The sequence below is a fragment of the Vibrio sp. 10N.286.49.E11 genome, from assembly GCF_041469505.1.
GTDB classification, from domain to species: Bacteria; Pseudomonadota; Gammaproteobacteria; order Enterobacterales; family Vibrionaceae; genus Vibrio; species Vibrio crassostreae_C.
This window is the reverse complement of sequence record NZ_JBFRKQ010000056.1, coordinates 109,998-163,419: the sequence shown is the minus strand read 5'-3', so window position 1 is coordinate 163,419 and position 53,422 is coordinate 109,998. Positions and strand designations below refer to the sequence as shown.

Here is a 53,422-nt window from a genome sequence, read left to right as displayed (position 1 = left end):
TGGAGCGATACATCGGGTTCGAACCGATGACCTCAACCTTGGCAAGGTTGCGCTCTACCAACTGAGCTAGTATCGCATTATAAAAGGTCTTTCACCTTTCGATTACCGCTTTCGCCGTAACCTACAAATTGGAGCGATACATCGGGTTCGAACCGATGACCTCAACCTTGGCAAGGTTGCGCTCTACCAACTGAGCTAGTATCGCAATCTGAAAACGTCTTTCTCCGTTCAGGGCTGCGAATTATAAGAGCATTTTTTTGTGATGCAAGTCCTTAATGCAAAATTACGAAACTTTTTACTCAACTGCTGTAAAAGCACACAGATTTGCAAAAAAAACGGCTCTTATGTCCCTGAAAAGTTAGATAAACGTGATCATTTTATTCGACTAGATGTTAATAATCGTTTTTCGGTAGTACTGCAGCTCGGCGATCGACTCTCGAATATCGTCTAACGCAAGGTGACTTCCCGACTTAGAAAAACCATCTAACACTTCAGGTTTCCAACGACGAGTCAGCTCTTTCAGAGTGCTTACGTCAACATAGCGGTAGTGGAAGTACTCTTCTAACTCTGGCATGTGCTTGTATAGGAAACGACGGTCTTGACCAATGCTGTTGCCACAAATTGGTGACTTACCTTTTGGTACCCATTTTTCAAGAAACTCAATGGTTTGTTGGATGGCATCTTGCTCTGAAACCGTGCTTTCTTGAATTCGCTTCACGAGGCCGCTGCCAGTGTGAGTCGTTGTACACCACTCGTCCATCTTGTCCAATTCACTCTGAGGTTGGTGAATAGCCAAAACAGGTCCTTCAGCCAGGATGTTAAGCTCACTATCAGTAACGATAGTAGCAATTTCAATGATTTTATGAGTTTCAGGATCAAGTCCTGTCATCTCTAGATCAACCCAAATAAGGTTCTGATCGCTAAAGGACATAAGGCGTCGCCTATTTGTTTATGTGTAAAAGAGGTACTATACCCAAATAACTATACTCAAACTAGCTTTAGGACCATCGAAATCACGTGGTACCAGCAACATCCTGTTTGAGTCCCCAATCATCAAGTTAGATGTGTTAAGTGAAAAATTGTGGCTAAAAAAAAGAAGTTAACCAAAGGTCAAGTACGTCGTGTACGTAGCAACCAGAACAAGCGACTCAAGAAAGAAGATTCTATCCAATGGGATGAGAACATGCTTGGCGGAACCAAAAGCGGACTCGTGATTACGCGCTTTGGCCAACATGCTGATATCGAAGATCTTGAAACTAACGAAGTTCATCGTTGTAACTTACGCCGTAGTATCGAGACTTTAGTTTCTGGTGACCGAGTGACTTGGCGCGCAGGCTTAGAATCAATGGCCGGTATTTCTGGCGTTGTGGAAGCGGTTGAGCCGAGAACTTCAATGCTGACTCGCCCTGATTACTACGATGGCCTAAAGCCAGTAGCTGCGAACGTCGACCAAATGGTTATCGTATCGGCTGTGCTACCAGAGCTATCACTTAATATTATCGACCGTTACCTAATTGCTTCAGAAACGGTAAACATCGCGCCGCTTGTTGTACTGAACAAGGTCGATCTACTGACTGATGAGCAGATTGCTGAATACCGTGAAACACTTAAAGAGTACGAGAAGATCGGCTATAAAGTGATGTTCGTGAGTAAAGAGTCTGGCTACGGCATCAAAGAGCTGGAAGCTGAACTCAAAGACCGTATCAACATCTTTGTTGGTCAATCGGGTGTGGGTAAATCAAGCCTAGTGAATGCATTAATGCCTACGCTAGACATTGAAGAAGGCGAAGTCTCTGAGAACTCAGGTCTTGGTCAGCACACAACCACGGCAGCTCGTTTATACCACTTCCCTTCTGGTGGTGATCTGATTGATTCACCAGGAGTGCGTGAATTCGGCCTATGGCACCTAGAGGCCGACGAAATCACTGAAGCCTTTATCGAGTTCAAGCCTTACCTTGGCGGTTGTAAGTTCCGTGACTGTAAACACATTGATGACCCAGGCTGCATCCTGCGCGAAGCGGTAGAAAACGGAAAGATCAGTCGATTACGTTTCGACAACTACCACCGCATCATTGAAAGCATGGCGAGTAACAAAGATAACCGTCAGTATTCACGCAACAAAAAAGCCGATCTCTAATCGCGTTTTTGTGAACAAATGTGTGCATTTACTGACAATTGGCGCGAATTTAAGTAACATCTCGCGCCCTAAACCGTCATCGACAGATTTAATTGAAAAACAATTAGCATTGGAAAATTAATACAATGGATAAGATTAAAGTTGGATTGCAGTACTGGATTCCACAACATGGATTAACTCGCCTAGTCGGCAAACTTGCGTCTGCTAAAGCGGGCGGCTTAACGACAGCGATCATCAACTGGTTCATCAAGCAATACAAAGTGAACATGGATGAAGCTCTGCATAGCGATCCAAAACACTTTAAAACATTCAATGAATTCTTCGTGCGTGAATTGAAAGAAGGCATGCGTCCTATCGCTGAAGGTGAGTCTGTTATTGTTCACCCTGCAGATGCACGTGTGAGCCAATTTGGCCCAATTACTGACGGTCAACTGATTCAAGCGAAAGGCCATAACTACTCAGCTCGCGAGCTATTGGGTGGTGATGCTGCGCTAGCGGATGAATTTAAAGACGGTGAATTCGCAACGCTTTACCTGTCTCCAAGTGATTACCACCGCGTGCACATGCCATGCGACGGCACACTGCGCCAGATGATCTACGTTCCAGGTGACCTTTTCTCAGTTAACCCGTTAACGGCAGAAAACGTTCCAAACCTATTCGCACGTAATGAGCGTGTCGTTTGTATCTTCGATACGGAATTTGGCCCAATGGCACAAGTGCTGGTTGGCGCAACGATCGTAGGTAGCATCGAGCAAGTATGGGCAGGTACCATCACCCCACCTCGTGGTAACTCGGTTTACAAATGGGATTACCCTGCACAAGGTGACAAAGCAATCATCTTGAAGAAAGGCGAAGAGATGGGCCGCTTTAAGCTTGGTTCAACCGTTATCAACCTGTTCGCTAAAGATGCGATCAAGTTTGACGACACTATGCAAAATGGCGAGAAAACGGTTCTTGGTACACCTTTCGCGCACATTGCTGGCAAAGAAGCGCAAGCAAATGACGATGTTGTTACCGATTCTGCTGAGAACACTGACCAAGCTTAACAATTTGAGTTAACTCATTTAAGCTTTCAAGGCGCGTTACTTTTTCTATTTCAGAGAAGAACGCGCCTTTTTCTTAACTCTACCGATTCATTTGCTACTCAAGCTCTAACAACTCAATCTTTCAAACCCTGCCCAGCCACCTGATGCTTCTCACTCTTGTCTCTAATTGCCCAGATAAAAGATTGACCAAAAACAAAACAACTGTCGAAACCTTAAACAACTTTTTGATTTTCCAACCCGTCTCCAAGTACCAGAAATCCAGATAACTTACTCTATTTGAAGATATTTTATTTATAGGGTCTTTGTACATGCCTAAACTCAATGTTGGCGTTCTGGTCAAGCTGTTGATTTGTTTTGCGATTCCCTTAGGCGTGTTATTCATGCCGATAGATTCAATACCAATCGATGATCTCACGCTGATTCAACACCGCCTGTTGGCGATATTCTTATTAGCAGCCCTGCTGTGGGTGCTTGAACCTGTTCCGGTATTCGCCACTTCCATTTTGATCATTGCGCTTGAACTGGTGATGATATCTGACAAAGGTTTACACCTATTTAGAAATCCACCAGCGGGGCACGATCTCGGTGAGTTAATCAAATATACCGACATCTTCGGTGCATTTTCGTCACCGATCATCATCCTTTTCATGGGTGGTTTTGCTCTTGCGATATCCGCATCCAAGTATGAACTCGATAACAACCTAGCTCGAGTGCTACTTAAACCATTTGGTACAGAACCGCGCTTCATTATGCTCGGCTTAATGCTGATCACCGCCGTGTTCTCAATGTTCATGTCAAATACCGCAACGACGGTAATGATGCTTGCGCTGCTCGGCCCTATCGTGGCATCTGCACCAAAAGGCGATATGGGTATCAAAGCGCTCGTGTTGTGTATTCCAATTGCTGCCAATACTGGCGGTATCGCAACCCCAATCGGTACACCGCCCAATGCCATCGCGCTGCAATACCTAACGGGTGAAAATACCATCGACTTCCTCAGCTGGATGATGATGGGCTTACCCTTTGTGATCATCCAACTCACCATCGCTTGGTTTCTTCTACAAAAACTCTTCCCTTCTAAAGAAAGAAACATGGTGCTCAAGCTTGATGGACAATTTAGAAAGAGCTGGCGAGCGATTGTGGTTTACATCACCTTCGCTGCGACAATCTTATTGTGGATGACCACCAAACTGCATGGCATGAACACCTATGTCGTGTCTATCATTCCATTGGCTGTGTTTACGCTCACTGGCATCATGGGTAAAGAAGAACTCAAGCTGATTAACTGGGATGTGTTGTGGCTGGTCGCAGGTGGTATTGCGATTGGTATTGGCTTAGATAAAACAGGCTTAGCCGCTGCACTCGCACACGCAATTGACTATGAATCGCTGTCACCTGCAGCTGTGGTACTGACATTGTCTATCGTGTGTTGGTTAATGGCGAACTTCATGTCAAACACTGCGACGGCCAACTTGCTGATGCCGATAGCCGCTGCAATTGGTGCTTCCATGGAAAGCCTAGTTGCGATTGGTGGTCTGCAAGGCTTGCTGGTTGTGGTCGCCTTCTCTGCGTCACTTGGCATGATTCTGCCAGTATCGACACCACCAAACTCACTGGCCTACTCGACCGGGCTTATCGAAAGCAAAGACATGGCGAAGATGGGCATCATCTTAGGTATTGTGGGCTTGCTGATGGTTTACCTCGCCCTGTTTATCATCACCTAGCACGTTAATCCCTACTAATGCCCTTCCAGATAGTAATCACGTCTTTGCTATCTGGAAGGTTTAGTGCATATTGAATCCCCCACTTCTACATTTTGACACGGACGTACACTTCAATGGGATTCGAATGGTTGGCTCTTGCTGCCGCTTTTCTTTGGGCTATCGCGAGCCTGATGTCAGTAAAGCCTGCTCAACACTTAGGTTCTTTCGCCTATAGCCGTTGGCGCATGGGTTGCACTGCTATCATCTTATCGAGCATGGCTTGGTTTACTGGTGGCTGGTCAACGGTCGAAGCAGACCTAGTCACGCCGATGATGCTGTCTGGGCTAATTGGCATCTTCATTGGTGATACCGCCCTATTTGCCTGTTTGAACAGAATGGGACCGCGCCAAGCAGGTTTGCTGTTCTCTTGTCACGCCGTGTTCTCGGCAATTCTTGGTTACTTCCTATTTAGCGAAAGTATGACTTCGGTTGAGCTGATTGGCTCGGCTTTGGTGTTCAGTGGTGTATTAACCGCGATATTCTTTGGTCGTCGAGGACAAGCCAACAACCAACTCGAAACCATCAAGGGCACCGTGTGGATTGGTGTAGCTCTCGGAATCACAGCGGCTATCTGCCAAGCCTTGGGCGGTATTATTGCAAAACCCGTGATGCAAACCAGCATAGACCCTGTTGCCGCTTCAGCGATTCGTATGATCACCGCTTTTGTTGCTCACTCCGCATTTCGTCTAACTGGCGCTAAGCTCTCACGCGCAATTAACCCGATGAATGGTCAAATATTCGCGATTACCGCAGTGAACGGCTTTCTTGCTATGGCGGTGGGAATGACGCTGATCTTGTATGCACTGCAAGAAGGAAATGTCGGCATGGTTGCTCTGTTGTCTTCAACCACACCTATCATGTTGTTACCAATACTTTGGCTGTACACCAAACAGAGACCAAATGCCTACGCTTGGATCGGTGCCATTGTTGCCGTAGTGGGTACTGGTATTCTAGTCAGCTAGCTAGTGAAGTTAATTGGCAGCTGATTGGAAACTGAGAGTGAATAGCTAATGACTATTCACTCTCAGTAAAAACAAAAGCAAAAAGTTAAGAACGTGGGAAAGGAAAAGCCGTCACGTCATCGATGTGGTCATAACCTAACGCCAGCATGATCAGACGATCAATACCTAAAGCAACACCCGCACAGTCTGGTAAGCCCGCTTTTAATGCCTCAATCAAGTGATGGTCAATCGGTTGAGGCGATAAGCCCATCTCAATACGTTTGGCATTGTCATCTTCAAAGCGCTTGAGCTGCTCTTGTGGTTTATCTAGCTCATGGAAGCCGTTTGCTAACTCGATGCCTTTGAAATACACCTCAAAGCGATCCGCCACTCGCGAATCCTCAGGATTAATCTTAGCCAATGCCGCTTGTGAAGCCGGAAAGTCATAAACAAACGCAGGGACTTGTTGCCCTATTTTGGCTTCAACCCCAATACTAAACAGCAACTGCAGCAAGGTATCACGATCTTCTTCAGGGTCAGCTATATCGCTGAGCCCAAGTTTTGCTGCGGCTTGCTTTAGCGTAGCCATCGAATCTTCCAGGGGACACACACCTAACACGTCAATAAAGGCTTGTTGGTAAGTCATTCGCTCTGCTGAGCCCGATTTAAGTACCTGCTGTAACAGCAAATCCATTTCATCCATCAGGTCATGATGATCAAAGCCAACGCGATACCACTCCAACATAGTGAACTCAGGGTTGTGATAACGGCCATTTTCTTCGTTACGGAAAGACTTACAAATTTGGTAAATACAGCCACTGCCCGCCGCTAATAGACGTTTCATATGAAACTCAGGGCTAGTCATAAAGAACAGTGGCTGACCGTGTGCATAACCCGGCCCTACGAATTCAGTTTTGAAAGTATGCAAATGCACGTCCGTCACCGTGGCGTGGCTCATCGCAGGCGTATCCACTTCCATCACGTTTCGCTCAGCAAAGAACTGACGAATTTGATTAAGGATATCAGCACGTTGCTTTAAATGTTTAATGGTTGCGGCCGGTTGCCATGTAGAGTGCATTATTGAGTTCCATATTACTGAATTCTAGGCGACGAAAATTACCACCTTTCATCGCTTTTGTAAGCTTCTATCTTTCTATTCGTGAAAGCAAAATGTTGTTTTAATGAAGCCAGAAAATTACGTTCTACAATACAATTATCAATACAGATTTCACATCAACATTGATAACAAAAATCATACTCAACAAGCCGTTAACACCCGTCCTGTGGGTTAATCGTTATCAACGATTCATTGCCGTGATTGCAGTCACATAACCTATAATTTCTATGCCTCCATATGCACTACCGACCTAAAAACCCAAATGCATCAACTTTTCGAATACCTTCCTCTCTTACACTGAACCTACCACTTAAGGCTTAGGGGTGATAAACGGTTGATGCCGTTTAAGTACTCTCTAAATGCTTTTTATAATAACAAGCGGAATACTCCGCATCACACTGGAGAATAACTGTGAAGACAATTACCACAGATATCGCAGTCATCGGCGCAGGCGGCGCTGGTCTTCGTACAGCTATTGCTGCGGCTGAAGCTAATCCTGAACTGGAAGTAGCACTGATTTCTAAAGTTTACCCAATGCGTTCGCACACGGTAGCGGCAGAAGGCGGTTCAGCAGCGGTAATTAAAGACGAAGATAGCCTAGATAACCACTTCAACGATACTGTTGGCGGTGGCGACTGGCTATGTGAACAGGATGTTGTTGAATACTTTGTTGAAAACTCGACTCGCGAAATGATCCAAATGGAACAATGGGGCTGCCCATGGAGTCGTAAAGAAAACGGTGAAGTAAACGTACGCCGATTCGGCGGTATGAAGGTAGAGAGAACGTGGTTCGCAGCGGATAAAACCGGCTTCCACATGCTTCATACTCTGTTCCAGACTTCGATGAAGTACGACACAATCAAACGATTTGATGAGTACTTTGTGGTGGACCTTCTCGTAGAAAACCAGAGCGGCGTTGAAGATGGCGAAGTACAAGGCCTAATCGCGATTCACATGTCTGAAGGTGAGCTTGTTACCATCAAAGCAAAATCTGTTGTTCTAGCAACCGGCGGCGCAGGTCGTGTTTACCACTGTAATACCAACGGCGGCATCGTAACTGGCGACGGTATGGCAATGGCTTATCGCCACGGTGTACCACTGCGTGATATGGAGTTCGTTCAATACCACCCAACAGGCCTACCGGGCACTGGCATCTTGATGACCGAAGGTTGTCGTGGTGAAGGCGGTATCATCGTCAACAAGAACGGCTACCGTTACCTACAAGATTACGGCATGGGCCCTGAAACTCCAGTGGGCGAGCCAAAAAACAAATACATGGAACTGGGTCCACGTGACAAAGTTTCTCAAGCATTCTGGCACGAGCAGCAGAAAGGCAACACCATCAAGCACCCACTTGGTGATGTCGTGCACCTTGACCTTCGCCACCTTGGTGAAGAGTACCTGCAAGAGCGTCTACCGTTCATCTGTGAGCTTGCAAAAGCGTACGTAAACGTAGACCCAGCAAAAGAGCCGATCCCAATTCGTCCAACCGTTCACTACACCATGGGTGGTATTGAAACTAACGGTACCTGTGAAACTCGCATTAAAGGCCTATTCGCCGTTGGTGAATGTGCTTCAGTTGGCCTACACGGTGCAAACCGCCTAGGTTCTAACTCACTGGCTGAGTTCGTAGTATTTGGCCGCGTTGCTGGTGAAGAAGCGGTGAAACGCGCTGCTGAATTCAAAGGCTGGAACGAAGAGTCTATCGCTAAGCAAGTGAAAGCGGTTGAAGAGCGCATCGCAGGTCTACTAAACCAAGAAGGCGACGAGAACTGGGCTGACATCCGTACTGAAATGGGTCACACCATGGAAGCGGGTTGTGGTATCTACCGTCAAGAAGACTTGATGCAAAAGACCATCGACAAACTCACTGAACTGAAAGCTCGCTACAAGAAGATCAGCATTAAAGACAAAGGCAAAGTGTTCAACACTGACCTACTTTACGCTATCGAAGTGGGTTACGGCCTTGAAGTTGCAGAAGCGATGGTTCACTCAGCGATTCTTCGTAAAGAGTCTCGCGGTGCACACCAACGTCTAGACGACAACTGCACAGAACGTGATGACGTGAACTTCCTGAAACACTCTCTATCTTTCTACAACGAAGATGCAGCACCAACCATCGACTACAGCGGCGTTAAGATCACCAAATCTCAACCTAAAGCTCGTCTGTACGGTGAAGCTGCAGAGAAAGCCGCTGCCGCTGAAAAAGCAGCAGAAGAGAATGCGAAGAAGAGCGAAGAGGAGCAAGCATAATGTCAGCGAATCGAATCCAAAAAATTGAAATCCTGCGTTATGACCCTGAGCACGATGCAGAACCTCACTTTCAAACCTTTGAAGTTCCGTTTGATGAAACCATGTCAGTACTTGATGCGATCGGTTACATCAAAGACAACCTAGATAAAGACCTGTCTTACCGTTGGTCTTGTCGTATGGCGATTTGTGGTTCTTGTGGCATCATGGTTGATGGCGTGCCAAAACTGGCGTGTAAGAGCTTCTTACGTGACTACCCGAATGGCTTCAAGATTGAGCCTTTGGCTAACTTCCCAATCGAAAAAGATTTGATTGTCGACATGACACCGTTCATCGAACGCCTTGAAGCAATCAAGCCTTACATCATTGGTAACGACCGTAAGCCAGAAGACGGCACGAACATCCAAACTCCAGAGCAAATGGCGAAATACAAGCAGTTCGCTGGCTGCATCAACTGTGGTTTGTGTTACGCAGCATGTCCTCAGTTTGGTCTAAACCCTGAGTTCATCGGCCCTGCGGCACTTGCTCTTGCTCACCGCTACAACCTAGATAGCCGTGACAATGGTAAAGCCGAACGTATGAAGCTTATCAATGGCGACAATGGCGCTTGGGGCTGTACGTTTGTAGGTTACTGTTCTGACGTATGTCCGAAGAAAGTAGACCCAGCGGCTGCAGTAAACCAGGGTAAAGTTGAGTCTTCAATGGACTTCGTTATCTCGATGTTCAAGCCAGACGGATCGCAAGTAAAAACAGCAGAGGAGGCATAATATGAGCAATCGTAAGCCTTATGTTCGTCAGATGAAGAGAACGTGGTGGAGCAACCATCCGTTCTACCGCTTCTACATGCTACGTGAAGCGACTGTACTGCCTTTGATTTTATTCACTCTGTTCCTAACCTTCGGTTTGGGTGCACTAGTGAAAGGCCCTGAAGCTTGGGCTGGTTGGTTGAGCTTTATGGCGAACCCTATCGTCGTTGGTATCAACATCGTGGCACTGCTAGGCAGCTTGCTGCACGCTCAAACCTTCTTCAGCATGATGCCTCAAGTAATGCCAATCCGTCTTAAAGGCAAATTGGTTGATAAAAAAATCATCGTACTGACCCAGTGGGCAGCGGTGGCTTTTATTTCTTTAATCGTTCTTGTTGTGGTGTAAGGAGCTTTCGTTATGAACACAAATTACAAAGTAAAACCTGTTAACCACAACCCACAACGCTCTGATGAGCCAATCTGGTGGGGCCTATTTGGCGCTGGCGGTACTTGGTTTGCGATGATCACACCAATCACGGTTCTAGTGTTAGGTATCTTAGTGCCAATGGGCATCATCGATGCGGACGCAATGAGCTACGAGCGTGTGTCTGAATTCGCCACCAGCATTATCGGTGCGCTATTCATCATCGGTACGCTAGCACTGCCAATGTGGCACGCAATGCACCGTCTTCACCACGGCATGCACGACCTTAAGTTCCATGTCGGTGTTGCGGGTAAAGTTGGCTGCTACTTCGTTGCAGGCCTAATCAGCGCATTGTCTGTTATCTTCATTTTTATGATTTAACAGTTAAATAGAAAACGCCTAGGTTTGACCCTAGGCGTTTATTCTATGCTAGATGATAAGTCGATATGCGTTACGGCTATTCAAACCCCACAAATCGCATCACACCTGAGGTTATCTCCGCTTCTCCCTCTGCCGGCGCAGGGTTGCTCCAGGTTGGATCGCTCCAGAAGGATTTAGTCGTAATATACTCTCCATCTTGATCAACCTTATTCCAGGTGTCTTTGGCTCCTATAAATTCCTCTTCGGTTATGGTTAAGGTCACCTCACCATTCAAAATCACCCAATCGAACCCGAACAATCCCTCATCATCGTCAAAGTAGCCAGTACCGTTACTATGGAACACAACCTCTTCTTCAACTACAGCCATGACGGTGCCATTTATCTCCCAAAGATCGATGAGCTCCCAACGAGAACTTTCACTGCCATTACCTGTGAAATCAGACTCTATAAACTGAGCACCACCAACGGTACAGTTGGCGACTGCGCTGTCATAGTCCGAACGAGTGCCAAAGTCAGAGGGTTGGTCCGTAAAATCATCCCACGGTGAATCACCATCCTCACAGACCGTTACTGTTCCCTCGTAGGTAACATTTGTAAGCACCTCCTCTGAACCATCCCTAGAGATAGTTAATTCATCATCAGTTTGTGATAAAAGTACCCATTGCTCGGTTGAGGTATCTTCATAAGTTATCATCATGGTATTAGCTGAAGTTTTCATCCAACTGTTCCCATAGGTCTCAGTGCCATCATTGCCGATATAGCTCATACTGCCGTTATCATGGAAAAAGAGGGTGTTACCATCGTACTCCATCAATACCAAGTTAGTCGGGTCAAACTGCAGAGCGTTTCTATCTTGTTGCACCACGGTATCTGCCCATATCCAACTTTCAGTCACACCGCCTAACGTTTCTTCCTCGAAGAACTTAATTGACCAAGTTTGCTCCATTGACTCTAATAACGCCCAGTAAGTCGTGAAGCTCTCCGATTCATCAGAATAGCTAACCTTAATAAAGCCATCTTCTATGGCCCAGTCATCGATATAGTCACCACCCTCACTCTTCAATACATGTACAGTACCATCAGCATTGAACAAGTAATCACGAGTATCTCCATTGCCTTTAACGCGTTGGAAGTTTAGACCCTCGACCATCTCACTGGTAATGTGAGTTCGACCGCCACAATCCGTGATCGCCGTTTCGTAGTCACTCATACTCGGGATAGGTTGCCCCTCAACAGGTTCTGCATCACCGATGTAGCACTCTTCAAGCACAATCGGACGATCTTGTTGAATAATAGTATCCATCCAGATATAGCTACTTGATTGACCGTCCACAACTTCGTTCTCATAGAACTTGATTGACCACGTATCATCCAACGAATCTAACAGTGCCCAGTAAGTCGTGAAGCTCTCCGATTCATCAGAATAGCTGATCTTAACCAAGCCATCTTCTATGACCCAATCGTCAGTATAGTTACCGCCCTCTCCCTTCAATACATGCACTGTGCCATCAGCATTGAACAAGTAGTCACGAGTATTTCCATTGCCTTTAACGCGTTGGAAGTTTAGACCCTCGACCATTTCGCTGGTAATGTGAGTTCGACCGCCACAATCCGTAATCGCAAGCTCATAGTCAGCCATGATTGGGCTTGACTGATCATCGCTATCACCCAAGTAGCAGGTAAATAGGTAATCGCTCAACACTACACCATCTTCTATAGACTGTGCGGCAATACCATTGAAAGCGTACATAGTATCGTCCGACGGTTCAGCACTTGGCGCCTCAATCTCACCTACCGTAAGTTCACCATTGTACATGCTAAAGATCATGGTAGGCGTATCCCCCTCTCCCATGTAGGGCATAGCCTCAACTGGTACGGTAAATTCGACGATATCTTCACCGTGTAATGTGTAACGTAAGTAATCCGCAGTAGCGACGCGACTTGCCGTTCCTGCGTCCCAATCAAAGAAGTAATAATGCGCCGTGCCATCACTCACTAACTCGATATCAAAGTCTAGATAGAGGCCAACAGAGGTAGTAAGATCTGTGGAAACCGACTCACCGACCGACTGCGACACAATAATGTCGTCCAGACTTGTAATAGAGCTACCATCCGTATCATAACCGACGTCAGAGAACCTCACGTACGGACTACCACCCTCCCATAGGAAGTACTGGTTTACGGCTGGAGAGAAGGTAAACATTACCGCTTGTGAGCCTTCAGCGAACCTCGCCTCTTCCATGAAGTCGAACCACTCAAAGTAGACTTCATACAATGCCATACCCGATAGGTTTACCACTTCTGATTCTACTGAATAATAGAAACTGGTATTGTCTTCTGGATAGGCAATAAGTTGCTCTCCAGAGAAGTCTATCGTATAACCTACCGGAGTTTGCCAGCCGTTTTCAGTGAGCTGTACGTCCCCCTCAGCTTCAAGTGGTAGCTGGATAAAGGATTGATCACCACGGTACTGTATGAGTTCCGTAAGGGTTAACGTATCACCGCCATAACTCAAGGTTTCTTTAAACAGAATATCTACGAACGATAGTTCGCTCCAATCGCTGAAGAATCCGTAAAGAGTCCCCTCTTGCTCCGCAAACTCTTGGGCGGTAATAGTCCACTTATTTGGGTCGGTTGGATAAAGGTCTTCACCGTCATAAACGCCGTCTTCATCTGAATCAGCATTATTCGGATCTAAACCTTCGGTTGCGTTCTCATGGTTATCGCCTAAACCATCACTATCAGAATCCGCCCACTCTAATGAGTCATAAGGGAAGGCATCGCTATTGTCGCCAACATAGTCACCATCACTATCATCCCATTCATTTGGATCATTAGGGAAAGCATCCTCGTAGTCTTTAAAGCCATCGTCGTCGCTATCTTGATTTAAAAACTCTGCAAGATAATCTTGCGCAGCTGTCTCGTCTAAGAAGAACACTCCTAGACTGTTATGCCAACTAAACGCTTCCTCCGTTAGGTCCATGCTCCAAGTGTCTATGCCCCTGCGATAGTAAGCATTGTGCCAAGGCCAAGGATTCTCAACATCCGGGACCATAAGCACCATATCAACGTCATTCACTCCGGTGAACGAACCAGGAACCACACCACTATCACCAAGGTTCAATGTAACCAGTGTTGGAATACCAGTATCAGTGAACAGATAGTCTTGTGTTACGACGTGCCATTGAATTGGCCCATTGTCATCGTATTGGAAACTGCTTGTAGGTAACAGCGTAGCGTATCGGCTCAGGCCTGGAATGATTTGGTCATCAATAAGCTCCAACTCTGTGCCAGCAACACGGGCATCCTCTACCTGTTGTGGTAGATCCACAACCGCTTGTGTTCCCCACTCATCAAATGAGGTAGCAACCCAAAGGCCATTAGATTGTTTCTGGTAAACGCGATAGGCCTGTCCGACGTTATCTGTGTCAGTCGTAAATGAATAATCAGTTAATGGGTAGTGCTGCCACTCTATGTGTTTATTTTCTTCCACATCACTAACAGAGCGAGAGACGGCATTCCACTCTTGGAATAAGGTATTGATTGGATCACTATCGACAATGAGTAGTGTGTTCGTTTCCTCGTTTAGAACCGAACGCTCTCCACTTTCAAGAACATCACCATTGATTAGCACCTCTTTGCGGTAATAGTTCCAGTACGAGGTGAGCTCGTCCCATTTGCCATCATTAAAGTTAAAGTCTGCGTACTCATGGAATTCACCATCTTGTGGGTTTGCCCATATTGGCGTCGAATATTCGTAGACATAGCTACCATCAGGGATATTATTAAATCGAAGTTCAACATTGATGTAACCGTCTGCACCCCAGTCCTGCTTAGACTCTACGAAACTCTGCACGTAATCCTGCGTTACAGTGGTTAAAGTCTGAGCCCATTGAGCTTGATGGGTTTGAACATCGTCGATATCAAAGCCATTTACCGTGTATTCGGTTAACGTTTCGACCGCTTGAACGCCCTCTGCGACGTCCTCAAATTCCACTGATACACTATGTATTGTATCTATTTGAGATAAGTCATTTGGGTGAACTCTAGATGTTAAGGCTACGCCTTGTTCATAGACACGACCATTACCGCCGAAACCGCCCTCAAGAGATGCATCACCCTCATCGATATAGCGCCAATACGTCTCGCTTGTTTCGGTTCTAGTACCAATTTCAAGAGACATGCCTTCGTAACGTGCAGTACCATCGAGGTTATAGTCGTACGCAAAGGTCTGGATACGAGTAAAGTCATCATTTAACAGGTGATCGACACTTTGTGTCGTGCCATATACCACGTCATCAGCAGTGATATATTGAGTAGTTATGGTGGTAACAATCTCTCCGCTATTCAGTGTCTCAACCATTTCTTCGACCTCAATATCCAGTGTAATGATATCGCGATCTGTTATGTTTAAAACTGCTACATCAGTTGCACTAACATTGGCCACAACATCAGCAATTGACTTATTTCCATCCTCTGGATGAACATCGGCATTATTACCAACGCCATCACCGTCCACATCGACCCATTCGGTCGCATCGGTTGGGAATTCATCAACATCATTGTTGTAACTGTCGTTATCCGTATCGTTTGGATATGGGTCATCCTCGTTATCGCCTAAGCCATCATCATCCGTATCTGCCCATTCGGTCGCATCGGTTGGGAATTCATCGGCATTATTACCAACGCCATCACCGTCCGTATCTAAGGACTCGTTGGGATCCGATGGGAATTTATCGGCATTATTACCAACACCATCACCGTCCGTATCTGCCCATTCGGTTGGGTCATTATCAAATACATCTTGATTGTCACCATAGCCATCAGAGTCATTATCAGCCCACTCAGTTGGATCTTGTGGGAAGACATCATCAATACTGTCTACCCCATCCGAATCATGGTCACCAGCACGAGAACGATCCGTTGGAAACGCATCATTGGCATCAGGGTAGATGTCATCTTCTCCGTCCACCGTATCATCATTTAGGTCGGCATTATTACCGATCTCATCACCATCGGAGTCCAGACTTTCATCGGGATCATTCGGAAAGTCATCTAAGTCATTGGGGACGCCGTCATCATCTGTGTCATTAGAAAAATCGACACCCTCTGTCGCACCACCAACATTATCAAATGTCTTATCGCTATCACCTGCAACTTCTTCAATTTTCTTTTTGATTTCATTATTCACAGATGCAGTCACAGAGATAAACTTAGTCCCTTTATCTTCACTTTCAGCAACTTCTTGCAACTCTTGAGGAGATGAAGGCAAAACATTTGAATCAACCAAGTTTTCAGCGGCATAAGCGGCAGCCTCAACACCTGACTCAACAAAATCACCTAAGATTTCATCTTCATCTAAGCCTAGCTGATCAGCGACTTGCTGAATGGCAGCTTGCTTTGCTGCTTCAACCGCAGCAGCATCGTCAGAATCTGTAGTGTTTTGCTCGATCAATACGTGAACTAGCGTACTCAAAGGGGTGACATCTTTTTCACCTGGAGGGGCTGACATAATATAGTCGTCAGACACCGTAACATCAGGTTCATCTTCATCAATCGTCTGCCCGGAGATCGCTTGCACAACGACAGGGTACTGTTCAGGGTTGTCGACATCGGTGACGTCTAAATCTGCAACTCCGCCATCACCAGAAATAGCATTAGGCTCACCGTCGTCTAAGACGTAGTTACCGTTAAGGTCTAACCAAATTCGAGCATGACGTAAATAACCATCAATTGCAGTCACACTGTATTTAGTCGTTTCAGCTGGGGAGCTGGGAGTCGAGGGAGTCTCACTCGGAGTCGTGGTTGACACGGTTGTATCATCGTCATCACATCCTGAAAGCCCGACGATACTAACCAAACCAAGAGCCAACGTAATTGCATTAAGTCTCATATTAATATCCACATAGTTGCTTAATAACATCGCGTATAAAGCTAGTAGACTCTACTCATTCTAACAATATTGTAATCAGCTTCCCTTTCCACTACACATATTCACAAAATCAATATTAAACAGTCACATATTGAATTGAGCGATTTTTGTTGCGATATATAAACGCCAACAACACCTTGTAAATCTATAAGTTAGATAAAATTTTTGATTTTCATCCAGAATACAACCAAAATATGACACTAGTCACACAATGTAGCCTTGTAACCAAGGTGAATCGCATCTGGCTTACTCACTCTTGATTTTCCAGCTCTTCGTATCTCGCATCCCGCATCTCGTTTACGCGTGTCTGCTCTTCTGCTTTTCCCCGATCTCCAGATACAAAAAAGGCCGCCTAAGCGACCTTTTTCAGATACTTGAAGTCAATTACTTCACACGACCAACGTATTCGCCAGTACGAGTATCAACTTTAACAACTTCACCGATTGCGATGAATAGAGGTACGCGAACTACCGCGCCAGTTGCTAGAGTTGCAGGCTTACCGCCAGTACCTTGTGTGTCGCCTTTAAGGCCAGGATCGGTTTCTGTTACTGCGATCTCAACAAAGTTTGGTGGAGTTACTGTGATAGGGTTATCATTCCACAACGTTAGAGTACATACGTCGTTTTCAACTAACCATTTAGAAGTCTCGCCTACTGCTTTTGCATCAGCAGCGATTTGCTCGAATGTTTCGTTGTTCATGAAGTGGTAGAATTCGCCATCGCTGTATAGGTAGCCTAGTTCAACGTCTACAACGTCCGCTAGTTCTACTGTATCGCCTGACTTAAATGTTTTCTCTAACACTTTGCCTGACAGCAGTTTACGAAGTTTAACACGGTTAAACGCTTGGCCTTTACCTGGCTTAACGTATTCATTGTCGATAATTGAGCAAGGCTCGTTATCCATCATGAATTTTAAACCGCCTTTGAATTCATTGGTGCTTACTGACGCCATGATTTTCTCTTCCACATCTTTGAGTTAATTTCAATGCCGCATATCATAACCCGAAAAGTCGAATCTGTTGAGCAAAACTGGCTCAAACAACTATCGAATGCGATCTCTGACCCGACAAAACTGCTTGAGGCATTGGAAATAGACCCAACACCGTGGCAAGCAGGCTTCGCTGCTCGTGAGTTATTTGCACTTCGGGTACCTCTTAGCTTTGTCGAACGAATGGAAAAAGGCAACCCACACGATCCATTGCTACGACAAATTTTACCGCTAAGCGAAGAGTTTGAGGTACACCAAGGCTATTCCGCTGATCCACTGGAAGAGCAAGACAACGCCATTCCTGGGCTACTGCACAAATACAAGAACCGTGCACTGATGATTGTAAAAGGCGGTTGTGCGATTAACTGCCGCTACTGCTTCCGTCGTCACTTCCCTTACCAAGATAACAAGGGCTCGAAGTCTGTTTGGCAAACCAGTCTCGACTATGTGGCTGCTCACCCAGAGATCAACGAAGTTATCTTGTCGGGTGGCGATCCACTGATGGCAAAAGACAGCGAACTAGAGTGGCTAATTCATGCTATCGCACAAATTCCACATGTGAAAACCGTTCGAATTCATAGCCGATTACCGGTTGTGATTCCCGCTCGAGTAACGGATGAACTGTGCCAATTGTTAGCTCAAACTCGCCTTAATGTGGTGATGGTGAGCCATATTAACCATGCCAACGAAATTAACTTAGAGCTCAAACAAGCTTTCCACAAGCTTAAGTTAAGTGGTGCTACTCTGCTCAACCAAGGCGTGATGCTTAAAGGCGTAAACAACAGCGCTAACTCATTGAAAGAATTAAGCGAAAAGCTATTCGACGCCGGTATTTTACCTTACTATATGCATGTACTTGATAAGGTTCAGGGCGCAGCGCACTTCTATATTTCAGATGAAGAGGCGAAGCATCACTTTAAAGGATTAATCTCTGAGGTTTCTGGCTACCTAGTACCTAAGTTAACCCGTGAGATTGGCGGACGCAGCAGCAAGACACCGCTCGACCTACACATTGAATAGAGAAGTTGTATCAATGAAACACAATACCTCAGTTGCTCCACCAGCAACCACATCTCAACCAGCGCTTAGGTTCAGCTCAAGAGGTTTCACCATCATCGAGCTGGTCGTGGTGATCGTGATTCTAGGTATTGTGTCGGTCACTGCAGCTTCTAAATTCCTCAACCTGCAAACTGATGCGCGTATCTCGACATTAAATGGCCTGAAAGGCGGAATGGAGGGTGCAAGTGCTATGCTTTATGGTAAGACATCAGCACTAGGCTTGGATAAGGCTGTCAGCGCATCGATTAACGTTGAGGGTGACGATATATTGGTCGCTTACGGTTACCCTGCAGCGATGAACGATCAAACTTGGTCAATGCTTATCGAATCCACGTTCTTGGATGCGGTTTGGGATACGGGTCGAGCTGACTGGTTCTTTACCAACACAGATGCGAATGATGGCATTATTCTTTATGCGCCTTCTAGCCGAAAAAAACAGGCTGATAACTGCTACCTTGAGTACCAAGAAGCGACAGAGACCACGACACCAGCCTTCACCTTAACAACAAGCGGCTGCTAGGTTTTAAGTAATCTTTATCAATCGTTAAGACAAAAAGTTTTTGTTCGATCGTCCGGTCTATTATTAGCATACTCGGCTCTATTCTAAATTTTTAGGAGGGGTGATATGTCACAATTTATAGAACAAACTCTCAACCTTGCCCCCTTTAGCTGGGCAGGCCTCGCTGCATGCATGCTGTGTGGTTCTTTAATCGGAATCGAAAGGCAAACACGCGGTAAACCCGTCGGAATCCGAACGTCGATTCTGATCATCAGTGGTACCTATTTCTTCCTCACCATGGCGATCAGCCTATCCCCCAACACACTCGATCAAGCTCGTGTGCTTGGTCAGATAATTACGGGTGTTGGATTTCTTGGGGCTGGTGTAATGATGACACTGGATGGCAAGATTCATGGCGTGACTTCAGCCGCAATTATCTGGGTACTCGCAGCATTAGGTATGATGATCGCACTAGGGCATCTTTCCCAATCGGTCATTATCACGCTAATGGCGCTAGTGATTCTGCTTGGTGTCGATAAAGTGGAAAACAGCTTCCAGAGCCTGCGTCGTGGTGTGCATCAGAAGTGGATGAGAAAAGGCCGCGTGAAGAAGTAACCTCAACCTGAAACAGACATTAAAAAGGCCTAGTCACACGACTAGGCCTTTGTGTATCCAACTAATTAATACACCTGAATACACACCTGATTCTTACCCGCAGCCTTGGCCTTATAGAGCTGCTCATCAGACGAACGAATACTCTGGTTTTCCCACAAGTGCCCTACGCTGTCGAACTTATACAAAGAGTAAAGCGTCGCGCCACCAGACACTGAGATACTAATCTTGTCACCTGTTGGGCATCGATAACTTTGCAGGCTAATATCATTTTGAATTCGCTCAAAGATCGACGAAAGCAACTCAGAAGATTCACCCGTGATCGCGACAACAAACTCTTCGCCACCAAACCGTGCCACGATATCTTGCTGTCTAACGCTATTCAGCATCACCTGAGCAACATGGCAAATCACCTCGTCCCCCACTTTATGGCCATGCTGATCATTAACGACTTTGAAATCATCAATATCAAACACGCCAACACCAATAATCGGCTCCTCATCTTGCGCCAGTAATCGAGCCTCAAAACCACGTCGATTCAGTAAGCCCGTTAGTGGGTCGCGCATTGCAAGATCATTTAGACGCTGGTGCTCTTGTCTTGTATAGAAGCGCCATAGCCATAAAACCGAGAGCAAGTACAAAACCAACAGTATCGAAAGCTGAATCTTCTCCATCTCTAAGACATGCAGAAAGTGCTCGCTCTTATCTTCTTCAATACTCAGATATAGCTGGGTGTCAATGTCATCAACGTACAGAGGCTTGGAATAGCTAAAATCCATAAACCCATATTTGTTTGCGCCTCTCGTACTGGTGACTTTGTAGCCATGGGTAGGATTCGATACTAGGTTAGAGACATAACCATCGACACCCAACACCCCTTTAAACTCACCATTAACGTAGATTCCTTTGGTTAAGGTCACCACTTTCTGACCTGTCAGGTAGTCATCATATTGGCCGGTATACACCACTTGGTCTTGCCCTTGAGCTAAGCCAAAGCGAATCGTGTTCACCCAATAAGGCCTGCTATTCACAACCGAATCAAAGGTGTCGCCCTTAATGTAACTGGCAAAATCAGAAGGCGAAGAGATAATGAATTTCTCTTTTGAAATGAAATAAATCGCAGAGATGGTATCAATGGTATTGGCAAAATAAGCCATGGTCGGCGCGATAAACAGGCGCTTCCCCGCCTCGGTATAAAGGTCCGATTCCGGGTTGCACATCTCGCGAGGGCCAGAGAACATAAAATCAAAACGAGGGGCATGTTGCTCCTCACTGGTGAAGTAACACGTCTCACCCTCGATCTTTTTGTCATGCGAGAATACGTAGGTATCCCCATGCAGTGGATAAAGCGCAGTGATGTTGTACTCAAGCGCATTTATGATCTGTGTGAGCTCCGCTAAAGAGCGTGTTACGCCTTGGTTTTCCATTCCATACTGTTTATCTGATTCTTCCGCTGAATCAACGAGCAACAAGCTCAAAACTACTAAAAAACTGGCGGTCAGGCCTAAGAAAGCCTTTTTAAAACCGACGGTATGGTGGTTAATCAAAGCATATAAATCATCATTAGGAATTTATCGCACATTGTACTCATAAATAAAAATACTGCAATAGAAAATATAAAACAATATGCTTATCTATTTTGGAGGGGCGTTTGGATATCTATAAGAAAATGTTGAGTTGCAATAACGCCTAAGTCAGATGCACTTAGGCGTTATGAATCACTATAGTAACACTAAGCCTTACTTAGCAAAGTTTACAATCGGGAAGCACGGGAAGAAACCGTTGTCAGCACAGTTGATCAGACCAACTTGTACGCCTTCGATTTTGTTGGTTTTGTTGAAGATACCAACCTGAACCGTAGACACTTCTGAAAGGTTCGCAGCGCCAACATCAACCATAGTGTTACCTTCTGAGTAGTTGACGAAACTCACGTTCGCGCCTTTCACATCATTAGTAATGTTCACAGCACCCAGGTTAACACCCGTTGTTTTACCCGTGTTCCAGTTGAAGAAACCTAGAGATGCACCGGTCATTTCTTGGTTCACTTTTGATGCACCAAAAATACCAAGGTTCACACCTGTGGTCGTTTGCGTCTCAGACATACCAACAACGGCAAGATCGACACCTTTAAGGTCGTTTACTTGTCCGTGAAGCAGAGCCAAACGCACACCGCCAACCGCATCTGAATCAGGTGCGTTGAAACCGTTAATCGTTGAAAACATAACAGGCGAAGAAGCAAATGCTGCCGGTGCCATTACTGCTGCCGACACAGCAAGTACTGAAAGTAGTTTTTTCATTGGGGAGTCTCCACTGACTTATTGTTCACTTGATTAATCCATTTTTAATCAAGCATTTATTGTCCTTTATTCAACAGCTACCCATGTTAAATCAATGTAATAACTGTACTGTTGAATATAAGCCGCTAAATCATAAAGAGCAATGGTTAAGAGCAGATGCGGGATTCGAGTGAACGAGATGCGAAAAGCAAAAAAAACAGAGACCGAAACCTCCGCTCTAACGCTTATTATTCCAAACAAAAATCTAGGCGAGAAAATCAACATGTTTCACAAGCTTATAGCCCACACACTTATTGCCGCATCTAAAGCGATGTCATCCTAAAAAATTTATTGATAAAAGCTCAACAGACCTCAGGTATTCAAAAACTAATGTTCGTAAAATTCTGAAAATAAACTAAATTCTAATATAGGAATAGAAAGATATGAAACAGCAGGAATAGCATGATTAAGGAACCTACGAATAAACAGACCATTAAAGCGATTATTTCGCGTGGTTTTTTGGCTATCGTGTTATTTTTAGGCCTCTATATCTATGTTAGCCATGCTCTGAAGAACAAAGAGCAGGACATGATTAATCTCCAGCTCAGTCTTTCTGAAGCTTATAGCGTTATGCTCTCTGTCAGACGACAAGAGCAGCAGTTTGTTTCCACAAGGCAACCAGAGATTCAAGAACAACTCAATATAAAGCGAAGTCAGCTGATCGAAAAACTGGCTGAGATCGATGGGAAAATCGTACGAAGCGACCTCAATATTTCTTTTAATTATGCCAAAGTTGTCGAGTATCTCGACGAGTACCACACCGCCTTTACATTATTAGCCCTTGAGTTAGTCAGCATACATGGCAAGAGGGACCAAATTGGGCTCATTGAGAAACTAAAAAATGCAGCGTTGACACTTGAGCGCTTCGTACATGAATCCAATAATGTGCAGCTTGAAGAATTGACTTTAGAAACACAAGATCTCATGTATCAGTTCTTTACCGATTTTGATCAGACAACATTAGATAAGATTGTCGATTCATTGTTCAAAATCCAAGATGAAATAGAACAGAATTCCCGAACGATCAGTGCATTAGCTTCGTTTAATAATTTTAAACGCCACTTTTGGCGATTGCAGCGAGGGTTAAAGAGTGTCGGGTACAGCTCTGATAGCGGCCTCAAAGGAGAACTCACCAGCAGTATTTATCATGTTGAAGATGAGCTCAACTTACTTTTCACCGAAACACCCAAGCAGATCGCAGAGAGCCTGACGCAGATAAAGTCGTACAGCTACTTATCGACAGCCGCATTAGGAGGGGTGACGTTACTGGTGCTGCTTTATGTTGTGTGGCGTGCCAGTCAACTTGAAACTCAATTGATTGTTTCACAAGAGAAAGCACGACAAGCAAACCGTGCAAAAAGTGCCTTTCTTGCCAATATGTCTCATGAGATACGGACACCGCTTAATGGCGTGATTGGTATGTCAGAAATACTGGCAGAAACCAAACTATCCGCAGAACAGAAAGACTGCCTTGGGACTATCTATACCTCTTCTCAAACCTTACTTATGTTGATCAACGATGTTCTCGATCTGTCCAAAATTGAATCGGGTAAACTGGAAATTAATCCACATACGACAGACTTAAGAGAGCTGCTGTTTGATAGCGTGACTCTGATTTCTTCTAAAGCTTATCAAAAGCAGATTAAGTTGGAAGTTGAAATTGATGGCGAGCTCCCAGAGTACATTCATGTTGATGGGAATAAAATTCGCCAAGTGTTGATGAATTTAGCCTCAAATGCGATCAAATTTACAGAACAAGGCTCTATCGTATTCACCGCTAAACGGCTTCCATCATTGGAAACAGAGTGTGTGGTCGAGTTTTCTGTTCGAGATACGGGTATTGGTATCGCAGCAGACCAACAAGAGCACATTTTCAAAGCGTTTTGCCAAGAAGATACCAACATCACCTCCAATATTGCGGGGACCGGATTAGGGCTTAGTATTTCGTCACGTATGGTGGAAATGATGGGAGGCTCGATAAACGTTGAGTCAGAGAAGGACGTGGGCAGTTGCTTTCATTTCCAATTAACCGTAGTGCCATCAGATCATTCTGAACATAAAAATCGTAAACAAACCGTTGTCTATTATTCAGATGCGCCATCGAAACTTTTACTCGATGACTTGTTCCGCCTTGGTTACTCACCACAACTAAAATCAATCGAAACAAACTTGGCGGCAACTGACCTCCCAGAGATCGCTTTGATGGAAGATATTAACCAAGCCAAAACACTGCATCGCTTAGCACCAGAGGTGAAAATCATCATAGTGAAAGATAATCTTAGTGATCCTATGAGTGAGTGTCATTTTATCTCAGGCTATGTGACTCTTCCTATGCTCGGTTCCCGCTTAAGTAGCATGTTGAACTCCGTGCTTGAAAGGTCACAGCCACAACCCCCTCAACATCAACCTGAGCCGATAGAAGCGACTGTACGTCAAAAAGTCCTCATAGTTGAAGATAACCGCGTAAATCAGAAGGTGGTATGTATCAATTTAGATAAGTTAGGGATTGACTATTTGATTGCCAATGATGGACAAGAAGCGATTGATTTATATCGAGAGCATCATCAAGACATCGGCCTTGTTTTGATGGACTGCATGATGCCGAATGTAGATGGCTTTGAGGCAACAGAGCGAATCAGGCGCTATGAAGAAAACCTGCAACTTCAGGCAACACATATCCTCGCTTTAACGGCATCCGTGCTCGATGATGATATTAAACGTTGCTTCGAGTGTGGAATGAACGATTATCTTCCAAAACCATTTAAGCGTGACATGATGCTGCAAAAAATTGATGAACAACAGTTTACGCACAAGGCAGGCTGACCAAGGAGCTTTGGAAAAAAAGAGTGATGGTGAAGCTGAAATACAGATACGGGATGCGAATAAATAAGGCTTAAGAGCAAAAAAACGGAGACCGAAGTCTCCGTTTTCTAAAGCTTATGTGTGACTTTCTCTGCTATAGAGAAAGGGGGATGATTACATCATGCCGCCCATGCCCCCCATACCGCCCATGCCACCCATATCAGGCATTGCAGGAGCTGAATCTTGTGGCTTATCAGTGATCATCGCTTCTGTTGTGATCATAAGACCAGCAACTGACGCTGCGAACTGAAGTGCAGAGCGAGTTACCTTAGTTGGATCTAGGATACCCATTGCAATCATGTCGCCGTATTCGCCAGTCGCCGCGTTGTAACCGTAGTTACCTTCGCCAGTACGAACGTTGTTAGCAACAACAGATTCTTCATCACCTGCGTTCTTCGTGATTTGACGGATAGGCGCTTCCATTGCACGTAGTGCAACACGGATACCGACGTTTTGCTCTTCGTTGTCACCTTCAAGGCCAGCAACTTTAGATGCAGCGCGGATAAGTGCAACACCACCACCAGCAACCACACCTTCTTCAACGGCAGCGCGAGTTGCGTGAAGTGCATCTTCTACGCGGTCTTTCTTCTCTTTCATCTCAACTTCAGTCGCAGCGCCAACTTTGATTACTGCAACACCGCCAGCTAGCTTAGCTACGCGCTCTTGAAGTTTCTCTTTGTCGTAGTCAGACGTTGCATCTTCGATTTGTTGACGGATTTGAGAAACACGACCTTGGATCATTGTTTCTTCGCCCGCGCCATCGATGATGGTTGAGTTTTCTTTAGTGATAGTTACACGCTTAGCTTGACCTAGGTCTTCTAGCGTTACTTTCTCTAGGTCTAGGCCGATCTCTTCAGAGATAACCGTACCGCCCGTTAGGATAGCGATGTCTTGCAGCATAGACTTACGACGGTCACCGAAACCAGGCGCTTTAACAGCAGCCACTTTAACGATGCCACGCATGTTGTTCACAACTAGAGTTGCAAGCGCTTCGCCTTCTACATCTTCAGCGATGATAAGAAGTGGACGAGATGCCTTAGCAACTGCTTCTAGAGTCGGAAGAAGTTCACGGATGTTCGAAACTTTCTTGTCGATAAGAAGAATGAATGGGCTTTCTAGATCAACAGAACCCGCTTCTTGGTTGTTGATGAAGTAAGGAGATAGGTAACCACGGTCGAACTGCATACCTTCAACTACGTCTAGCTCGTCTTGTAGAGCCTGACCTTCTTCAACCGTGATTACGCCATCACGACCTACTTTTTCCATCGCTTCAGCAATGATGTTACCTACTGTCGAATCAGAGTTCGCAGAGATAGTACCTACTTGCGCGATAGCTTTTGTATCTGCACATGGAACAGAAAGGCCTTTTAGCTCTTCAACTGCAGCGATAACTGCTTTGTCGATACCGCGCTTAAGATCCATTGGGTTCATGCCAGCAGCAACGGCTTTTAAGCCTTCAGTGATGATTGCTTGAGCAAGAACTGTTGCTGTAGTCGTACCGTCGCCCGCCGCGTCATTCGCTTGCGAAGCCACTTCTTTAACCATTTGCGCGCCCATGTTTTGGAACTTGTCTTCAAGTTCGATTTCACGTGCAACTGAAACACCATCTTTAGTGATAGTCGGTGCGCCAAATGATTTGTCTAAAACAACGTTACGGCCTTTAGGACCTAGTGTTACTTTTACTGCGTCAGCCAGAACGTTTACACCTTCTAGCATTTTAATACGTGCGTCATTACCAAATTTAACGTCTTTAGCAGCCATCTTAATTTCCTTTCAAATTCTTTGTTTCGGGGCGTCTCAGCGTTATCGCGTCATTCTGAACAGTGAGGGACGAACGTGATTCAGAATCTACTCAAATCGCACTCTGTTTAGATTCCAGATAATTCGTTCCTCATTTCTGGAATGACGATATGAATCATCCAATACTGGCTCTGATAACTTTTACTGAGAGTTAAATGAAAAATAGATTACTCGACGATCGCCATGATGTCGTTTTCAGACATAATCAGAACTTCTTTGCCGTCGATTTTTTCAGTTTTCGTGCCGTAACCTTCAGCAAAGATAACGGTATCGCCAACTTTTACGTCCAACGGTTGCACTGAACCGTTTTCTAGAATGCGGCCTTTGCCGACAGCTAGAATGATACCGCGAGTCGATTTTTCTGCGGCAGAACCAGTTAGAACGATGCCACCAGCAGATTTAGATTCAACTTCTTGGCGCTCAACGATAACTCGGTCATGTAGAGGACGGATATTCATCGGTCTTATCTCCTGATAATTTCCATTTAAATTTTGATAGTTGCCACGATTAGCGTGGGTCAAACAATATGTTGGGGGCGATGTGAAAGATCCCAAGGGGGGAACGAAAAAATTGTGAGCTAAAGTGCAGATTCTCACCCCTCATCTTTCCCTGCTTTTCGTTTACTCGTATCCCGCATCTGTTTATCCTACGCTTTTGGTTTCTATCGGCGTTTTGCATGCAAGATAAGCACGGGCTATTAACTGCCCCAATTGAGAGTACATTGCGTACCATGACCATACCGACCATATTCGGTATGGTGGCGATCTTGATGTTTAACTTGGTCGATACCTTCTTTATCTCACTGCTCGGCACACAAGCACTTGCAGCAGTGAGCTTTACCTTTCCAGTCACCTTTGCCATCAACTGCATCACCATGGGGATTGGCATTGGCTTATCGACATGTATCGGTCGATTGCTTGGCCAAGGCAGCGCACAAAATGCAGCACGCTTTACCTGTCATGGCTTATTGCTGGCTCTGCTTCTGGTCGGCTGCGCGTCTACATTAGGTATTATCGCCTTAGAACCTATGTTTACCCTGCTAGGAGCAAAGCAAGAGTTGTTGCCGCTGATATCGGAATACATGTCGGTGTGGTATCTCGCGATCCCATTTTTGGTCATCCCCATGGCAGGCAACAGCGCCATTCGTGCCAGCGGCGATACTAAAACACCCGCCAAGATTATGCTACTGGCTGGCCTTATCAATGGCGTTTTAGATCCGCTACTCATCTTCGGGTATGGGCCTTTTCCTGAACTGGGGATTCAAGGCGCTGCGATTGCCAGTGGTTTCAGTTGGTTTGGTGCGTTGTGTGGCTCACTCTACGTATTGATGGTGCGAGAAAAACTGCTTGCGCCGCCTAAGCTGACAAACATCGTCAGTGACTGGCGACAGATCTTAAAAATAGGCACCCCAGCGGCTTTGTCTAACGCTCTGAACCCACTTGCCGGCGCTATCATCATGATGATGCTGGCCAAACAAGGGACTGAAGCCGTGGCGGCGTATGGCGCAGCGCAACGTATCGAGTCCATTCTTATCATTGTGTTGATGTCTCTTACTTCGGCGCTTACGCCTTTCATGGCGCAGAACTTTGGCGCAAACAACCCTCAGCGCAGTTTTAAGGCACTGTTTCTGAGTATGCGTTTTGCTGTGATGTTCCAAGGTTTGATTTTCTTAATGATGGTGCCGTTGAGCATCCCCTTAGCTGCCCTGTTCTCTCAAGAAGAATCCGTACGAGGCATTTTGTGGCATTACTTGTTGGTCGTCCCCTTTAGCTATGGATTCCAAGGTATTGTGATGATGCTGATCAGTGGAATGAATGCCATGCATCAACCACTCAAAGCCTTTCAATGGAGCTTCATGCGTTTGTTTGTGTTTACCTTGCCCTTTGCGTGGATAGGCAGCCAAATTGATGGTGTCGAAGGGTTGTTTATTGGTTTAGCCTTGGGGAACATCATGGGTGGTATTTCAGGGTATTGCTTTGCACTTCGTGTGAGGGCTAAAGCAGATGCGGGATACGAAGAGGGATAGTACAAACCAAAAACTGAAAGACAAACGCTGACTACGCAGCGCTTAGTCCATCTTCGTTATATTTATGTCGCTAGAGCAAAGTTGATCGTATTTACCTTCGCTAGATTAACGTTCTGTTTTGCTTGCCACAGATCATAGTGATCCTGCATTGTTAACCAACTCTCCGGGGTTCTACCCAGTGACTTAGAAAGACGTAAAGCCATTTCAGGAGAAACTGCACTTTGGCCTTTAAGAACACGATTCAGCGTAGAAGGGGATACATCAAGCTGCTTTGCAACAAAACGACAGCTATAACCAAACGGTTCCATATATAGGTCATAAATAAACTCACCTGGGTGAGGAGGGTTGTGCATACTCATTAGTGATAATCCTCATAATTTAAAATATAGGCATTACCATCAATAAATTCGAAAGTAATACGCCAATTACCATTTACTGTGATTGACCAAATACCATCTCTATCCCCTTTTAATGGGTGAAGCTTAAAGCCAGGTAGATCAACATCATCAATAATGGTTGCAGTATCTATAGCTGCCAACTGCATCCTAAGCTTACGCTCATGCTTAGCTTGAATACCGGCTTCACTGCCAGTCTCAAAAAACTTTTTGAGACCTTTATGCTTGAATGTTTTAATCATACAGAGAGTGTAGCGTGTTGCGCATCATGAATCAAATTTCAAGCAGCTTAAGAGCAGATTCGGGTAAACGGGATGCGAAGAGCCTCAAAAACAGATACGAGATTCGAAGAGCTTGAGAGCAGAAAAAGACTAAAAGAAGGAAGATGACATGGAAGACACCACTTACAAAATGCTTTATGACGCACCAATTGGCAAGATGATCATTGTGAGCAATGGTGTGTCGCTTATTGAAATTGACCATGTAAATCACGAAGAGCTAATGATTAGCAATCCAGATGACCTTTGCCAACTGGCAGCGAAACAGTTAGATGAGTACTTCGCAGGTCAACGAATAGAATTCGATTTGCCATTAAGAGCGATAAAAGGCACTGAGTTTCAAAAAGTAGCTTGGCAGGCTTTAACAACCATTCCTTATGGCGAAACCATCAGTTACGGTGAACAAGCAAAGAGAATGGACAACCCAAAAGCAGTAAGAGCTGTGGGTGGTGCAAATGGCAAGAACCCATTTAGTATTGTTGTGCCTTGCCATAGAGTCATCGGCGCGAATGGCACATTAACCGGCTACACCGGCGGTATGAATCGCAAAGAGTGGTTACTGGATTTTGAGCGTTCGGTTGTAGATAGAACGCAATAAGCCTTACCTCGCTAGATCAATAATATAAAGTTTCACCATCAAGAAGCGCCATTATCACCAGACAACATATAGTCTATATTTAAAATTTCATACAAAGAGGTGATGGTAATGTCCACTGATACGATTGAATCTTATGAAGATCGAAAGCGTAGAGATGGAGCTATAGCGCTAATGAAACTATTATCGTTTTCTATTGATGATAAAAAACATGGCCGAGTCAATTCAGGTACTCAGATTCGAGATAAACTGGCAAAACGTAAACAATCGGTTCAAGAATCAACATCACCGTTACGCTGATAATAATACGTTCGGTTACTTTAGTTTAATCCCATAAGTGTCAATATGGGCAAGTAACTCGCTTGATGTAATTCTATGCTTAACGAGCAAGTCAACCTTGAATGGAAGCGACGACTGTTCTAAACGATCTTGCAAGCCTGCGACGACACTTAACGAAATCCCATGCCCCTCGATAACAATATCGATGTCGGAGTTATCTTTATAAGTTCCAAGGGCTCTAGAACCGAATACCCAGGCATGAATGACTAAAGCATGATTCAAAACAATATCCTCAATCAGCTTATACTGATGAGGCTTAAGGCCGACCGAGTCTGGTTTACCCAAATAACTATCGATCACATTTAACCTCTTGTTCGCATTGACCCTCTTGATCACATTTAAGCTTTAAATAGAGTGTGACTTGCCCTATCACTGGTGAAAATGACTCTAAGATCAGTGACTGAGCTTCAAGGTCATTTTCCTCATCATAGGTGTGGGACAATAAATTTCGTTTTATGAGTGCTTCAAGCATAATCTCACACTGCTCCGAAGACAGGTGCTTAGCTTCTAAGGCCGTACGAAAAACGCTCCTCGGCGAAGCCACATCAAACCCTTCAAACTCAAGTAAGTCTTTAAGGGTCTTCCATGTCAGTTCGAAAGAAAATTCAAAAGTTTGTACTAACCCAGCGAGCTCTAACTCATTGTAGCTATCTTGTGAGCACGCTCTCTCAAGCCTTTGCTGCGCTTTCATTAAGTTTTGCAGTCGTTGCTTCCAACGGTCTGGGTTTGAGTTCATATAAACAGCCTAGAGATAAGGTAAAAGATAAGTATAGTATGAGCCTTAAGCTACCTAATCATTCAAGCAATGTCACTCTTTCGATATTCATCAAGGCCGTTCTTTTCGTCTTTTATTTAAGGTCGTGCCCTTCTGTTCCCCTCTGCATATTTCTCTCACCCAATTCCTGCCCTTAAGCTCTTCGTATCCCGTTTACTCGCATCCCGCATCTATACTCAAATTCCAGATACAAAAAAACGGCCACACTCACGCGTAGCCGTTCTAGTATTCGATGAAAGTTATAAGTGATTACTTAACGATCACATCGCCTGACATCTCAGCAGGGATTGCGATACCAGACAAAGAAAGCATCGTTGGTGCAAGGTCAGACAGTTTACCGCCCTCTTTGAACTCAACGTCTTTGCTACCTACGTAGATAAGTGGCACTGGTAGGTTAGTGTGCGCCGTGTGGATGCCGCCCGTTTCTGGGTTTACCATCATTTCCGCGTTACCGTGGTCAGCTGTGATAAGCAGTTGGCCATCGGCTTCTTTGATTGCTTCAACCACTTTACCCAGACATTCGTCTAGCGACTCTACCGCTTTAACCGCTGCATCATAAACGCCAGTGTGGCCAACCATGTCACAGTTAGGGAAGTTACAAACGATAGCGTCGTATTTGCCGCCTTTGATCGCTGCAACTAACTTTTCAGTTAGCTCTGGTGCGCTCATTTCTGGCTGTAGGTCGTAAGTTGCTACTTTTGGAGAAGCAACAAGTTGACGCTCTTCACCTTCGAACTCGTCTTCGATACCGCCATTGAAGAAGAAAGTAACGTGCGCGTATTTCTCTGTTTCAGAGATACGTAGCTGCGTTTTACCTTCCTTCGATAGCCATTCACCGTAAGTGTTCTCTAGAGAAGCCGGTGGGAATGCACATAGAAGCGGGATGTCTGCTGCGTATTGAGTCAGCATCACGAAATCGATCGCTGGGAATACGTTACGAGCAAAACCATCGAAATCAGGAACGAATGCACGTGTGATTTCACGAGCACGGTCGGCACGGTAGTTCATGAAGATAACTGCATCGCCATCTACGATAGCGGCAGACTCTTCGCCTTCTGCTTTGATTTCAGTCGCTTTTACAAACTCATCGTTTTCATCACGAGCGTAAGCCGCTTCTAGGCCAGCAACCGCTGTATCAAACGTGAATTCTGCTTTTGCTTGAGTCAGCAGGTCGTAAGACTCTTGAACGCGATCCCAGTTGTTATCACGGTCCATTGCGTAGTAACGACCAATAAGCGAAGCCACACGGCCTTTACCTAGCTTAGCGAACAGTTCTTGGAAGCGTGCTAGTGTGTTTTCTGCGCTACGTGGCGGCGTATCACGGCCGTCTAGGAATGCATGCAGGTAGATTTTCTCTGCGCCACGCTCTGCTGCCATTTCAACAGCTGCGTAGATGTGATCTTCATGAGAGTGAACGCCACCTGGAGACATAAGGCCCATGATGTGAACCGCTTTCTCAGCTTTCACCGCTTTATCGATAGCGTTCACTAGCGTTTCAGTTTGGCCGAACTCACCATCTGAAATTGACTTAGTAATACGAGTAAGATCTTGGTATACCACGCGACCCGCACCAATGTTGGTGTGACCCACTTCAGAGTTACCCATTTGGCCATCAGGTAGGCCTACATCTAAGCCAGAAGCCGAGATTAGCGTGTTAGGTTGGTTAGCAATAAGACCGTCTAAAACTGGAGTCTTAGCGTTCGCGATAGCGTTGTCTTGGTTGTCTTCACGGTAACCGTAACCGTCAAGGATCACTAGAGCCATTGGCTTCTTAGCTGACATAGGACTGACCTCGTTCAATTCAAAATAAATCGGTATAAAAACAAATTAGCGTAATTTTACTACAGTTTACAGTCAAAACTGTAGTGGAAGATCAAGAAAGGGCGCAGGTAGGATGATCGAATGTGAAAAAAAGCGTCATTTTGTGTTTAAGGCACCTACAAAGCTTAAGCAATAATACTAGCCAAAACATCGTAGCCACCATTCTTAATCAACGTTCAATTACATACTAAAACCAAATGTCACATTCAAAATGCACAGAACAAAACATACTCAACCAGGTGTACATATTGATAGTTTTAGCGTAAGATACACGCAAATAAACTCCTACAAAAAATTGGCTAGAGTTCATTATGTTATTAGAGCTATCATTTGTTGGCTTCTTCTCCTTTTCCTCACTCTTTTTGATGAGAAAAGTGGCAAAATCCATTGGCTTAGTGGATAAACCGAATGAGAGAAAGTTACACACTGGTGCGATCCCATTGGTAGGTGGTATAGCGATCAGCTTAACCATTGGCCAATTCATCGTTACCCATCCAGACGTCATCCCGCATAGCCCACTCTTTTTAGCTTCTGTTATTGCTCTTATTATTATCGGGGCGCTTGATGACAAATTCGACATTAGCTTCAAAATACGACTGGTGGTGCAAGCAATTCTCTCCATCGGCATGATGTATTTCGCCGACATTCGATTAGATAACATTGGTAACCTGTTTGGTACTGGCGACCTGCATTTAGGCTTCCTGAGCCCTGTAGTAACCATACTCGCAGTGATTGGCGCGATTAACGCGTTCAATATGGTCGACGGCATTGATGGATTGTTAGGTGGGCTTGCTATTGTAACTTTTGGCGGTATCGCCGTTTTACTTCAAGTCGACAGCCAACATGGCTTAGCGTATTTATGCGTGGTGTTCATTGTCGCAACCATTCCTTATATCTTAATGAACTTAGGCATTCTTGGGCGAGAGCGTAAGGTCTTTATGGGCGACGCTGGCAGCATGATGATTGGCTTTACTGTGATTTGGTTACTGCTGGGCGCAAGCCAAGATCCATCAGAAGCTATGATGCGACCGATTACTGCACTGTGGTTAATTGCTGTTCCGCTGATGGACATGGCTGCCATCATGTTCAGACGCGTACGCCGCGGTGACTCCCCTTTCAAGCCCGACCGTGAACACCTACACCACATCTTCCAACGCCTTGGTTTTACATCGCGACAAACCCTGGCCATCATTTGTGCTATCGCAAGTAGCTTCGCTGGCTTCGGTATCTACGGAGAGTTCCTAGAAATTGCTGAATCGACCATGTTCATCCTGTTTATGATGTGTTTTGCTTCATACACTGTAGCTATGAGCTATGTTTGGCGCATCACCAGCTGGATTAGAAGTTTGCGCAACCTTCCAGAAAAACTCTACTAGTGATTAACAGTGTATTAATGGCTTAGGTTTTCAAGTGAAGATGATTAATAGCAAAAGCACTCAAGTCTAAAACTTCTCAAGCTAAACGCAAAAGAGCCCAATCTCGATATAAGATTGGGCTCTTTTTCTATATTTGTCTTAGTTTGAGCTATTGTAACTTAACTGCTTTAACTCTCTAATTTACCCAGCTAAGCACTGCGATAGTAGACTTGTCCGTTAACGACACATCAAACTATTTCGCTTCTAACTTCTTCCACTTTCTTACTATCTTCGCCATCTTAAATGAATGCGTCATCCAGTAGGTGTGGAATAAGAAACACACAACAATGGTGTAGAACATGATGAACTCTGGTACTTGGAAGTATTCACCTAATAAACCTAGGGTGGAATAAATCAACTGTACCGAACAAATCACCACAAGCGATTCGCGTGGTGTGAAACCGATGCGTTGCATGATGTGGTGAAAATGCTCGCGATCCGGTTTAAACGGAGAATGCCCCTTACGAATACGACGGATCATAATGGCCATCATATCAATCAAAGGCACCGCAATTAACCACAATGCCGTCACCGGACGAATCGTATAGTGGCCGTGTTCAGGCTGTGTTCCTCGGATTAAAATCCAGATCACGAGAAAGCCGATCATCATGCTACCGGCATCGCCCATAAACACTTTACGTAGTTTGCCAAAATACCCCAAATTAAACAGCACGAAGGGAAGTAAGATAACCACCATCACTGCCATAAAGAAGGTATAAAACTCAAGGCCATGGGCATAGAACAGCACACCTAACGAGGCAAACACCACTATGCTTAAACCACCCAATAGCCCGTCAATACCATCAACCATGTTAAAAGCGTTAATTGCACCGATCACAGCTAATATGGTAACAACATAATCGATGGCAACCGGAAAGTCCCAAACACCAAACCCAAACGCATTACCAACATGAGAAAGCGTTAGCCCGGTATAATGCATTACGATCAGCGTCAAGACAGCTTGCACACCCATGCGAAGTTTAAAACTGATATCGAAGCGGTCATCTGCCACACCGATCAGCACCAGTATCGTTAAGCACGTGGCGATTACCTCTATGTTATTGATTTCTGACGCACTCACGTAGAAGAAGTACAACAAGGTAATACAAAGGGAAATACCGCCCACCAAAGGGACCACACCCTCATGATGTTTTCTAGCATTCGGTTTATCAACTAAGCCAATGGCGTAGCCCACTTTGCGCATGCAGTACAACACCGCCAACGAAAGGAAGAAGAACAGAGAAAGTTCGACAAAGTATTCAAACAATGACATTAATTTAAGCCTTGGGGTTTGTTATTAAATAGTATTTTTATTGCGCTTTTTACAAATAAACCAAGATCTCCACCTATTGGGAAGGATCAAGCTTGAAGTAAAACTGTCTCAATTCCGTCTCAGCACTGAGACACTCATCAGACTAAGTGATGGTTTTTATAATGAAAAAGAGGATCACAAAGGATCCTCTCTAATAGGTGAGACGATCAGTAAAGTGAAAGAGTAGTTAACTCTCTTGATCAATGATCCTTGGATCTGTTCCCCTAATCAAATCAATTGCTTGATATGAAACCAATCTGTGTAGATACCTATGTTTCTAGCTCTTTAAATATGGGAATGTTTATTCGATTTCTCTGCAGAGAAGTTCGGAAATGCTTTGGCAAATTCAGGGTTAAATGGGCCTTCTTTGACTTCAAGTAAAAGCGCTTTTTTACTAATACATTCAACGCTATGGATTTCATGGGGCAGGATCGTAACCATCATAGAGTCTTGACCTTCACCTAAGTATCTCGATGATATGATCTCGCCAGATTTAGCATAATTGTCCCCCCTCACAACACCTTGTAAAACAGTGAACAGCTCCCACTGATGTGGAAGCTCATGATAATGAGGCTCAACATAGCTACCACGTACCATAGCGATAACTAAACGTTGCACCTTATCTTCATAACTCGCATGTAAGTTAAGGTGAGATCGTCTCCTTGATGATTTCTCTGCTAGTACAAATAGCTCATCGAATCTAGATGTCAGTAGACGCTCCATGCACACTACATTAGCTTCTTCTTAAATTAAGTTCTAAACTCTTAGCAATACTTTCAACAGAAAATTCGGCTTTTAGTAGTTCATATGCAGATGAACCCATCGCTTGTCGAGTGTTTAAATCCATCAATTTCATTGCATTTTTGACTAACGCTTCGTCTTCGCCATTAACTGTAATAAGGCCTGCTTCGTTATTGTTTACAATATCCAGCAAGTCATTTCCGGCATTAACACTACCTAAAATAGGCAACGACTGAACCATGTAGCCTAAAAGTTTACCAGGGAAGTTGTGCGCCGTATGGTTCGCAGCTAAAGAGAATAAACCAACGTCCATTTCAGCTAGAATTTCTTTGAATTCATCTTGATTCACGGATGGTAAATAAGAGAAATTAGTGAGATTCCAATCTGATGCCTGTTGATTTATCAATTCAACTTCATCCCCTTGACCGACGAACAGAAAATGCGCATCATGGTAGGGTTGCATCGCTTTGGCAAGTCGCATCAAGTTGCCCATATCTTGAGCATGCCCTATGTTACCGCCGTAGAAGAAAACGACCTTGTTTTGAAGACCTAACTTTCTTTTATACCGCCCTTCTTCTCGGCTCTCATGAGGCTCAAGAGACGCCCAATTACGCATTATCTCAGTTGGATATCGACCATCCGTCAAATCATTGAACAACTCTAGATTCTTCTCAGACATTAAGCCAATCGTATCTGCTTGCTGATAAGATTGAGCTTCAAAAAATCGAAAATAACGCTCAATGGCAGAACCTTGCTTAACTATTCCAGCATCAATAACCCATTGAGGGAATAAATCTCTTAAAATCAAGTACGAAGGGCACTGACAACGGCTCTTTATTTTTTTAACCAAGTTCCCAAAAAAAATGGAAGGCGAATAATAAATGACTCCATCAAAGGTGTCTGGTGCAACATTATTGGATATTGCTCTCCAGGCTTTGGTCGATAATAGCGTTTCGTTTATTGCCCTTTTGACTTTACCAACATCCTTGATAGCGCCACTCGAAAAGCGCCAAACAGTTACACCATCATACTCGGAAATTTCTAACTGAGATTTTTGCTCTACGGCTGGTGTAATCACTGTCACTTGATGCCCCATATGTACAAATTGCTTTGCTAACTCATGAAACATTTTGGCTGCCACACGTGTGCTGTGTGGCAGGTAGTCATCAATAATTAACGCTAAGTGCATTACTGTTTCTTCCAAATAACGCGGTTAACATAATCGGTATAGCTTAGAATTGTGCGAAGTACTTTGTCAGAAACATTTGGTGCAATATAGTCAGCGACTTTGTTCAACAAACGATCTTCGCCTCTTGGTTGATCACCCAAGATTTCAATCGCTTGTAGAATTCGCTCTACACTCATCCCAGTAAACATCACAGCCCCCTCTTCAAACCCTTCAGGTCGTTCTTGAGCTTCACGGATGTTAATAGCAGGGAAGTTTAAAATCGAAGACTCTTCTGTAATCGTACCGCTATCACTAAGTACGACTTTCGCTTCTTTCTGTAGACGAATGTAATCACTAAACCCAAGTGGTTTCATCAAATTCACTAGAGGGTGGAACTCTAGGTTTAATAGCTCAATCTTCTTTCTTGTTCTAGGGTGAGTAGAAACAATAATAGGCAGATTATACTTTTCAGCAATCGTATTTAGAGCGAGAACATAATTGTTAATGTTGCGCTCAGAATCTACGTTTTCTTCACGGTGCACACTGACTAAGAAGTACCCTTCACTTACTAACTCAAGACGCTCTAGCACATCTGAATTAGAGATTCTTTCTTCGTAATGATTTAATACCTCATCCATCGGGCTACCTGTTTTAACGATTAAGTCCGGGCTAATGCCCTCTCGCAACAGATAGTCACGAGCAATATCGCTGTATGGCATGTTTACATCAGAAATATGGTCGACAATCTTTCGATTTATCTCTTCTGGAACACGTAAATCAAAGCATCGGTTACCCGCTTCCATATGGAAAATAGGAATCTTTTTACGCTTAGCCGAAATAGCAGAAAGCGCACTGTTAGTATCACCTAGGATCAACATAGCTTCAGGCTGAATTTCTTCAAACATCTTATCGGACTTACTAATAACCTGAGCCATAGTTTCAGCCGCAGTACCGCCAGCACACTCTAGAAATACATCAGGAGAACGGATACCAAGATCATCAAAAAAGATTTGGTTCAATTCATAGTCATAGTTTTGACCAGTATGAACTAACGTATGATCCGTGTATTCATCCAGCTTAGCGATTGTACGTGAAAGACGAATGATTTCTGGGCGAGTGCCTACGACGGTTACTACTTTTAATTTACTCATAGTTATATCTCTTATTGTAATCAGTGTGCATCAATGCTATCAACTCATCCCAACTTGGTGGTACGAATCCTGTCTCTTCGCGGAACTTTGTTGAATCAAGAGAGCGATCCAACACAAAGTCTTCAAACCTTTCAATTTCAATCTGCTTATTGTAGACATGAGCAACTTTTGAGATCAAAGAGTGCTTATCGATAGGATCTACGGATAATTGATACAGGCCAGAAAGGGATGAATCAGGAAGTACATAATCTGCAAGGACTTTTGCAACATAGGCCGTAGGTAGGCCGGAAAAGACAGCTTTCGAGAAGCCTCTTACAGAGCCTTCTTGACTTAAGAACCAATCAATTAAGCTTACCGAAGACTTTAGTTCATGACCTATGATTGAGGTACGTAAAGTGATATGTTTACCATAATCCACTTCACCAAGGCACTTTGACTTACCGTAAAGATCTGTAGCAGTTGGCAAATCTGTTTCTGAATAATTTCCCGCGGCACCATCAAAGACACAGTCCGTTGAAAAGTGAACTAAACGTGCTTGAATGGAATCACAAAGCTGCGCAATTTTATGTGGAAGTAAAGCGTTGACCTCAATAGCCTCAACGTGTTGCTTAGAAACATCATGCTGCTTGATTAAGCCAATACAATTGATGACAACATCTGGTTTAACTGCTAAGACTGCTCTTTCCAAAGTTTTGAAATCTTTAACATCTATATTAGGGAGTAATTTATCCGCTGATGGAAAAAAGTTTTCCAAGCCATTTATGGTGCGAACGGTGCCATAAACGTCGAGATTTGATAACTCAGAAAGATTTGAAAAGATGCTATACCCCAACATCCCTGTCGCCCCAATAACAATAACTTTCACGTTACACACCTTCTGGAACAATAAGGTTACCTGCTTCAATTTCACGAATAAAATCAAGCTTTCTTAGCAACTGCTTCATGCCTTCAACATCTAATCGTTCAGTGTTGTGCGAGTTATAATCTTCAACTTTAGAAAGATCTTTTTCGCCTTCCTCAAAATACTTAGAGTAGTTAAGGTCACGATTGTCTGCTGGTACTCGATAAAAGTCACCTTGGTCCTGTGCCACAAACATTTCTTCACGGCTACATAACGCTTCGTATTGCTTCTCACCATGGCGAGTACCAATTATATTTACGGGGTGGTTTGGCTTATCCATAATGTCTAAAATAGCTTGAACAAGCACTTGAATTGTTGCTGCTGGGGCCTTTTGAACAAAAATATCGCCATTTGACCCATTGTTAAACGCATGAAGAACGAGATCGACCGCATCATCAAGAGTCATCATGAAACGTGTCATATTTGGATCAGTGATAGTGATCGGCTCCCCGTTTACGACTTGACGTATAAACAATGGGATAACTGATCCACGAGAGGCCATGACGTTGCCATAACGAGTACCTGAGATAGTAGTATTAGTATTCTCTAGGTTACGACTTTTGGCCACAATGACCTTTTCCATCATTGCTTTAGAAATACCCATCGCATTGATAGGATATACTGCCTTATCAGTACTTAAACAAACTACTCGTTCAACACTGTGATTAATAGCAGCCTCTAAAACGTTCTCTGTACCTAGGACATTTGTTTTAACTGCTTCTAGGGGATAAAACTCACAAGAAGGCACTTGCTTCAACGCAGCAGCATGATAAACATAATCAACACCACGCATAGAGTTTGAAACACTTTGGTAATCACGTACATCACCAATGTAAAATTTCAACTTATCGGATTGAAAGTGCTTACGCATATCGTCTTGCTTTTTCTCATCACGAGAAAAAATACGAATTTCTTTAATATCAGTATCTAAAAAACGACGTAAGACAGCATTACCAAATGAACCGGTACCGCCTGTAATTAAAAGAGTTTTATCGCTAAACATTATTTTCCTACCATTTCAGTTAGCTTTCGCCATGTATTATCAGCTGTTTGTTTCCAGAGATATGAGTTTCTCAATTCTTTTGAGTTTTGTCTAAGATTATTAAGTTCACCTTCATTGCTAAGAACCCTAACCATCTCACTTGAAATACTTTCTGGATCATTCTCATTGAAATAACCACATGCATTTCTGCCAAACTCTGGCATCGGAGATGTAGATGAAGAAAGAATAGCCGCCCCAGAACCAATAGCCTCAATGAGTATATTGGGGCAATTTTCACATGAAGATGGAAAAATAAATAGTGAGCATGATTTGTAGTAAATAGGCAACTCATTGTACGGAACCCTACCTTTGATAACCACATTATCCGACAAATTATTTTCTTTGATAAACTTGACACATTGGCTATAAGCGGGCTCCATTTCTTCACCAATTATTATCAATTTATGCTTAAACTTTAAGCTTTCACTCATCAAGTGATAGGCTTTAATTAAGTTAAGGTGATTTTTATAACTCTCAAATCGTGACACATAAAGAAGTGAGTTATCTATTGATATCGATTCATCAGGTATGAAGTTATCTGAAACACCATGATAAATAACACTTGAGTTAGAGCATGACATGTACTTTTTAATCACATCTCGCGCATATTTTGATATAAATATTACGTGATCAGATTGGGACATTGTTCTAAGCATTAACGCTTTCAAAATCCAATTCTTAACTTTAGACAAGTTATTACTTTCACTCTGAAGTGCATTCTTATCAAAAGGTAACATGTTTCTAAACATCGTCACCTTAGGTACACCAAATGTGAAAATATTAAAGTCCATCCCCCCTGGAGAGAATAAAACTGAAACATTTAGCCTAGATAAAAGAAAGGGAAGCCAAAAGAATTCCCAAAATGCACGACATAAAATATTTTTATTTGCAAATCCCGCCTCAATGTAATGAACATTATCCGACTCAGGCAAAATAGATTTATCCGGACAAACAATATAAACGTCAACATCACCTGGCAAGTTTACAAGCAAGTTTCTAATGTACGTCTTCCCACCGCCCAACTTAGCAGAAAGAGCATTTATAAATATATAATTAGGTTTCATATTACACTTTTAACTTAATAAAAAAATAAGTATATCACTCTTAATGATTTATATTATCTACCGAGAAAGCCTACTAAGCGAACTAATATCTGTAAGTTTGTTAAGCTTGTGCCCCAATTTAACTTCCAAAACCAAATAGCTTATATAACCAAAAATGACACTCGCAAAAAACATAGTAAATACTAATGCATAATTTTCAACAGCACCAATATCTAAAGACAAGAAGAAAAATATCTTAGCTATAACATTAATTACAAGTACATGGCTAAGGTATATTGAGTACGAGCTATTTCCAATCATAACAAACACATTGGGGACAAACTTTTTCTTACTCTCAAATACAAGCAGGGATAAAACTAACAATGAACATGGCAGCGAAAAGAGCAATGTCCTAGAAAGATGCCCTGGCGCATGAATATAATAAGCCTCATATAGAAAATAAACTATAAATGGAAATGCGACGACATATGTATATACTAATGCGGGGTTGATTTTAGAAAACTTATCCTTAAAACTAAAGTAAGCAGAACCAATATAAACACCAATGATAAACTCAATTGTTAAAGGGCTAAGCGCTAAAGTTAAAAAAGATCCCTTATCAACAAGATACCAATCTAAGACTAGTACCAATGAGCCCCATAAAAATAACAATAGATTTAGTGAACCCCTGGAAAACAATAGAAAAAATGAAAACACCAAATAAAAGTACATTTCATGAATCAATGTCCATCCCACTGCTAATATTGGTTGATTTAAATCAGGAATTAATAATAACGATGACCATAAACTGTACTCTGCCCCCGAAAATACCATGTTAGGAAAAAAAGCCGCAAAAACCAGTAAAATGATACTAAAAACCCAATATGGTGGGTATATTCTTACGGCTCTTTTTCTTAAAAAATCAACCATATTGAAGAATGTATCTCTCTTATCAATATTCACGGTTGTTATATACATAATAAATCCGCTAATAATGAAAAATATATCTACCCCAACAAAACCTGAAAGGACAAAATCGGGAATAACTGTATCAGAGTAATAATTCTCTTCTACACGAAACATATGTGTAAACAAAACTAGCAACACAGCCATTCCACGTAAACCTTGAATATTAACATTCATATAAGATAAACCTTACTGGCACTTGAGTATATTATTTAAACGTTCACACTGATTTCTGTAATCGAACTCTTTTGAGGTATTGAAACCTTCATAACCAACTTTTTTCAATTCATCATAGTTTGAAATTACTTTTGATAAGCATTCTGTTAATGAATCGATAGAATCAGGTTTTACCAAAAAACCATTTACACCGTCAGTTATATAATCAGGCACATCTCCTAGGTGGCTACAAACAACTGGCTTACCCGTAAATAAAAAGTCACCTAATTTTGAAGGTATATACCCAACTGCTCGTTGGTCATCTAATTTAGGAATAACAAGAACATCAGACTCATTTAAAAGTTTTACAGCTTCAAGGTTAGTTTTTGGAGGTAGTATTTCAACGACAGAACCAAGATTATAATTTTTCACCATCTCGTGTAATTCATCAGTGTACTGCTGTGAAGCGCTTGGACCCACAATAATTAAGCGATGTTCTACCCCTACCTCTATTAACTGCTTAGCTGCTTTTACTAAAAGAGTAACGCCGTTACTTTCACTGAGAGCACCAGCATATATCACACGTCTAGGAGTATTTTCACCTATATTTGAATTACTATTTTTCTCACAGTCCATCAATATAGGGAGAACTATGGTTCTTGATTTTTTTCTAACATATTGCTTGTATACCTTTTCATGCTCACGAGAGATGATAATCAGAACATCACATACTTTCCCTAGAGCCCATACTGAAAGGTCTTCACTCATACTTCTTAGCGAATGCTCACTATGAATTAGTCTTTGTGGAAACTCATTTAATATTAAAACCGTTTTCTTTCTAAAAAATATAGAAAACAAGAAGACAGGAATTGATAAGTAAACAGGAAGTCTATCAACCACTATTTTTTCAGCGTAAGTGTGCTGCATTAGCAATTTAAAGAAAAGAATCCAAGGAGCAAGTAAAGCCTTGTAAATCACTAATAACTTACCGTTAAGTTTAACCTTTGAATATAAGTTATCTAGGTCATCTGTACGCGCTTCTTCTCCTCGCTCATACTTATACGAGATAGTCTTGAAGTGACAGCCTGTCTCTTCAAGTCCTTTTTTAATAAATCGTGTTCTAATTTCTGACGCGTCACCACTATCAAAACCTGAACTTATATGACCAATTAGTAGCAAATTCAAAACAAACCTCTTATCTAAGTCTTACTTTACTTAGAACCTTAATTAAAACAACCGGAATTAACACATACAAAATAAATGTATAGTAGGTGTAGGCAAATTCAGAGTATGGGTACCTACCAACAGCAAGTATCAAGTAAATATAAACAATCACTACCGTATAATTATTATCATTATTTCTTAGCCTCAGCATCCTTCGATATAAAAACATACCAAAGAAGTAACTTATTATTAATGATATAAAACCAAAAACTGTACCTGGAATCATGCCGAAATTTAACACGCCTTCAGCTACTGCGCCTGTCGCCAAATTAGAACGCCCTTCCCATCGATTACCCGTATACAGCTTTGTAAAAGCTACGCCTCCCGAATCAAATTTTTGAGGGAAAATAGCTCTAGGTATGAAGTTTGTTATAGTAGCCAGGTAGGTCGTTCCCATTGTTAATTCACTAACCTCTTGAGTATGAATTAACTCTAATGGAATAAGCCCATACTTAAAGTGAGTCGAACTAGTCTCTAAGCTATCACCTTTAATTTTAACTTGATTATCTGTCGTATCTAATGAATTTCTCACGCCTCCTATTAGTGCAGATAAACAAATTATTGCTACAAAAAAAGGAAACAACTTACGAAGATTAAGCGGCTTACATATGTAGTTATATGCAATGATTTCAACCAATATAGTAATTAAAAGAAAGCTGCGCGATCCAGAAAGCAATGCCATACATACAAAAATGACAAAGTGAGCTATAAATAGCTTCTTATGAAATAGTGATACACTTTTTGAACTCAATAAATATGTGAAATATATTACATTTATAGTCGCAACAATGCTATTTAAAACTAGTATGTAACCCTTACCCTTATAGTACTCCACCCTAAGTGCTATATTGCTTATATAGTTAAATATATTCCCAAATTCAATTATCACTACAATTTGATTTACTATCGATACTGATGAAATCAACCAAATACATAGAACTACTTTTCCTGATAAAGTTCTTACTCCTGTACCAGAAAAGTCTAACTTATTATTCTGTTTGTCATAAATGGAGAAGGAAAGGACGATTAGACATTGAATAAGATAAGTGCAAATAATTAAAATATCATATTCACCAAAATAAACATCTAAAAAGAAAACAACATTAAACAGGATGTAAACCTTAGATGGCGAGAATACATCCGAGTTATTATTAATAGAGATAAAAACAGAGGCTATAGTTACTACGGCGCACAATGTTAATAACAAAGTTTCCATTAAAAACTCACAGTAATATATTAAACAATGTTTAAATAGCAGTAAACAACATTAGCTAATACAAACAAAGTATATAGGGAAAAGGCAGACTTATTAATCACTACGCTAGAGGTAGATGTAGAATAATACCATGTTGATACAATCATTCCAAAAGTACCTACTATTGAAGCAACCAACATGTAAAACATATTTGTAGATATTAGCATTAGCGGGATCATAACGGCTGAAGAAATTACGTATGAATAAGTAATATACTTTGTCTTTTTAGATAATTTAATGCCTGACTCAAAAATCTCTTTCATCGCTAGCATTTCAAATGGAATAATGGCTAATGTTACATAATACGCTGAATCATGAAACTCTGAACCAAAGTAGTTACTAATTACATACTTAGCAAGAATTACCACTATTATGTGTATAATGACAACAGAAAAAATCATGTAACTGATTAATGAATTTATTTTTCCGTTTAGATTTTTATCATGTTCATTTTTGTATAAAAATGGATTCCATACCATACTGAGTGCTAGCATCATAAACTGAAATGGTGCCGCAAACTTTGCAGCTAATGACAAATTAGCGACAGCATATGTGCCGAGTATTGCTAAAATTATAAATTTATTTCCATACTGAAAGACAAAGCTTGCAATCCTTGCCGGAAATTGAGGTAAAGAAAAATCAAACAGCTCTTTAACGTTTTCTAATTTTAACTTGAAATCGACTTTAACTTTAAATAATAAATAAGCTGAAGTAATCATAAAGCAAACTACCCAGCCAAGAAATATACCTAAAAAGTACCCAAAACTCCCCATGTCATGATTAATAATAAAAATATAACCTAACAGTACTGAGATGACAACTTGGGATATATTACTTATAGCAAAGGTTATTTTTCTATCGATAAACCTTAAATAAATCAGATTAATCGTAGACAAATTCGCAAAAAATATAGTGATTGCGCACAGTATAATTGAGCTGGATTCATCAACACTTCCAAATAGTATCGAGGACACCTGTGAAGACAATGAGATTATGATAATAGCTGAAACTGATGATAGACTGGCTATCATCAGTGTTACTGTACTATATAAATTACTATGGCTTTCTGTGCTATAAAAGAATCGTTGGAATGAGCTTTCCAACTGGGCAAGGCCAAAGATTATAGCCAAATTAAAGAATGCAAATACAACTTCAATTCGACCAAACTCTTCTGCACCTAACTTACTCAAAAAAACCGGAAGTACTAATAACGGCAATATTCTAGCTATACCTGCACTTCCACCATAAAAAACCAAAGAATTTAAAAAGCTTCTACCCATTTAGGAAACCACAATACCACGGCATCGATTCCGCTATTCCCGCTGAAATATCATACTTTGGCTCATAACCCAACTTGCTTTTAGCTTTACTAATATCAGCTTGTGAGTGGCGTACATCTCCAGCTCTGAATTCACGATATGCAGGTTCAGAAGAATACCTAACACCATTATTAGACAACTCATTCTTAAGTGCATTAAACAACGTATTCAATGTGGTTCTATCACCTACCGCACAGTTATACACTTCGCCTAACGCTTCTTCTGACCCGGTTGCAGCCAACACATTCATTTGAACCACATTCTCTATATAGCAAAAGTCTCGGCTTGTTTCTCCATCACCATTAATGAATACATCTTCATTATTAATCATTGCCAATGTCCATTTAGGAATAACCGCAGCATAGGCACCATTTGGGTCTTGTCGACGACCAAATACATTAAAGTAGCGTAAGCCCGTCGCTTTAAAGCCATAAGTCCTTGCATATACAAAAGCATAAACTTCATTTACATATTTAGTAACCGCATATGGAGAAAGAGGCTTACCTATGTTTTCTTCCACTTTCGGTAATGCTGGATGATCACCATAAGTAGAGCTGCTCGCAGCATATGTAAAGCTTGCCACCCCTTCTTCCTTAGAAGCTTGTAGCATATTTAAAAAACCAGTAATGTTTGCAGCATTTGAAGTAACAGGATCCGCAATTGAGCGTGGAACAGAACCTAATGCAGCTTGGTGCAATACGTAATCAACCCCTTTCACAGCAGTCTCACATGTGGCGTAGTCTCGAATGTCACCTTCAATAAAACGAAACTTATCCCACTGCGTTTCAGTCACTAAGTTTTTTACTTCATCCAGGTTATGCTGATGACCCGTTGCAAAGTTATCTAAGCCAACTACAGTCTGGTTGAGTTTTAATAGCTTTTCTAATAGGTTTGAGCCAATAAAACCTGCAACACCTGTCACAAGCCATACTTTTGGCTGCTGCAGTAAGTCTTGCTGAATCTGTTCAAATTTAGACATTATTTATTCCATAAATAAAAAGTGAGAACTCTTCGCTCTCACTTTAATTAATTCAAAAGTTATTTTAATTACAGGCGCATATCTACGCTTTCTTTATCCAGTACATATTTCAGGTCGTATAGCACGTGCTCTCCCTTACCATATGCATGAATATTTTCTGCACCCATGTTCTTAAATTCGTCATGAGATACTGCCATGACAACCGCATCATAGTAACCTTGCTGTGGTTCAGCGCATAAGCTAAGGCCATATTCATGTTGCGCCTCTTCTTCAGAGCACCAAGGGTCAACGATATCTACATTAATATTGTATTCTTTTAACTCACTGACAATATCAACAACTTTCGTATTTCGTAAGTCTGGGCAGTTCTCTTTAAACGTAAGTCCCATTACCAATACATTGGCGCCCTCAACATGAATGCGTTTCTTCAGCATTTTCTTCACTAGTTGAGAAACAACATATTGACCCATCCCATCATTGAGACGGCGGCCTGCTAAGATCATCTCAGGATGATAACCCACTGTTTGAGCTTTATGAGTTAGATAGTACGGATCAACACCGATACAGTGCCCACCCACTAGACCCGGACGGAATGGTAGGAAGTTCCACTTAGTACCCGCAGCTTCGAGGACTTCTAAAGTATCAATGCCGAGTTTGTTAAAGATGATAGAAAGCTCGTTGATAAGAGCAATGTTGACGTCGCGCTGCGTGTTTTCGATAACTTTTGCTGCTTCAGCAACCTTTATAGAAGATGCTTTGTGTGTGCCAGCCGTGATGATGGTTTTGTAAAGTTGATCTACGTATTCCGCCACTTCTGGTGTAGAACCACTTGTTACTTTAAGGATGTTTGTAACACGGTGCTCTTTATCACCCGGGTTAATACGCTCTGGCGAGTAACCTGCAAAGAAATTTTGGTTAAACTTGAGGCCAGATACTCGCTCTACAACTGGTATACAGTCTTCCTCTGTTGCTCCTGGGTATACTGTTGATTCATAGATGATCACATCACCTTCAGAGACTACTGTACCCAGCGCTTCAGAAGCTTTGATCAGCGGTGTTAAATCTGGTTGCTTATGTTGATCAATAGGGGTTGGAACTGTAACAATGTAGACATTGCATTCTTTTAGATCTTGAAGAGAGGCGGTGTAAGAAAGGCGAACAGCTTCTGCCAGTTCGATGTCACTGCACTCTAGTGTATTATCGCGACCAGCCGACAGCTCATCGATACGTGCTTGATTTATGTCAAAACCAATTGTTGATTGCTTCTTACCAAACTCTACAGCCAAAGGAAGACCAACATATCCTAAGCCAATAATACCGATACGGGCATTTTCTAACGTTAATTTCATATAGTTTGTACCAATTTTTCTTTAAAGCTTTCCACTCACACCTCAGGCATCCAAACCCATCTGAGACACTTTTCATTCATTTTGAGACAGTCCGCTGCGGACAATCTCTTATAAATCCTAGATTTTGCTATCTTTTTAAAAACCGCCCCAATAGGCCACAAAAAAACAGTCTTTAAGAGGCTTACCGCACTTTTAAACTTGCTAGCCAGTCGCATTTGGGCACGCTACCGCCCTTAGGTTTGGCTCCTAAAGGCAATAGTGCAATTTGTTCGCTTTATGCGTTTTTCATACGGTTTTAAATATGCGGAGCATTCTAGCAAAGTAAGTGCATATTAACCAGTTTGAAATTGACTCTGGCATGACAAACAACTCACCACGCATTCAACCAGCGAGAGCATTGTACGTCTTGTAGGTACTGAGTGCCTATGTGGTAGCGGTTTTCTTGTGCTGCGTCGCAGTAGCGTTTTTCTATATCAATAAAAATATTGCCGTTGCGGTACAGCGAGACGAAGCTCGGGTTATTGTTTACCGCCAATAACGCTTTAATCTCGGTGCGTGTTAGCCCTTGTGGGTAGTGGTTAACCAGCAGTTTCAAAAACTCGCCAATGCGTCCTTCTACTCGCGCTATCTTTTTTTCTAAAATGGTGACTTTTTCTTCCGTTGTCAGTTTTTTTAGGCTGATATCGTCCATTTGCCCTCTCCCTAATTCTACTTTTGTATCTTGACGTTTTTTGTCTGTATTCGCGCTTGGTCTTCCCTAGCCTTTTGGTTTCCTAAGATCTTGGTTTTCTAAGCTATTTTTTTAATAGCTTTGGCTGTGTGAACAAGCGCTTCGTCTGTGAAAAATCGAATGGTCACTTTTTAGAATCCGTGCCGGGCGATTTGGATTGAACTAGGGCCTTGATACGTGCTTCGAACGGATTGGTGGTGCTTTTGGCTTGGTAATCCGCTAGGGCCTGAGAGACGGGCGTGGGTTGTTTGTGAACCATGGGCTTGGCTGCCGGTTGGGTTTTAGCTTCCTTGGTCGATGTAGAAGCAGAAGCCCTTGCTGGTTTAGCCGCTTTTGTTTGCTTAGCCGCTCTAGCCTGCTTAAAGACTGGCGATGAGTCTCGCTTCGCTTTGGCTTGGGCGCTTCTTCTTAGCCAGCCATTCACAAAGTGACCAATGTGCTCAAAGGGTTTGCGCTTATCGGGGTTGATGTACAGCCAGGCTTGCATGGCATGCAGTTCTTGCAGCACATCTAACTTTGGGTAGGTTCGCTCTAAGATTTTGTAGAACTCATGATAAATCGGCGCGCTGCCCTCTTTGGTGAGCAGGTGAATCACGACTTCATTCTGTTGGCTTATTGGAGTAGTGGTGGCTTGAGGTGTCAATACCTCATGTTGTTCAGAACCGCTTTGGGGATCAAGAACATCGGTGTCATCCAAGAGGCCGTTTTTCAAGATCAACTCTGTTTTATGTTCTTTATGAAAGATTATGTGTGCCAGATGATCACTCTCCGTGGTGGATCTTGAGTCACCCAGGGGAGTGTCTGAATGGTCGGTTTTCTGCGCATATTCTGTCTTCTGTGGGTATTCCGACGAAGCTGACGGTAAACCTGTTTGTTCTACATTCGTGTTCTCTTGATTCGCTTGGGCTAGATCGGTCTGCTGAATGTGGCTGTCGCTGGGAAGGCGCAGCTGATATATGTTGCTGCGCTGGCGTCCTGAATCATCAAAGCGCTTTATCCGCTTCACAAAACCTTGTTTTTCGAGCTCGTTAACGTGTCGTTTAACGGTTCTTACCGACACTTCGCAATATTGCGCTAAGTAATTTAAGGATGGGAAACACACGCCGCGCGCGTCTGCGTTATCGGCTAATTTCAATAGCACTAACTTGCTTATTGGCGAGCCGGTTTTTAAGGGGATAAAAGAAAGAATAAGAGAAACACACATGGTTAACGCTCCTTGTTAAATGACCATTAGTACTGAAATCCATTGATATAAAGGGCATTAACAACACTTTTTGGTGCTTTAGGGGCAAAAGGCCTATGAGATAAGTTGTAAGAAAAGATGTTTGGTTAATCGCCTCGGATAGATATGCAACATCAACCTTATTAAGCAATGGCTTTTCGAAGCACCTCTCATTTTTCTGTATTCCTCTGTTTTCGTGTTATTCCCGCCAACCCCAATCAAGAATGTTGAAGTACATTGCCCTCCCCATGCAGCAATAAGGTGCTTAATGAAGGCGATAGTTTCTCTTTTTATTTCAGCGTATCAACCCGGTATGGCGAGCATCGAGTGCCGTGCTAACTCCCTCACTCAATCACGTCAGCCGTTATTTTTTAGTGATAGTGATGGGTTTGGCCAAGTACTGAGCTATGAAGTTAACGGTTATAAAGAAAGCCATTTAGAAGGTTGTTATTTTAATGAGGATGAATGCGGTGCCCCCCCCAGCTATGACGATATTTGTTGGATGATCAGCCGAGCACGGCGTAAGCAGCCTCTGGGTTATTACGTGATGTATTTACGTTATGTCAGCCACCACCCCGGCTATGAAAAAACCGTAGCCACCAGTCTGCGACAACACATCGCATTGCACCCTGATTTAAATGAATCGCTATCAACGTCTTTAATCGCCTATTTACAACAACACGAGGATTTATTTTGTCAAACACTCCACCAGCAACTGATCGAGTTCCAAATCAGCCGTTAGAAGCGTCTGTTTTACAAGAGCGGGCTGACACCAAAGAACGAATTGATTCGGAAGAGCAGGCTAGCAAGATGGAGCTTATCCCTTCGTTAGAGCCTTGTTTACCTTCAGCATCCTATTCATTCAGCCTGGTTTCGGTTTTACTCCGCTTACCTCATTGCCCGCCATATTCCTTTATTACTGTGCATTGCAGCGCCACGCCGCCACAGCAAGATGTAGGCGTAGCCGAGATTCGTCGATGGCATAAAAAGAAAGGCTGGCGCGATGTGGGGTATCACTTTGTTATTCGTCGCAATGGGGATGTCCAATTGGGCAGGCCGCTGTCGCAAACCGGTGCGCATGTGAAAGGACACAACAAGGGCAATATTGGGGTTTGTTTGGTTGGCGGTTGTAATGCCGAGCTGCAACCAGAAGATAACTTCACACTTGCGCAGCGCAAGGCACTGTTTGGTTTGATGGCTGCACTGCAAGAGCAGTTCTTGATTTCAGATGAGAATGTTAAGGGGCATAAAGATTGGGGCGTGAATAAGGCGTGTCCTGTTTTGAAGATAAAAGCTTAAGAGCAGATGCGGGATTCGAAAAGTGAGGAAAATAAAGTGAGAGTGGTGCTTTTAGCTCCTCCCCTTTATCACGACTGTTACTTGGCAAAAAATATCCTATACAAGGGGAGGCTGGGAGGGGTTGGTTAGGCATCGCTAGCAACCCCCTCTAACTCCCCCTTCTATTAACACCATCACTCACAATAGTCCGGTGTTCAAGGGGGAGAACCAAAAGCTAAGTCTTCGAATAATTTGAAGAGCAGTTGCGGGATGCGAGTAAGCGAGATGCGAAGAGACTAAAAGCGGATTCCAGATACTTCGTTCCTCGCCTCTAAAGCAACAGAATGGCGGAATGACGGAGTCGTGAGATTATTAACTTAATAAAAGTAGTCGTCATTCCCTACAGTGAGGGACGAACGTGATAGGGAATCTAATTCAACGGATAAATGGCGGAGCAGAGGTCTCGCTAAGGTTGTCGAACCGTAAGGTTATACAGTCAAAGGCTATACATGCGGTCAAAGCCAATCAATAAACCAAGGAGCAGTATGACATTGTTCGGAAGAATATTCGGGAGCCAGTCTTCGATTAGCAAGGGGTTAGATGCACTCACCAACACAGGAGATGCGATGTTTTTTACTGATGAAGAAAAAGCGAAGCACAAGCTGGCACTGCTTAAAGCGTATGAACCTTTTAAGTTGGTACAGCGCTACATTGTGTTGTTGTTCACCATTCCTTATGTGGCACTGCATGTGATGGTGATTCTAGGTTGTATGCATGGTTACGATTGGAAACCCTTGGGGGAAATGACCAATGAAGCGTTTGGGTATCCGGTGCTAGCGGCGATTGGATTGTATTTAACGGGAGGCGTGGTGAAGAAGTAGAAGAGCAGATTCGAGTGACGGGTAAACGGGATGCGGAGAGATTAAGAGCGAGGAGAAGAAGATGGTTGTTGTGCTTTTAGCTCCTCCCCTTTATCACGACTGTTACTTGGCAGAAAATATCAATATAAGGGGAGGCTGGGAGGGGTTGATTAGGCATCGCTAGCAACCC

The 53,422-nt window shown here is 43.1% G+C and carries 47 protein-coding genes and 2 tRNA genes; 19 read left to right on the top strand and 30 right to left on the bottom strand.

Annotation, left to right across the window (positions count from 1 at the left end):
* From AB4167_RS13650 to orn, 3 genes are all read right to left on the bottom strand, one after another.
* A tRNA-Gly gene (locus AB4167_RS13650) sits at positions 1–76 on the bottom strand.
* Positions 77–129: 53 nt separating this feature from the next.
* Positions 130–205: transfer RNA gene (locus AB4167_RS13645), tRNA-Gly, on the bottom strand.
* A 180-nt stretch (positions 206–385) separates the two neighbouring features.
* Positions 386–931: an oligoribonuclease gene (orn, locus tag AB4167_RS13640; RefSeq protein WP_010434065.1), complete on the bottom strand. Its 546-nt coding sequence runs from the start codon at positions 929–931 to the stop codon at positions 386–388.
* Positions 932–1,081: 150 nt separating this feature from the next.
* Here orn and rsgA point away from each other — a divergent pair, with 150 nt between their 5' ends.
* From rsgA to AB4167_RS13620, 4 genes are all read left to right on the top strand, one after another.
* Positions 1,082–2,137 (top strand): small ribosomal subunit biogenesis GTPase RsgA, encoded by a 1,056-nt coding sequence (gene rsgA, locus AB4167_RS13635; RefSeq protein WP_017061306.1) that lies wholly within the window; start codon positions 1,082–1,084, stop codon positions 2,135–2,137.
* Between the two features lie 125 nt (positions 2,138–2,262).
* Complete coding sequence (gene asd, locus AB4167_RS13630) at positions 2,263–3,183, top strand: archaetidylserine decarboxylase (RefSeq protein WP_017063172.1); 921 nt, start codon at positions 2,263–2,265, stop codon at positions 3,181–3,183.
* Between the two features lie 308 nt (positions 3,184–3,491).
* On the top strand, positions 3,492–4,907 hold the full coding sequence (locus AB4167_RS13625) for a DASS family sodium-coupled anion symporter (protein ID WP_017061303.1): 1,416 nt from the start codon (positions 3,492–3,494) through the stop codon (positions 4,905–4,907).
* Positions 4,908–5,020: 113 nt separating this feature from the next.
* Positions 5,021–5,908 carry a DMT family transporter gene (locus tag AB4167_RS13620; protein ID WP_017071213.1) on the top strand — a complete coding sequence of 296 codons (888 nt, stop codon included), beginning with the start codon at positions 5,021–5,023 and terminating at the stop codon, positions 5,906–5,908.
* Between the two features lie 85 nt (positions 5,909–5,993).
* Here the strand turns inward: AB4167_RS13620 and epmA are convergent, their stop codons facing one another.
* The gene (epmA, locus tag AB4167_RS13615; protein WP_136982277.1) at positions 5,994–6,965 is read right to left on the bottom strand and encodes an elongation factor P--(R)-beta-lysine ligase; all 972 of its coding nucleotides are present in this window, start codon (positions 6,963–6,965) and stop codon (positions 5,994–5,996) included.
* A 450-nt stretch (positions 6,966–7,415) separates the two neighbouring features.
* Here epmA and frdA point away from each other — a divergent pair, with 450 nt between their 5' ends.
* From frdA to frdD, 4 genes are read left to right on the top strand one after another with little or no spacing between them, the layout of a single operon-like run.
* Positions 7,416–9,257: a fumarate reductase (quinol) flavoprotein subunit gene (gene frdA, locus AB4167_RS13610; protein WP_136974793.1), complete on the top strand. Its 1,842-nt coding sequence runs from the start codon at positions 7,416–7,418 to the stop codon at positions 9,255–9,257.
* Positions 9,257–10,021 carry a succinate dehydrogenase/fumarate reductase iron-sulfur subunit gene (locus AB4167_RS13605; protein WP_009847917.1) on the top strand — a complete coding sequence of 255 codons (765 nt, stop codon included), beginning with the start codon at positions 9,257–9,259 and terminating at the stop codon, positions 10,019–10,021. Before frdA ends, AB4167_RS13605 begins: the two co-directional genes overlap by 1 nt.
* 1 nt (position 10,022) lies before the next feature.
* Positions 10,023–10,406 (top strand): fumarate reductase subunit FrdC, encoded by a 384-nt coding sequence (frdC, locus tag AB4167_RS13600; RefSeq protein ID WP_372136664.1) that lies wholly within the window; start codon positions 10,023–10,025, stop codon positions 10,404–10,406.
* Positions 10,407–10,418: 12 nt separating this feature from the next.
* Positions 10,419–10,805: a fumarate reductase subunit FrdD gene (frdD, locus tag AB4167_RS13595; protein ID WP_017063167.1), complete on the top strand. Its 387-nt coding sequence runs from the start codon at positions 10,419–10,421 to the stop codon at positions 10,803–10,805.
* Between the two features lie 76 nt (positions 10,806–10,881).
* Here the strand turns inward: frdD and AB4167_RS13590 are convergent, their stop codons facing one another.
* Positions 10,882–16,698, bottom strand: coding sequence for a hypothetical protein (locus tag AB4167_RS13590; RefSeq protein ID WP_372136663.1), 5,817 nt, complete (start codon positions 16,696–16,698; stop codon positions 10,882–10,884).
* A 423-nt stretch (positions 16,699–17,121) separates the two neighbouring features.
* The gene (efp, locus tag AB4167_RS13585; RefSeq protein ID WP_017061297.1) at positions 17,122–17,688 is read right to left on the bottom strand and encodes an elongation factor P; all 567 of its coding nucleotides are present in this window, start codon (positions 17,686–17,688) and stop codon (positions 17,122–17,124) included.
* Between the two features lie 33 nt (positions 17,689–17,721).
* Here efp and epmB point away from each other — a divergent pair, with 33 nt between their 5' ends.
* From epmB to AB4167_RS13570, 3 genes are all read left to right on the top strand, one after another.
* Entirely contained in the window at positions 17,722–18,744 is a 1,023-nt protein-coding gene (gene epmB / locus AB4167_RS13580) for an EF-P beta-lysylation protein EpmB (protein WP_136987099.1), read from the top strand.
* A gap of 13 nt (positions 18,745–18,757) precedes the next feature.
* Positions 18,758–19,303, top strand: a complete 546-nt coding sequence (locus tag AB4167_RS13575) for a prepilin-type N-terminal cleavage/methylation domain-containing protein (RefSeq protein WP_372136662.1) — start codon at positions 18,758–18,760, stop codon at positions 19,301–19,303.
* A gap of 105 nt (positions 19,304–19,408) precedes the next feature.
* The gene (locus AB4167_RS13570; RefSeq protein WP_004733333.1) at positions 19,409–19,897 is read left to right on the top strand and encodes an MgtC/SapB family protein; all 489 of its coding nucleotides are present in this window, start codon (positions 19,409–19,411) and stop codon (positions 19,895–19,897) included.
* Positions 19,898–19,962: 65 nt separating this feature from the next.
* Here the strand turns inward: AB4167_RS13570 and AB4167_RS13565 are convergent, their stop codons facing one another.
* Both AB4167_RS13565 and AB4167_RS13560 read right to left on the bottom strand, forming a co-directional pair.
* Positions 19,963–21,441 carry a diguanylate cyclase gene (locus tag AB4167_RS13565; RefSeq protein ID WP_372136661.1) on the bottom strand — a complete coding sequence of 493 codons (1,479 nt, stop codon included), beginning with the start codon at positions 21,439–21,441 and terminating at the stop codon, positions 19,963–19,965.
* Between the two features lie 192 nt (positions 21,442–21,633).
* Positions 21,634–22,191 (bottom strand): VC2662 family protein, encoded by a 558-nt coding sequence (locus tag AB4167_RS13560; protein ID WP_017068001.1) that lies wholly within the window; start codon positions 22,189–22,191, stop codon positions 21,634–21,636.
* A 441-nt stretch (positions 22,192–22,632) separates the two neighbouring features.
* Between AB4167_RS13560 and AB4167_RS13555 the strand changes: the two genes are divergently transcribed.
* A complete protein-coding gene (locus tag AB4167_RS13555) occupies positions 22,633–25,053 on the top strand; it encodes an ATP-binding protein (protein WP_136975773.1) in 2,421 nt (806 codons plus the stop codon).
* 153 nt (positions 25,054–25,206) lie between these two features.
* On the opposite strand, the gene groL is transcribed toward AB4167_RS13555, so the two are convergent.
* Both groL and AB4167_RS13545 read right to left on the bottom strand, forming a co-directional pair.
* Positions 25,207–26,853 (bottom strand): chaperonin GroEL, encoded by a 1,647-nt coding sequence (groL, locus tag AB4167_RS13550; RefSeq protein WP_372056688.1) that lies wholly within the window; start codon positions 26,851–26,853, stop codon positions 25,207–25,209.
* Positions 26,854–27,059: 206 nt separating this feature from the next.
* The gene (locus tag AB4167_RS13545) at positions 27,060–27,350 is read right to left on the bottom strand and encodes a co-chaperone GroES (RefSeq protein ID WP_010433998.1); all 291 of its coding nucleotides are present in this window, start codon (positions 27,348–27,350) and stop codon (positions 27,060–27,062) included.
* Positions 27,351–27,568: 218 nt separating this feature from the next.
* Between AB4167_RS13545 and AB4167_RS13540 the strand changes: the two genes are divergently transcribed.
* Complete coding sequence (locus AB4167_RS13540; RefSeq protein WP_372136660.1) at positions 27,569–28,918, top strand: MATE family efflux transporter; 1,350 nt, start codon at positions 27,569–27,571, stop codon at positions 28,916–28,918.
* Positions 28,919–28,980: 62 nt separating this feature from the next.
* Here AB4167_RS13540 and AB4167_RS13535 read toward each other — a convergent pair whose 3' ends face one another.
* Together AB4167_RS13535 and AB4167_RS13530 are read right to left on the bottom strand one after the other, a co-directional pair.
* Complete coding sequence (locus AB4167_RS13535) at positions 28,981–29,277, bottom strand: HigA family addiction module antitoxin (RefSeq protein WP_017067998.1); 297 nt, start codon at positions 29,275–29,277, stop codon at positions 28,981–28,983.
* Entirely contained in the window at positions 29,277–29,555 is a 279-nt protein-coding gene (locus AB4167_RS13530) for a type II toxin-antitoxin system RelE/ParE family toxin (RefSeq protein WP_136982271.1), read from the bottom strand. Before AB4167_RS13530 ends, AB4167_RS13535 begins: the two co-directional genes overlap by 1 nt.
* Positions 29,556–29,703: 148 nt before the next feature.
* On the opposite strand from AB4167_RS13530, the gene AB4167_RS13525 reads away from it, so the two are divergent.
* Entirely contained in the window at positions 29,704–30,189 is a 486-nt protein-coding gene (locus AB4167_RS13525; RefSeq protein ID WP_372103031.1) for a methylated-DNA--[protein]-cysteine S-methyltransferase, read from the top strand.
* Positions 30,190–30,360: 171 nt separating this feature from the next.
* On the top strand, positions 30,361–30,486 hold the full coding sequence (locus tag AB4167_RS13520) for a hypothetical protein (RefSeq protein WP_258183539.1): 126 nt from the start codon (positions 30,361–30,363) through the stop codon (positions 30,484–30,486).
* A 15-nt stretch (positions 30,487–30,501) separates the two neighbouring features.
* Here AB4167_RS13520 and AB4167_RS13515 read toward each other — a convergent pair whose 3' ends face one another.
* From AB4167_RS13515 to gpmM, 3 genes are all read right to left on the bottom strand, one after another.
* On the bottom strand, positions 30,502–30,825 hold the full coding sequence (locus tag AB4167_RS13515) for a nucleotidyltransferase family protein (protein ID WP_372136659.1): 324 nt from the start codon (positions 30,823–30,825) through the stop codon (positions 30,502–30,504).
* Complete coding sequence (locus AB4167_RS13510) at positions 30,815–31,261, bottom strand: HI0074 family nucleotidyltransferase substrate-binding subunit (RefSeq protein ID WP_372136658.1); 447 nt, start codon at positions 31,259–31,261, stop codon at positions 30,815–30,817. Before AB4167_RS13510 ends, AB4167_RS13515 begins: the two co-directional genes overlap by 11 nt.
* Before the next feature lie 288 nt (positions 31,262–31,549).
* Positions 31,550–33,082: a 2,3-bisphosphoglycerate-independent phosphoglycerate mutase gene (gene gpmM / locus AB4167_RS13505; protein ID WP_017067156.1), complete on the bottom strand. Its 1,533-nt coding sequence runs from the start codon at positions 33,080–33,082 to the stop codon at positions 31,550–31,552.
* Positions 33,083–33,432: 350 nt separating this feature from the next.
* Here gpmM and wecA (AB4167_RS13500) point away from each other — a divergent pair, with 350 nt between their 5' ends.
* Positions 33,433–34,497, top strand: a complete 1,065-nt coding sequence (wecA, locus tag AB4167_RS13500; protein WP_372136657.1) for a UDP-N-acetylglucosamine--undecaprenyl-phosphate N-acetylglucosaminephosphotransferase — start codon at positions 33,433–33,435, stop codon at positions 34,495–34,497.
* 232 nt (positions 34,498–34,729) lie between these two features.
* On the opposite strand, the gene wecA (AB4167_RS13495) is transcribed toward wecA (AB4167_RS13500), so the two are convergent.
* The 15 genes from wecA (AB4167_RS13495) to AB4167_RS13425 form a co-directional block, all read right to left on the bottom strand.
* Positions 34,730–35,809, bottom strand: a complete 1,080-nt coding sequence (wecA, locus tag AB4167_RS13495) for a UDP-N-acetylglucosamine--undecaprenyl-phosphate N-acetylglucosaminephosphotransferase (protein ID WP_372136656.1) — start codon at positions 35,807–35,809, stop codon at positions 34,730–34,732.
* A 324-nt stretch (positions 35,810–36,133) separates the two neighbouring features.
* A complete protein-coding gene (locus tag AB4167_RS13490; protein WP_372136655.1) occupies positions 36,134–36,571 on the bottom strand; it encodes a WbuC family cupin fold metalloprotein in 438 nt (145 codons plus the stop codon).
* A gap of 10 nt (positions 36,572–36,581) precedes the next feature.
* Positions 36,582–37,778, bottom strand: coding sequence for a glycosyltransferase family 4 protein (locus tag AB4167_RS13485; protein WP_372136654.1), 1,197 nt, complete (start codon positions 37,776–37,778; stop codon positions 36,582–36,584).
* On the bottom strand, positions 37,778–38,908 hold the full coding sequence (gene wecB / locus AB4167_RS13480; protein WP_372115530.1) for a non-hydrolyzing UDP-N-acetylglucosamine 2-epimerase: 1,131 nt from the start codon (positions 38,906–38,908) through the stop codon (positions 37,778–37,780). Before wecB ends, AB4167_RS13485 begins: the two co-directional genes overlap by 1 nt.
* On the bottom strand, positions 38,901–39,773 hold the full coding sequence (locus AB4167_RS13475) for a dTDP-4-dehydrorhamnose reductase family protein (protein ID WP_372115529.1): 873 nt from the start codon (positions 39,771–39,773) through the stop codon (positions 38,901–38,903). The genes wecB and AB4167_RS13475 overlap by 8 nt, the downstream gene beginning before the upstream one ends.
* A 1-nt stretch (position 39,774) precedes the next feature.
* The gene (locus AB4167_RS13470) at positions 39,775–40,812 is read right to left on the bottom strand and encodes a polysaccharide biosynthesis protein (RefSeq protein ID WP_372115528.1); all 1,038 of its coding nucleotides are present in this window, start codon (positions 40,810–40,812) and stop codon (positions 39,775–39,777) included.
* Complete coding sequence (locus tag AB4167_RS13465; protein WP_372136653.1) at positions 40,812–41,915, bottom strand: glycosyltransferase family 4 protein; 1,104 nt, start codon at positions 41,913–41,915, stop codon at positions 40,812–40,814. The genes AB4167_RS13470 and AB4167_RS13465 overlap by 1 nt, the downstream gene beginning before the upstream one ends.
* A gap of 57 nt (positions 41,916–41,972) precedes the next feature.
* The gene (locus tag AB4167_RS13460; protein WP_372136652.1) at positions 41,973–43,037 is read right to left on the bottom strand and encodes an acyltransferase family protein; all 1,065 of its coding nucleotides are present in this window, start codon (positions 43,035–43,037) and stop codon (positions 41,973–41,975) included.
* A gap of 12 nt (positions 43,038–43,049) precedes the next feature.
* Entirely contained in the window at positions 43,050–44,201 is a 1,152-nt protein-coding gene (locus AB4167_RS13455; protein ID WP_372136651.1) for a glycosyltransferase, read from the bottom strand.
* A 10-nt stretch (positions 44,202–44,211) separates the two neighbouring features.
* Positions 44,212–45,456, bottom strand: a complete 1,245-nt coding sequence (locus AB4167_RS13450; RefSeq protein ID WP_372136650.1) for an O-antigen polymerase — start codon at positions 45,454–45,456, stop codon at positions 44,212–44,214.
* A 20-nt stretch (positions 45,457–45,476) separates the two neighbouring features.
* A complete protein-coding gene (locus AB4167_RS13445; RefSeq protein ID WP_372136649.1) occupies positions 45,477–46,775 on the bottom strand; it encodes a lipopolysaccharide biosynthesis protein in 1,299 nt (432 codons plus the stop codon).
* Complete coding sequence (locus AB4167_RS13440) at positions 46,768–47,793, bottom strand: SDR family oxidoreductase (protein WP_372136648.1); 1,026 nt, start codon at positions 47,791–47,793, stop codon at positions 46,768–46,770. Before AB4167_RS13440 ends, AB4167_RS13445 begins: the two co-directional genes overlap by 8 nt.
* A 68-nt stretch (positions 47,794–47,861) precedes the next feature.
* The gene (gene tviB, locus AB4167_RS13435; protein ID WP_372115523.1) at positions 47,862–49,142 is read right to left on the bottom strand and encodes a Vi polysaccharide biosynthesis UDP-N-acetylglucosamine C-6 dehydrogenase TviB; all 1,281 of its coding nucleotides are present in this window, start codon (positions 49,140–49,142) and stop codon (positions 47,862–47,864) included.
* A gap of 370 nt (positions 49,143–49,512) precedes the next feature.
* Complete coding sequence (locus AB4167_RS13430; protein ID WP_372136647.1) at positions 49,513–49,833, bottom strand: hypothetical protein; 321 nt, start codon at positions 49,831–49,833, stop codon at positions 49,513–49,515.
* 163 nt (positions 49,834–49,996) lie between these two features.
* On the bottom strand, positions 49,997–51,076 hold the full coding sequence (locus AB4167_RS13425; RefSeq protein ID WP_372136646.1) for a helix-turn-helix domain-containing protein: 1,080 nt from the start codon (positions 51,074–51,076) through the stop codon (positions 49,997–49,999).
* A 286-nt stretch (positions 51,077–51,362) separates the two neighbouring features.
* Between AB4167_RS13425 and AB4167_RS13420 the strand changes: the two genes are divergently transcribed.
* The 3 genes from AB4167_RS13420 to AB4167_RS13410 all read left to right on the top strand — a co-directional run bounded on the left by AB4167_RS13420 (position 51,363) and on the right by AB4167_RS13410 (position 53,253).
* Entirely contained in the window at positions 51,363–51,836 is a 474-nt protein-coding gene (locus AB4167_RS13420; protein WP_372136645.1) for a hypothetical protein, read from the top strand.
* Complete coding sequence (locus AB4167_RS13415; RefSeq protein WP_029235108.1) at positions 51,788–52,393, top strand: N-acetylmuramoyl-L-alanine amidase; 606 nt, start codon at positions 51,788–51,790, stop codon at positions 52,391–52,393. The genes AB4167_RS13420 and AB4167_RS13415 overlap by 49 nt, the downstream gene beginning before the upstream one ends.
* A gap of 524 nt (positions 52,394–52,917) precedes the next feature.
* Positions 52,918–53,253 carry a hypothetical protein gene (locus AB4167_RS13410; RefSeq protein WP_004733275.1) on the top strand — a complete coding sequence of 112 codons (336 nt, stop codon included), beginning with the start codon at positions 52,918–52,920 and terminating at the stop codon, positions 53,251–53,253.
* Positions 53,254–53,422 lie beyond the last annotated feature (169 nt).

Coding starts and splice junctions, on each gene's coding strand:
- AB4167_RS13420 (WP_372136645.1), top strand. CDS start 51,363: ATGAAGGCGATAGTTTCTCTTTTTATTTCAGCGTATCAACCCGGTATG.
- AB4167_RS13460 (WP_372136652.1), bottom strand. CDS start 43,037: ATGAATGTTAATATTCAAGGTTTACGTGGAATGGCTGTGTTGCTAGTT.
- AB4167_RS13445 (WP_372136649.1), bottom strand. CDS start 46,775: ATGGGTAGAAGCTTTTTAAATTCTTTGGTTTTTTATGGTGGAAGTGCA.
- AB4167_RS13540 (WP_372136660.1), top strand. CDS start 27,569: ATGCAAGATAAGCACGGGCTATTAACTGCCCCAATTGAGAGTACATTG.
- AB4167_RS13625 (WP_017061303.1), top strand. CDS start 3,492: ATGCCTAAACTCAATGTTGGCGTTCTGGTCAAGCTGTTGATTTGTTTT.
- AB4167_RS13520 (WP_258183539.1), top strand. CDS start 30,361: ATGAAACTATTATCGTTTTCTATTGATGATAAAAAACATGGCCGAGTC.
- AB4167_RS13545 (WP_010433998.1), bottom strand. CDS start 27,350: ATGAATATCCGTCCTCTACATGACCGAGTTATCGTTGAGCGCCAAGAA.
- AB4167_RS13425 (WP_372136646.1), bottom strand. CDS start 51,076: ATGTGTGTTTCTCTTATTCTTTCTTTTATCCCCTTAAAAACCGGCTCG.
- AB4167_RS13450 (WP_372136650.1), bottom strand. CDS start 45,456: ATGGAAACTTTGTTATTAACATTGTGCGCCGTAGTAACTATAGCCTCT.
- epmB (WP_136987099.1), top strand. CDS start 17,722: ATGCCGCATATCATAACCCGAAAAGTCGAATCTGTTGAGCAAAACTGG.
- tviB (WP_372115523.1), bottom strand. CDS start 49,142: ATGAAATTAACGTTAGAAAATGCCCGTATCGGTATTATTGGCTTAGGA.
- AB4167_RS13555 (WP_136975773.1), top strand. CDS start 22,633: ATGATTAAGGAACCTACGAATAAACAGACCATTAAAGCGATTATTTCG.
- wecB (WP_372115530.1), bottom strand. CDS start 38,908: ATGAGTAAATTAAAAGTAGTAACCGTCGTAGGCACTCGCCCAGAAATC.
- AB4167_RS13440 (WP_372136648.1), bottom strand. CDS start 47,793: ATGTCTAAATTTGAACAGATTCAGCAAGACTTACTGCAGCAGCCAAAA.
- frdD (WP_017063167.1), top strand. CDS start 10,419: ATGAACACAAATTACAAAGTAAAACCTGTTAACCACAACCCACAACGC.
- AB4167_RS13530 (WP_136982271.1), bottom strand. CDS start 29,555: ATGATTAAAACATTCAAGCATAAAGGTCTCAAAAAGTTTTTTGAGACT.
- AB4167_RS13465 (WP_372136653.1), bottom strand. CDS start 41,915: ATGAAACCTAATTATATATTTATAAATGCTCTTTCTGCTAAGTTGGGC.
- AB4167_RS13575 (WP_372136662.1), top strand. CDS start 18,758: ATGAAACACAATACCTCAGTTGCTCCACCAGCAACCACATCTCAACCA.
- AB4167_RS13620 (WP_017071213.1), top strand. CDS start 5,021: ATGGGATTCGAATGGTTGGCTCTTGCTGCCGCTTTTCTTTGGGCTATC.
- AB4167_RS13470 (WP_372115528.1), bottom strand. CDS start 40,812: ATGTTTAGCGATAAAACTCTTTTAATTACAGGCGGTACCGGTTCATTT.
- AB4167_RS13605 (WP_009847917.1), top strand. CDS start 9,257: ATGTCAGCGAATCGAATCCAAAAAATTGAAATCCTGCGTTATGACCCT.
- AB4167_RS13485 (WP_372136654.1), bottom strand. CDS start 37,778: ATGCACTTAGCGTTAATTATTGATGACTACCTGCCACACAGCACACGT.
- epmA (WP_136982277.1), bottom strand. CDS start 6,965: ATGCACTCTACATGGCAACCGGCCGCAACCATTAAACATTTAAAGCAA.
- gpmM (WP_017067156.1), bottom strand. CDS start 33,082: ATGTCAGCTAAGAAGCCAATGGCTCTAGTGATCCTTGACGGTTACGGT.
- AB4167_RS13410 (WP_004733275.1), top strand. CDS start 52,918: ATGACATTGTTCGGAAGAATATTCGGGAGCCAGTCTTCGATTAGCAAG.
- AB4167_RS13590 (WP_372136663.1), bottom strand. CDS start 16,698: ATGAGACTTAATGCAATTACGTTGGCTCTTGGTTTGGTTAGTATCGTC.
- AB4167_RS13525 (WP_372103031.1), top strand. CDS start 29,704: ATGGAAGACACCACTTACAAAATGCTTTATGACGCACCAATTGGCAAG.
- AB4167_RS13510 (WP_372136658.1), bottom strand. CDS start 31,261: ATGAACTCAAACCCAGACCGTTGGAAGCAACGACTGCAAAACTTAATG.
- orn (WP_010434065.1), bottom strand. CDS start 931: ATGTCCTTTAGCGATCAGAACCTTATTTGGGTTGATCTAGAGATGACA.
- AB4167_RS13430 (WP_372136647.1), bottom strand. CDS start 49,833: ATGGACGATATCAGCCTAAAAAAACTGACAACGGAAGAAAAAGTCACC.
- groL (WP_372056688.1), bottom strand. CDS start 26,853: ATGGCTGCTAAAGACGTTAAATTTGGTAATGACGCACGTATTAAAATG.
- frdC (WP_372136664.1), top strand. CDS start 10,023: ATGAGCAATCGTAAGCCTTATGTTCGTCAGATGAAGAGAACGTGGTGG.
- AB4167_RS13560 (WP_017068001.1), bottom strand. CDS start 22,191: ATGAAAAAACTACTTTCAGTACTTGCTGTGTCGGCAGCAGTAATGGCA.
- AB4167_RS13570 (WP_004733333.1), top strand. CDS start 19,409: ATGTCACAATTTATAGAACAAACTCTCAACCTTGCCCCCTTTAGCTGG.
- efp (WP_017061297.1), bottom strand. CDS start 17,688: ATGGCGTCAGTAAGCACCAATGAATTCAAAGGCGGTTTAAAATTCATG.
- AB4167_RS13535 (WP_017067998.1), bottom strand. CDS start 29,277: ATGAGTATGCACAACCCTCCTCACCCAGGTGAGTTTATTTATGACCTA.
- wecA (WP_372136657.1), top strand. CDS start 33,433: ATGTTATTAGAGCTATCATTTGTTGGCTTCTTCTCCTTTTCCTCACTC.
- asd (WP_017063172.1), top strand. CDS start 2,263: ATGGATAAGATTAAAGTTGGATTGCAGTACTGGATTCCACAACATGGA.
- AB4167_RS13490 (WP_372136655.1), bottom strand. CDS start 36,571: ATGGAGCGTCTACTGACATCTAGATTCGATGAGCTATTTGTACTAGCA.
- wecA (WP_372136656.1), bottom strand. CDS start 35,809: ATGTCATTGTTTGAATACTTTGTCGAACTTTCTCTGTTCTTCTTCCTT.